We start from the raw sequence: 57407 nt of genomic DNA on the forward strand, positions 1-57407 counted from the left end.
GTGTCGATCACTGTGAAGCTGATCAACCCCATCGCCATGGAAGAAGGCCTGCGCTTCGCCATCCGCGAAGGTGGGCGTACCGTCGGCGCCGGCGTGGTCGCGAAAATCATCGCGTAAGGAAAATCTAGGGGTATAGCTCAATTGGCAGAGCGTCGGTCTCCAAAACCGAAGGTTGTAGGTTCGATTCCTACTGCCCCTGCCACCTGGGAATAGGTGGCAACCAAGCCCGCTACGGTGTAGCGGGCTTCAGTGTCTTGAGGATGCTGAAAATTTAGTACAAGTGAAACGCGAATAAAGACTATGGCCACGACACAAGTTCAAACCGTCAACACCGGCGCAGACAAAGCCAAGCTGGCTGCTGCTGCATTGCTGGTCGTTGCTGCGCTGGCTGCCTTCTACTTGCTGACTAAGCAGGGGCAGCTGGTTCAGTGGGCTGCACTGATCGTGGGTCTGGGCTTGGCCGCAGGCGCTTTTTTTACGTCGGAAACCGGGCGCCAATTGATTGCGTTTGGCCGAGACGCTTGGCGTGAAGTCAAGAAAGTGGTGTGGCCTGCCCGCAAAGAGGCAATCCAGATCACGGCTTATGTGTTTGGGTTTGTGCTCATCATGGCACTTTTCCTGTGGCTCACGGACAAAACCCTTGAGTGGCTTTTTTACGATCTGATCCTGGGGTGGAAAAAATAATGACTGATGACGTGGTAATTCCCGTAGCAGAGCAGCCCGCATCCGCGCCTGTGAATCCAGATCTGCGCTGGTATGTGGTGCATGCCTACTCCGGTATGGAGAAGGCTGTTGAGCGCAACATCATTGAGCGCATCACCCGTGCCGGCATGCAAAGCAAGTTTGGCCGCATCCTCGTTCCCATGGAAGAGGTGGTTGAAGTTAAGAACGGCCAGAAGAAAACCACAGAACGCAAGTTCTTCCCCGGCTATGTGCTGGTGGAAATGGTGATGGATGACGAAAGCTGGCATTTGGTGAAGCACACCAACAAGGTGACGGGCTTCGTCGGCGGCGCCAAGAACCGCCCCGCGCCCATCTCCGAAGCCGAAGTGATGAAGATCGTCAACCAGATGCAAGAGGGCACCGAGAAGCCGCGCCACAAAATCGAATTTGTGGTTGGCGAGTATGTGCGCGTCAAGGAAGGCCCGTTCACCGACTTCAATGGTTCGGTGGAAGACGTCAACTACGAAAAAAGCAAGGTGCGGGTGTCGGTCACTATTTTTGGCCGTTCCACCCCGGTGGAATTGGAGTTTTCTCAGATCGAGAAGACCTAAGATTTGCTGGCCAGCAATGGCCGGTGTTGCATTTGCGTTATCCGACTCGGCGCGAATGAATTTCAAGAGTCGTTAACCCCGGGGAGCCGAGGTCTGAGTTGTTCAGCACCAAGGCGTTATTACCCGTAAGGAGAAATCATGGCGAAAAAAATCGTTGGCTTCATCAAGCTGCAAGTGCCAGCTGGTAAAGCCAATCCATCCCCCCCGATCGGCCCAGCATTGGGTCAGCGCGGTTTGAACATCATGGAATTCTGCAAGGCATTCAATGCGCAGACCCAAGGTGTTGAGCCGGGCCTGCCTTTGCCTGTGGTGATCACGGCATTTGCTGATAAGAGCTTCACGTTCGTGATCAAGACCCCGCCTGCGACGGTTCTGATCAAGAAGTCCATCAAGCTGGACAAGGGTTCTGCCCGTCCGCACACCGACAAGGTTGGCAAAATCACCCGCGCTCAGCTGGAAGAAATCGCCAAGACCAAGATGAAGGATTTGACTGCCGCCGATCTGGATGCCGCTGTTCGCACCATCGCTGGTACTGCCCGTTCCATGGGCGTGAATGTGGAGGGCGTGTAAATGTCCAAGCTCACTAAAAAACAAAAAACGCAAGTTGGCAAGATCGACAGCAACAAGCTGTACGCCCTGACAGATGCACTGGGTCTGGTGAAGGAATTCGCCAACGCCAAGTTCGATGAGTCCATCGACGTGGCAGTGCAACTCGGCATTGATGCCAAGAAGTCTGACCAAGTAGTGCGTGGCGCCGTCGTGTTGCCTAACGGCACTGGCAAGACCAAGCGCGTGGCTGTGTTCGCCCAGGGCGCCAAGGCTGAAGAGGCCAAGGCCGCTGGTGCTGATATCGTCGGCATGGACGACTTGGCCGCTATGGTCAAGGCCGGTGACATGCCTTTCGATATCGTGATTGCTGCTCCTGATGCCATGCGCATCGTGGGTACCCTGGGCCAGATCCTGGGACCACGTGGTTTGATGCCTAACCCCAAGGTTGGCACCGTCACCCCGGATGTCGCTACTGCGGTGAAGAACGCCAAGGCTGGTCAAGTGCAATTCCGTGTGGACAAAGCCGGTATCGTGCACAGCACCATCGGCCGTCGTTCGTTCGAGTCCGCCCAGCTGCAAGGTAACTTGGCTGCTCTGGTGGACGCGCTGAACAAAGCCAAGCCTGCTTCGAGCAAAGGTTTGTATTTGCGCAAAGTCGCAGTTTCGTCAACCATGGGTGTGGGTGTCCGCGTAGACCTGCAAACCATCTCGGCGTAATCGCAAATTTAAGCCTCCGGAAACGGGGGCTTAGTGTGGTGGGTCGTTCTGCTAACCAGTAGAGCGAGCCATCCAAGACCGTTGGTGTGCAGGCAACTGCGCTTAATAGTTTTAAGCCAACGCAGATGGCGATCCCGCTGCAGATGGAATGAGAGTTCTGTTAACAGTTGGTCGCTGCAATGTGGAGCACCACGTGACGCAAGTTGCAAGGTGCATTTAAAGGAGTAGACCTTGAGTCTGAATCGCAGTGAGAAAGAAGCAGTCATCAGTGATGTGACTGGCCTCGCCGCTAAAGCTCAAACGCTCGTGATCGCGGAATACCGTGGCATCACGGTCGCTGACATGACCAAACTGCGCAACAACGCGCGCAGCAATGGTGTGAGCCTGAGTGTGTTGAAAAACACCTTGGCCCGCCGTGCTGTCGCCGGTAGCAGCTTTGAAATTGTGTCCGACCAGATGACCGGTCCTCTGATCTACGGCTTTTCCGAAGACGCAGTGGCTGCCGCTAAGGTGGTGGCCGAGTTCGCGAAAACCAACGACAAGTTGGTGATCCGTGCTGGTGCGTACGGCGGTAAGGCTCTGGACGTGAACGGCGTGAAGCAATTGGCAAGCATCCCTTCCAAGGAAGTGTTGTTGGCTCAATTGTTGGGCTTGATGCAATCCCCCATTTCGCGTACAGCCCGTGTGCTGGCCGCATTGGCGGAACAGCGTGGCGCAGGCGCAGCAGAAGCTGCCCCCGCAGAGGCAGTGGCCGCTTAATTGCGCCCTGTCTGTAGTAACCAATATTGTTAGGAAATCAAAATGGCATTCGATAAAGACGCATTTTTGACCGCGCTGGACAGCATGACGGTCATGGAACTCAACGACCTGGTGAAAGCCATCGAAGAGAAATTTGGTGTGAGCGCTGCAGCTATGTCTGCTCCCGCTGCTGGCGGTGGCGCTGCTGCTGCTGCTGTTGAAGAGAAGACCGAGTTCAACGTGGTGTTGACTGAAGCCGGCGCCAACAAGGTGTCCGTCATCAAGGCCGTGCGCGAAATCACGGGTCTGGGCTTGAAAGAAGCCAAGGATCTGGTGGATGGCGCTCCCAAGGCAGTCAAGGAAGGTGCTTCCAAGGCTGACGCTGAAGCCGCTAAGAAGAAGCTGGAAGAAGCTGGCGCCAAGGTCGAACTCAAGTAATCGACTACTTTGCCTGGGCTGGAGGTTCCGAAAGGGCCTCCAGCCTTTGCTGCTTGTGAGAATCTAAATTAGTGCACACTCAAAAGCGGTCCAAAAACCGTTTTTGAGTGTCTTCTGATCCGACTGCAGAAGATGCCTTGGTACGGGTTGTGTGCAATGCGCAACCGTCCGCCAGTGATTGGTAGTGGCCAATCGCCAAGCCTGTTGAGAGTGGTGCTCAACGCGACAGTCGCCTAGGACCCCCAGGATTCCTCAGCCTTTGCCCGGAGATCTAATGGCTTACACATACACAGAACGCAAGCGAATTCGCAAAAACTTCGGTAATCGCGATAGCGTGCTCGAGATTCCCTACTTGCTGCAAATGCAAAAAGACGCGTACACCGCGTTTTTGCAAGCCGACGTAGCCCCCAAAAAACGTACGGTTGAAGGCCTGCAAGCTGCGTTCGAAGCTGCCTTCCCCATCGTCTCTCACAACGGCTTTGTGGAGATGAAGTACCTCGAGTACAACCTCGCAAAACCAGCGTTCGATGTGCGTGAATGCCAAACCCGTGGTTTGACCTTTGCCTCCGCCGTGCGTGCCAAGGTTCAGCTGATCATCTATGACCGTGAGTCCTCCACCGGGCAAAACAAGGTTGTGAAGGAAGTCAAGGAACAAGAGGTCTACATGGGCGAAGTGCCCCTGATGACTGGCAAAGGCTCCTTCATCATCAATGGCACGGAACGCGTCATCGTGTCCCAGCTGCACCGTTCCCCTGGCGTGTTTTTCGAGCACGACAAGGGCAAGACCCACAGCTCGGGCAAGCTGCTGTTTTCCGCACGCATCATTCCTTACCGCGGCTCCTGGCTCGATTTCGAATTCGACCCCAAAGACCTGCTGTACTTCCGTGTGGACCGTCGCCGCAAGATGCCCGTCACGATTCTGCTCAAGGCCATTGGCCTGAACAACGAATCCATCCTGGCCAACTTCTTTGTCAACGACAACTTCCGTTTGATGGACAGCGGCGCCCAGATGGAGTTCGTGGCTGAGCGTCTGCGCGGGGAAGTCGCCCGTTTCGACATCACCGACAAGAGCGGCAAAGTGGTGGTGGCCAAAGACAAGCGCGTAACCGCGCGCCACACCCGTGAGCTGGAGCAATCGGGCACTTCGCACATCAGCGTGCCTGAAGATTTCTTGATCGGCCGCGTGGTGGCCCGCAATGTGATCGATGGCGACACCGGCGAGATCGTGGCCAAGGCCAACGAAGAGCTGACCGAAGCGCTGTTGAAGAAGCTGCGTACCGCAGGCATTCAGGATCTGGCTTGCATCTACACCAACGAACTGGACCAGGGTGCGTACATTTCGCAAACCCTGCGCACCGACGAAACGGTGGATGAGTTTGCTGCGCGCGTGGCCATCTACCGCATGATGCGCCCTGGTGAGCCACCCACAGAAGATGCAGTTCAAGCGTTGTTCCAGCGCCTGTTCTACAACCCCGACACCTACGACCTGTCGCGCGTGGGCCGCATGAAGTTCAACGCCAAGATGGGCCGTTCGGAATCGACCGGCCCCATGGTGCTGACCAACGAAGACATCTTGGCTGTGGTCAAGATTCTGGTGGATCTGCGTAACGGCCGCGGCGACGTGGACGATATTGACCACTTGGGTAACCGCCGCGTGCGTTGCGTGGGTGAGTTGGCCGAGAACCAGTACCGCACAGGTTTGGCACGTATTGAAAAAGCAGTGAAAGAACGTCTGGGCCAAGCCGAGCAAGAGCCTCTGATGCCCCATGACCTGATCAACAGCAAGCCCATTTCGGCTGCGTTGAAAGAGTTCTTCGGTGCGTCGCAGCTGTCTCAGTTCATGGACCAGACCAACCCGTTGGCCGAAATCACCCACAAGCGCCGTGTATCGGCCCTTGGCCCAGGTGGTTTGACGCGCGAACGCGCTGGCTTCGAAGTGCGAGATGTGCACGTGACCCACTACGGTCGTGTGTGCCCTATTGAAACACCCGAAGGTCCAAACATTGGTCTGATCAACTCGCTGGCTTTGTATGCCCGCCTGAACGAATACGGTTTCATCGAAACACCGTACCGTCGCGTGGTGGATAGCAAGGTCACGATGGACATTGATTACCTGTCGGCGATCGAAGAAGGCAAGTACGTGATTGCCCAGGCCAATGCGGCCTTGGACAAAGACGGAACCCTGACCGGCGACTTGGTGTCTGCCCGTGAAAAAGGCGAATCCATTCTGGTGGGTGCTGAGCGCGTGCAGTACATGGACGTGTCACCTGCACAGATCGTATCCGTGGCGGCATCGCTGGTTCCATTCCTGGAGCACGATGATGCGAACCGCGCACTGATGGGCGCCAACATGTCGCGTCAAGCCGTCCCCGTGCTGCGTCCGGAAAAGCCCATGGTGGGTACCGGTATCGAGCGCGTTGCTGCGATCGACTCTGGCACGGTGGTCACCACGACCCGTGGCGGTATCGTGGACTACGTGGATGCGACCCGTGTTGTGATCCGCGTGAACGATGCTGAAGCGCAAGCTGGCGAAGTTGGTGTGGACATCTACAACCTGATCAAGTACCAACGTTCCAACCAGAACACCAACATCCACCAGCGCCCCATTGTCAAGAAGGGCGACAAACTGGCCAAGGGCGACGTGATTGCCGACGGTGCCTCTACCGATTTGGGCGAAATCGCCATCGGCCAAAACATGCTGGTGGCTTTCATGCCTTGGAACGGCTACAACTTCGAAGATTCGATCTTGATCAGCGAGCGCGTGGTGGCTGAAGACCGCTATACCTCGATCCACATCGAAGAACTCGTGGTGATGGCGCGTGACACCAAGTTGGGTGCGGAAGAAATTACCCGCGACATCCCCAACCTGAGCGAGCAGCAGCTGAACCGTCTGGACGAATCCGGCATCATCTATGTGGGTGCAGAAGTCCTTCCTGGCGACACGCTGGTTGGCAAGGTCACTCCCAAGGGCGAGACTACGCTGACCCCCGAAGAGAAGCTGCTGCGCGCCATCTTCGGCGAGAAGGCTAGCGACGTGAAAGATACGTCCCTGCGCGTGGACCAGGGCAGCTCTGGCACCGTGATCGACGTGCAAGTCTTCACGCGTGAAGGCATCACCCGCGACCGCCGCGCCCAACAGATCATCGATGACGAACTCAAGCGTTTCCGTCTGGATCTGAATGACCAGTTGCGCATTGTGGAAGCGGATGCGTTTGACCGTATCGAGAAGCTGTTGACTGGCAAAGTTGCCAACGGCGGCCCACAAAAGCTGGCCAAGGGTACCAAGCTGGACAAAGCCTACTTGGCGTCTGTCGAGAAGTTCCATTGGTTCGACATTCGTCCTGCGGACGAAGAAGTCGCGAGCCAACTGGAAAGCATCAAGAACTCGCTGGAGCAGACCCGCCACAGCTTCGACCTGGCTTTTGAAGAAAAGCGCAAGAAGCTCACACAGGGCGACGAGTTGCCCGCAGGCGTGCTGAAGATGGTCAAGGTCTACATCGCGGTCAAACGTCGTCTGCAGCCTGGTGACAAGATGGCCGGTCGCCACGGTAACAAGGGTGTGGTCTCCAAGATCACGCCCGTGGAAGACATGCCTTACATGGCTGACGGTACCCCTGTGGATATCGTGCTGAACCCGCTGGGCGTGCCTTCGCGTATGAACATCGGCCAGGTGCTGGAAGTTCACCTGGGCTGGGCTGGCAAGGGCTTGGGTCACCGCATTGGCGACATGCTGCAACGTGAAGCTGCCGCGACCGAAATCCGTGGCTTCTTGGAGCAGGTCTACAACAGCACGGGTCGAAAGGAAGACTTGGCCCAACTGTCTGACGCAGAAGTGCAGGAAATGGCAAAAGAGCTCACCAGTGGTGTGCCCTTTGCCTCTCCCGTGTTTGACGGCGCGACGGAAAAGGAAATTGGCGACATGTTGCAACTGGCCTATCCGGATGACGTAGCCAAGGCCAAGGGCCTGACTACCGCGCGCACCCAGGCGCAACTGTATGACGGCCGTACCGGTGACGCTTTCGAGCGCACCACCACGGTTGGGTACATGCATTACCTGAAGCTGCACCACTTGGTCGACGACAAGATGCACGCCCGTTCCACCGGTCCTTACAGCTTGGTGACCCAGCAACCTCTGGGCGGTAAAGCCCAGTTCGGTGGCCAGCGTTTCGGTGAAATGGAAGTGTGGGCACTGGAGGCCTATGGCGCGTCATACGTGCTGCAGGAAATGCTGACGGTCAAGTCCGATGACGTGCAAGGTCGTACCAAGGTGTACGAGAACATCGTCAAGGGTGAGCACTCCATCGAAGCCGGTATGCCGGAATCGTTCAATGTGTTGGTCAAGGAAATTCGCTCCTTGGGCATCGACATCGAACTCGAACGTTCTTAATTGAAAGGGAAAGAGTCACATGAAATCTTTACTCGACCTGTTCAAGCAGTTCACCCCCGATGAGCATTTCGATGCCATCAAGATCGGTATGGCTTCGCCTGAAAAGATCCGCTCGTGGTCTTTCGGTGAAGTGAAAAAGCCTGAAACCATCAACTACCGCACGTTCAAGCCTGAGCGCGACGGCCTGTTCTGCGCCAAGATCTTCGGACCCATCAAGGACTACGAATGCCTGTGCGGTAAGTACAAGCGTTTGAAGCACCGCGGTGTGATCTGCGAGAAGTGCGGCGTTGAAGTCACACAGACCAAGGTTCGCCGTGAACGCATGGGCCACATCGATTTGGCTGCGCCTTGCGCCCACATTTGGTTCCTGAAGTCCCTGCCCAGCCGTCTGGGCTTGGTGCTGGACATGACACTGCGTGACATCGAACGCGTGCTGTACTTTGAAGCATATGTTGTGACCGACCCCGGCATGACCCCGCTGAAGAAGTTCAGCATCATGTCCGAAGACGATTTCGACGCCAAGTTCAAGGAATACGGCGACGAGTTCCAGGCCAAGATGGGCGCTGAAGGTATCAAGGACCTGCTGCAAAGCATCGATATCGAAGGCTCCATCGAGAAGCTGCGCAACGACCTGACCGGCTCTGAACTCAAGATCAAGAAGAACGCCAAGCGTTTGAAGGTCTTGGAAGCGTTCAAGAAATCCGGCATCAAGCCCGAGTGGATGGTGTTGGATGTGTTGCCCGTGCTGCCGCCGGACCTGCGTCCGTTGGTGCCGCTGGACGGCGGACGCTTTGCGACCTCCGATCTGAACGACCTGTACCGCCGCGTGATCAACCGCAACAGCCGTTTGCGCCGTTTGCTGGAGCTGAAAGCGCCAGAAATCATTGCGCGCAATGAGAAGCGTATGTTGCAAGAAGCCGTGGACAGCTTGCTGGACAACGGCCGTCGCGGCAAGGCCATGACAGGCGCCAACAAGCGTGCGCTGAAGTCTTTGGCTGACATGATCAAGGGTAAATCCGGTCGTTTCCGCCAGAACTTGCTGGGCAAGCGCGTCGATTACTCCGGTCGTTCCGTGATTACCGTGGGCCCAACGCTCAAGCTGCACCAGTGCGGTCTGCCGAAATTGATGGCTTTGGAATTGTTCAAGCCCTTCATCTTCGCGCGCCTGGAAGCCATGGGCATTGCGACCACCATCAAGGCCGCCAAGAAGGAAGTCGAATCCGGTACGCCCGTGGTTTGGGATATTCTGGAAGAGGTCATCAAAGAGCACCCCGTGATGCTGAACCGTGCGCCTACGCTGCACCGTTTGGGTATCCAGGCCTTTGAACCTATCCTGATCGAAGGCAAGGCCATTCAACTGCACCCACTCGTTTGCGCGGCCTTCAACGCCGACTTCGACGGTGACCAGATGGCGGTTCACGTGCCCTTGTCGGTCGAAGCGCAGATGGAAGCCCGCACTTTGATGCTGGCGTCCAACAACGTGCTGTTCCCAGCCAACGGCGAGCCTTCCATTGTTCCTTCTCAGGACGTGGTGCTGGGTCTGTATTACACGACCCGCGAGCGTATCAATGGCAAGGGCGAGGGCTTGATCTTTGCCGATACCGGCGAAGTGCAACGCGCGTTTGATGCGGGTGAAGTCGAGTTGAACGCCAGCATCAATGTGCGTTTGACCGAGTACACCAAGGACAAGGAAACCGGCGAATTTGTGCCCTCTACCAAGCTGTGGGAAACCACCGCTGGCCGTGCACTCTTGTCCGAAATTCTGCCCAAGGGCTTGCCTTTCTCCAACATCAACAAGGCGTTGAAGAAGAAGGAAATCTCCAAGCTGATCAACGTGTCTTTCCGCAAATGCGGATTGAAAGAGACCGTGGTGTTCGCCGACAAGCTGCTGCAAAGCGGTTTCCGCTTGGCGACCAAGGCTGGTATCTCCATCTGTATCGACGACATGCTGGTGCCGCAAGAGAAGCACGAAATCATTGCGCGCGCCCAAAAGGAAGTCAAAGAGATCGAGCAGCAGTACGTGTCTGGTCTGGTGACGTCTGGTGAGCGCTACAACAAGGTGGTGGACATCTGGGGCAAGTCGGGTGACGAAGTGTCCAAGGTGATGATGGCCAAGCTGTCCAAGGAAATGGTCACGGACCGCCATGGCAAGCAAGTCCAGCAAGAGTCATTCAACTCCATCTACATGATGGCCGACTCCGGCGCCCGCGGTTCTGCTGCGCAGATTCGTCAGGTGGCGGGTATGCGGGGTCTGATGGCCAAGCCTGATGGCTCCATCATCGAGACACCCATTACCGCCAACTTCCGCGAAGGTCTGAACGTGCTGGAGTACTTCATCTCCACCCACGGTGCCCGTAAGGGTCTGGCGGATACGGCGTTAAAGACAGCGAACTCCGGTTACCTGACACGTCGTCTGGTTGACGTGACGCAAGATTTGGTGGTGACTGAGCAAGACTGCGGAACGCACAACGGCTACCTGATGCGTGCCATCGTCGAAGGCGGTGAGACGATCGAATCGTTGCGCGACCGTATCTTGGGCCGTACCGCGGCTGACGACGTGTTGCATCCAGAGAACCGCGCAGTTCTGGCGCCCGCTGGTGCCATGCTGGACGAAGACCTGATCGAAGAGCTGGAAGCCGCAGGCGTGGACGAAGTCAAGGTACGTACGGCACTGACCTGCGAAACCCGCTTTGGTATCTGCGCCAAGTGCTACGGACGCGATCTGGGCCGCGGTGGTCTGATCAACGGCGGTGAAGCTGTCGGTGTGATCGCTGCCCAGTCCATCGGTGAACCCGGTACCCAGCTGACCATGCGTACCTTCCACATTGGGGGTGCTGCTTCGCGCGCTGCGATCGCCTCCAGCGTGGAGGCCAAGTCCAACGGAGCCATCGGCTTCAACGCCACCATGCGCTATGTGACCAACAGCAAGTCTGAGTTGGTGGTGATTGCCCGTTCCGGCGAAATCATCATCCATGACGAGCATGGTCGTGAGCGCGAGCGCCACAAGGTTCCGTACGGTGCCATCCTGACGGTCAAGGCCGACCAGGCCGTGAAGGCTGGTGCGATTTTGGCCAACTGGGATCCATTGACGCGCCCCATCATTACCGAGTTCGCGGGCAAGGCCCACTTCGAGAACGTCGAAGAAGGTCTGACGGTGGCCAAGCAGGTCGATGAAGTGACCGGTCTGTCCACGCTGGTGGTGATCGATCCCAAGCGCCGTGGTGCTGCCAAGGTTGTGCGTCCTCAGGTCAAGCTGATCGATGCCTCTGGCCACGAAGTGAAGATTCCTGGTACCGATCACTCGGTGACCATTGGCTTCCCCGTGGGCGCGTTGGTGCAAGTGCGCGACGGACAGGACGTGGGTCCTGGCGAAGTGCTGGCCCGTATCCCTATCGAAGGTCAGAAGACCCGCGACATTACCGGCGGTCTGCCGCGTGTGGCCGAGTTGTTCGAAGCCCGTTCGCCCAAGGACAAGGGTGTCCTGGCCGAAGTCACCGGTACCGTGTCCTTCGGTAAGGAAACCAAGGGCAAGGTCCGCTTGCAGATCACCGATCCCGAAGGCAAGGTCTGGGAAGAACTCGTGCCCAAGGAAAAGAACATCTTGGTGCACGAAGGCCAAGTGGTCAACAAGGGCGAGTCCGTGGTGGACGGTCCTGCCGATCCACAGGACATCCTGCGCCTGCTGGGCTCCGAAGAACTGGCACGCTACATCGTCGACGAAGTGCAGGACGTGTACCGCTTGCAAGGCGTGAAGATCAACGACAAGCACATTGAAGTGATTGTTCGTCAGATGCTGCGCCGCGTGGTGGTGGAAGCTACCGGTGACTCTGGCTACATCAATGGCGAACAGGTCGAGCGCTCCGAAATGCTCAACACCAACGATGCATTGCGTGCGGCTGGCAAGATCCCTGCGGTCTACACCAACCTGTTGCTGGGTATTACCAAGGCGTCGCTGTCGACAGACAGTTTCATCAGCGCGGCTTCCTTCCAGGAAACCACCCGCGTGCTGACCGAGGCGGCCATCATGGGCAAGCGCGACGAGTTGCGTGGCTTGAAGGAAAACGTCATCGTGGGTCGTTTGATCCCCGCAGGTACGGGCCTGGCCTACCACGAAGCGCGCAAAGTGCGTGAGACGATGGACGATGCCGAGCGTCGCGCCATTGCAGAAGCCGAAGCTGCCGAATTGGCAGGGGGTGTGGATGCTGGTGAATACCAGTCCAATGAAGGTGCTGCTGCCGAGTAATCGCGCAGAGCCCTAGTGGCTGTGGCGCCCCAAGTCTGCGAAAGCAACTTGGGGCGTTTTTTTATGGGGCGGCTGTAAGCTCTTTAAGATGGCTTATCTGGTCGGAAGGGGTGGGCATGAATGCTTCATTGTTGTTGTGGCTGCTGCTGGCCGCATTGGTTTTCTGGGGTGTGGGCCTTTACAACCGCCTGATGCGATTGCGCGCGCGCGGCATGGAGGTACTTCAGGTATTGGAGAAACACATGCGCGCCTGCGCTGCAGTGGTCAATGCCTCCTTGTCCGATGGCGCCATGACAGACAACAAGCCGCCCGCGGAGTGGGAGGCGTTGGCGACGGCCATTCAGGCACTCGATGCAGCGTGGAAGGTGCCACGTCCCAATCCGTTGGCTGCAGCCTCGTTGTTGCCGCTGGCAGTTGCGTGGGATGCTGTGCATGCCCAATGGCTGGCGGCCAGTGATGTACCTGCCGATTTGGCCGGGCCCAGTGTGCCGCCGGAATTGCGTGCGGACTGGGATGCCAGTGTGCTCAAAGTACAAAGTGCACGCGGTGGCCTGAACCAGATTCTGGGGCGTTACAACGAAGCCATCCGCCAGTTCCCTGCCAGCACTGTCGCTGGCGTCATGGGGTTTCTCCCCGCAGGACAACTTTAAGTCAGCATGTCAGAACCCCATAAGACCCCGGCGCTATGGCGCCAATTGCAAGCTACTGCCCGCGTGGTGCTAGCCGTGCGTGGAGGTGCCTCCGGCACCGCGGCCATTGATGCCGTAGACGCCGAATTGCGCTCTGGCGTACAGGCGCTGGCTTTTCAAGTGTGGCGCAATCTGGGCCGCGCCCAGGCGTTGTGTGCCTTGTTGGCGAGCAAGAAGCCACCACCTGCCGCAGATGCCTTGCTGTGCGTTGCCCTGGCGTTGGCCTGGGACGACGCACAATCGCCCTACGACGCCTTCACGCTGGTGAACCAAGCCGTGGAGGCCGCTAAGCGTCAGCAGGAAACCAAGGCACAGGCCAACTTCATGAATGCCTGTTTACGCCGGTTCTTGCGTGAAAAGGAGGCCCTGGTCTCTGCTACGCAGAATGATCCGGTGGCCGTGTGGAACCACCCTGCGTGGTGGATTGCACGCCTGAAAACCGAGCGCCCAGCACAGTGGACGGCCTTGTTGTCGGCGGCTAACCGGCATGCACCCATGACGCTGCGACTCAATCGCCGACGGACCAGTGTTGACGCCTATTTGCCCTTGTTGGCACAGGCCCAGTTGCGAGGCATCCACCGCAGCGCCCAGATTGTGGAGCTGGGCCAGGCCGTACCCGTGCAGACCCTACCGGGTTTTGCGCAAGGCGTAGTGTCGGTGCAGGATGCTGCGGCACAGGTGGCTGCCCCTTTGCTGCTGGATGGGTATATGGCCCCAGGCTCATGGCGCATCCTCGATGCCTGCGCTGCCCCCGGCGGGAAAACCGGGCATTTGCTGGAACTGGCTGATGCAGAGGTGATCGCATTGGAAGTGGACGCACGGCGTGCCCAGCGCATCCAAAGCAATGCACAGCGCCTGGGCTTAACGCCGCAGGTGGTGACGGCGGATGCGAGCCAGCCAGACACCTGGTGGGATCGCAAACCTTTCGACCTGATTCTGCTGGACGCGCCTTGCACCGCTTCCGGCATCGTGCGACGCCATCCAGATATTCGCTGGTTGCGCCGTGCTTCTGATGTTGATCAGCTCGCAGCAATTCAAAAACGTATTCTGCAGGCGCTGTGGCCTCTGGTGCGGCCCGGCGGGCGCTTGCTGTACTGCACCTGCTCTCTCTTCATCGCCGAAGGCCAGGGCCAGGTACAAGCGTTTCTTGCAAACAACACTGATGCTCGGTTGCTTCCGTCTCCCGGCCATTTGCTGTCGCAAAGTGAAGTGGCCGCCGGCGTTGTCCCCGACAATCCATTGGGTGACCACGACGGCTTTTTCTATGCGCTCTTTGAAAAGCGTGCTGTTTAACAAAGCGGTACGCTGGTTGGTCTTCGCCGGTTTGGCCGGCTTCCTTCGCATGGCGGTGGCCCAGGGCGCGGTGGACCTGTCGCAATTTGAGGTAGAGCGTGGTCCTGACGAGGTAACCGTCTCCGCCCAATTGCAGTTTGAGCTGTCCAGCACCGTGGAAGACGCTTTGCTCAAAGGCATTCCCATGGTGTTTGTGGCTGAGGCTGAAGTACTCAAGGAGCGCTGGTATTGGTCCGATAAATCGATGGGCAGCGCTACACGGCAGTTCCGCCTGGCGTTCCAGCCGCTCACACGCCACTGGCGGTTGAACATTAGCACCGGACCAGGGCCCGCCACGGGGCTGGGACTGGCGTTGAACCAGAGTTACGACACCTTGCAGCAAGCGCTGTCGGCCATCAAACGTATCTCCCGCTGGAAAGTAGCGAACGCGTCTGACTTGGACCCCAACCTGCGCTACCGTCTCGAGTTCCGTTTTCGTCTGGACTTGGGCCAACTTCCGCGCCCTTTTCAAATCGGGGCGCTGGGCCAATCTGAGTGGGATGTCGCGTTGGCCCGGTTCGTCATTCTGGCGCCCGAGGCAACCAAATGACATCTTTGGAAGGGACCAAGGCCTCGGTGGCGCCCGGCCATACTTCGCGTGCGGTGCGCCGAACCGTGACCTTGGGCGCCGCCCTGATGGTCGTCATCGGCATGCTGCTGCTCTACCTGTTGACACAGGCCACCAACAACCGCGAACTGTACGAGCGCAACTATGCGCGCCTGTTTGCCATCAATGTGGTGGTGGCAGTTTTGCTGGCCGCCGGCATTGCCTGGGTGGGCTACCGGCTGATGGTGCGTGTGCGCCAGGGGCGCTTTGGCAGTCGCCTGCTGGTCAAGCTTGCCACCATTTTTGCCTTGGTGGGGGTCATGCCCGGGCTATTGATTTATGTGGTGTCGTACCAGTTCGTCTCGCGCTCGATCGAGACCTGGTTTGACGTCAAGGTTGAAGGTGCGCTGGAAGCTGGCCTGAGTCTGGGACGAGTCACCTTGGACACGCTGTCGAACGACCTGGCTACCAAGTCGCGCGCCGCGGCGGCGCAGTTGTCGGAAAGCAGCGATGGCTCCGCGGGCCTGGTCGTTGAGCGTTTGCTGGATCAGTTGGGGGCCTCCGACATCACGGTTTGGGGCGGCTCCGGCAACCTGATTGCCAGTGTGGGCCAATCCAAATTTCAGCTGAGCCCGGACAAGCCCACCACCAGCCAGTTCCGTACGGCACGACAAGAGCGCTCGCTGGCCTGGATCGAGGGGTTGGAGGACGCCGTGCCCGGGGTGTTGAGTAGCGCCCGCATCAAGGCATTGGTACCCATTTCCAGCCCCACACTGGGCTTGAATGCCGAGACGCGTTACATGCTGGTGTCGCGTGCCTTGCCCCCCAACTTGGTCGCCAATGCGCTGGCGGTGGACAGTGCCAACCGCGAGTACCAGGAGCGCGCGCTGGCCCGAACGGGGCTCAAGCGCATGTACATCGGGACACTGACCTTGAGCCTGTTTCTGGCGGTGTTTGGTGCGGTGCTGTTGGCCGTGGTGCTGGGCAACCAAATTGCCCGCCCTTTACTGCTGCTGACTGAAGGTGTGAGTCAGGTGGCGGCAGGCGACCTGACGCCCAAGTTGACCATGCAGGGCAAGGATGAGCTGGGTGGGCTTACGCGTGCGTTTGCGTCCATGACCCAGCAGTTGGCCGACGCACGCCAGGCGGTGGAAAGCAGCATGTCGCAGGTGGATGCTGCACGCGCTAACCTGCAAACGATTCTGGATAACCTGACCTCGGGCGTGGTGGTGCTGGAGCCCGATGGCGCGATCCGCTCCTCCAACCCCGGGGCCACACGCATCCTGCAACAACCGCTGGCCGCGTACCAGGGCCGTCTCCTGGCAGATGTGCCTGGGCTGGAGCCTTTTGGCAGTGCGGTGCAACAGCAGTTTGCGGACTTCCTGGCGCGCCAGGTGGAACACGGTCTGGACCACTGGCAGCAGTCCTTCGAGTTGGCCGGGAGCCAGTCGTCTCTGCAAAGCCCGTTTGATCGTGCCGTCACCCTTGTCGCCCGCGGGGCAGAGTTGCCCGGCGATTTGCGCCTGCTGGTGTTTGACGACATCTCTGAAATCGTGTCGGCGCAGCGCGCCCAGGCCTGGGGTGAGGTGGCGCGCAGACTGGCACATGAAATCAAAAATCCGCTGACCCCAATTCAGCTTTCGGCCGAGCGGTTGGAGATGAAGCTCAGCGGCAAGCTGGAGGCGGGCGAGCAGGCGATCCTCACCAAATCGGTCAAGACCATCGTCGACCAGGTGGATGCCATGAAGCGGCTGGTGAACGAGTTTCGCGACTATGCGCGACTGCCTGCTGCGGAGCTCAAAGCACTGGACTTGAATGCACTCGTCAAAGACGTACTCCAGCTCTATGACGTGGATGCGGCCAAGGTGCCCATCGTCATTGATCTGGATGTGCGTTGCCCGCCAGTTCGGGGCGACGCCGAGCAGCTGCGCCAGGTGATTCACAATTTGTTGCAAAACGCGCAAGACGCGTCGGAAGCTGCCGTGGCGGCCTCGCCGGGCGTGCCTCGCAACGTGGTGGTGAAGACGCAGTGGCAAGAAGCTTCGGGCCGGGTGCGTCTGATTGTGCAGGACCAGGGCAGTGGCTTCCCTGAGAGCATTCTCAAGCGGGCCTTTGAACCCTATGTCACGACCAAAGCGCGTGGTACGGGCCTGGGCTTGGCGGTGGTGAAAAAAATTGCGGACGAGCATGCATCCCGCATTGACATTGGCAACCGCACCGTGGACGGCGTGATCGTGGGTGCGCAAGTGTCGTTATCATTGGCGATAGACCACAGCGCACCCGTTTGAGTGCGGATATAGGCATCAAAGGGACTGCGCAGACAACATGGCAAACATACTGGTAGTAGACGACGAGCACGGCATTCGGGAATTGCTTTGGGAAATTCTCAATGACGAAGGCCACACCGTCGAGCTCGCGGAGAACGCAGCCCAGGCGCGGGCCGCGCGGCTGCGTGAGCGACCAGACTTGGTGCTGCTGGACATCTGGATGCCGGACACCGATGGCGTGACACTGCTCAAGGAATGGTCCACCACCGGTGCATTGACCATGCCCGTGATCATGATGAGTGGCCATGCCACCATCGACACCGCCGTAGAAGCGACCAAGATTGGCGCACTGGCGTTTCTGGAAAAGCCCGTCACCCTGCAGAAGCTGCTCAAAGCCGTGGAGCAAGGCCTGTCACGCGGCAACTTGCGCAAGACTGCGCCTTTGCCCTTGGCGTCGGTAGCCACTGCAGTTGCGCAAGAGTCCGTCGCCACCATGGCCACCGAGAAGGCAGACACGGGCCCCCAGGCGCAGCAAAACTTTGAACTCGACAAACCGTTGCGCGAAGCGCGCGACGAGTTCGAAAAAGCTTATTTCGAATACCACCTGGCCAAGGAAAACGGGTCCATGACCCGCGTAGCCGAGAAGACCGGGCTGGAGCGCACCCACCTGTACCGCAAGCTCAAACAACTGGGCGTGGACTTGACGCGCGGGAAGCGAAATGGCGCTTAAATTAATGCTATAATTCAAGGCTCAGGCCCGGTAGCTCAGTCGGTAGAGCAGAGGATTGAAAATCCTTGTGTCGGTGGTTCGATTCCGCCCCAGGCCACCAAAATGCGAAAGCGGCTTCTCTGCAAAGGGAAGCCGCTTTTTCTTTGGGCTGTGCGCCAGCACACCCTCATGCGGAAGTCGTCATAGTCCGACTGGCCCCTTGTTCCAGGCGGTGCCCCACGGTAGGCTTGCGCGCAATTCAAGGGGCGCCTGTAGGGAGGCAAACCACTAAGTGGCAAAGGCATGCATGCTGGAGTAACATGCAGGCGAAAACAAGAAGGAGTCCCATGTTCAGCAGGTTTCGGGGCAAAGAAGGCACGCCGGACCCCAAGCAGGAGGCCCCGGATTCGCGTGGACTGGAGGTTCGCGAAGAAGACCCGGACACTGCCTGGAGCCTGTGGGACAGTGCGCTGGCTGAGCAGGACTCGCGTTTCAGCGGTCTGCCGCCCATTTCCGCTCCCGCGCCCTTGGCGCCCACCCCACCCGTTCCGCACGTTCGCGCGGAGTCTGCCGCTGCGCAAGCCTTCCCTGAATTGGATGCACCCACGGTGCCCATGGGGCTGGAAGAGGTGACCCCCGCCCAGCGCAAGATATTGGCGCTTGAAGTCGTGGAGCTGCACCACCATCGCATTGCCAACACCATACGCACGCTATGGGGATACAAGGAATGCAGTGTTTACATCAACAAGCTGATCATGAACGGCGGCGACGGCATGGGCAATGCCCGCATTGGCTTCAACCAGGAGGCTGCCGACGCGATGATGGTGCTGGCCGATCTGCACGACGCGGAGTTTGGCCCCGCTGATCCCGGCGGGGGCGCAGGTTTTGCCGATGTGTCTTTCAGCACCGGCATCAACGGCCACCGCTAACGGAAGCTACCAGTCCAGCAGCGTGAGCCCCACACTGAGCACGGTGCGGCGGCGGTTGTAGTCCATCAACGAATCCCCATAGCCACTGAACAGCTCGGTGTGGAAGCGCAGGCTGCCACGCTGGTCGGTGTCGCTGGCACTGCCAATCTTGCGGAACCAGCCCAGACGGATGGAGCCATTGGCATCGGCCTGCAGCGAGTGGCGCACGGTGAGCGCCAGTGTGTTGCGCGGGTCGATGTTCCAGGCGGCAGAGATTTCGGCACGGCCGATAAGGTCGGCGATGTCGGGGTTGTCGTCGCTGGCCGAGTCTTCGGGCAGTCGCTGCCACAGGCTGGCGTTCACGGCCACGGTATTGCCCAACTCCAGCCCTGCGCGCGCGATCACGCGGTTCCAGCTGCGCGACAGCGGCAGGCTTTGGCCGTTGCTCTGGTGGTTCAGGCTGATGCCGCCATAGCGCAGGCGCCAGCCCGAGGGCAGGGCCGATTCCACCGGGAAGATGTAGGTCAGCTCCGGCTCATGGTCGGTGGCGCGAAACGGACGCGATAGGTCGTTGTTGAACAGCTGCCAGTACGACTGCTGGCTGTATGAGAACCACAGCGAGTCGAGCCGGTTTGGGTCACCGCCGGTCAGCAGGCCCTGGGCCACCTTGGTGCGCACTGAGAGCTGGATGCGCGTCTCGCTGGTGGTGTAGGGCTGGTAGATGCCGGTATGGCCCGCGCTGGGCGAGGTGGGTTGCGTGTTGACGCTGTCCGAGCCGATGACCGACAGGCTGATGGGCCGGTAGCCACGCAGGCCAAAGGTGCCGCAGTCGCTGGACGGCTCCAGCTCCCAAAAGCGCGACAGCGGTGTGGCACGCGGGTTCTTGCAGCTCACACCGGGCTGGGTGGCCGTGGCGGGCGGGTTGTCCGCAGCCACCGTGGCGGGCGTGGTCAGAGCGGATGATTCAGTGCCATTCTGGGCGCTAGCCCCCGTAGATACTGCGCAAGCAGCTATGAAAAGTGTAGCGATTCGAGTGTGCAAAGTCATCGGGGTGTGGTGGCAGCAGCTGTGGCATTGGCTTGGGCTTTGGCGGCGAATTCAGCGCGCAGGGCGCGCAGCTTTTCGCGCGGGTCTTCTTTTACGGTGGTCTGGTCCAAACCCATCTCGGCAATGAAGCGGCTGGGCAAGGCGGCCACCATCTCGCGGCCCTTTTTGCGCCGGCGTGTCCAGCTCACGGCCAAGCTGCGCTGGGCGCGGGTGATGCCCACGTACATCAGGCGGCGCTCTTCCTGCAGGCGGGTGGCCATGTCTTCATTGGCGGCCTCGTCCGCCCGGGTCGATCCACCCAGCGAATCGGCGCCGTCGCCCAGTTTGAAGGGCAGCATGCCCTCGGTCACACCTACCAGCATCACATGCGGCCACTCCAGCCCCTTGGAGGCGTGCAGGGTAGACAGCGTCACCACGTCCTGGTCCTTCTCGCGCTCGCTGATGGTGGAGAGCAGGGCGATGGTTTGCGCCACTTCCAGCAGGCTTTTGACCTCGCGGGCGGTGACACCGGCCGTGTCTTCAATCTGCCCGCCGCAGCGTTGCGCCATCCAGTCGCAAAACTCCAGCACGTTGGTCCACTTGGCGGCGGCGACCTTCTCGCTCTCTTCGCCGTCGTACAGGTGTTTCTCGTAGCCAATTTCCTTCAGCCACTCGGCCATGAAGGCGGTGGCGGCTTCCGCGCCTTCCGTGTGGCGGGCGCGAAACTCGAGGTCGTTGATGTAACGGCCAAACTCGTGCAGGCTGCCCAGTGCCTTGGCGCTCAGTGCCGCACTGAGTGACGAGGAAAACAGCGCCTCAAACAGGCTCAGCTTGTACTGGCTGGCGTAGACGCCGAGCGTGCCCAGCGTGGTGTGGCCAATGCCGCGTTTGGGCGTGGTCACCGCGCGCAGGAACGCAGGGTCGTCATCGTTGTTGCTCCACAGGCGAAACCAGGCGCACAGGTCGCGGATCTCGGCGCGGTCAAAAAAGCTCTGCCCGCCTGACACCTTGTAGGGGATGCCTGCCTTGCGCAGTGCCTTCTCAAACGGCTTGGCCTGGTGGTTGGCGCGGTACAGCACCGCGAAGTCGCGGAACTCCTTGTACTGCTTGCCCTGCATGTTCGCCAAGCCCTCGGCACGCAGGCTCTGGATGCGGGCCACGGCGCGTTCGGCCTCGTGTTCTTCGTTGTCGGCGTCCACCACGCGCACCGGCTCGCCCTCGCCCAGTTCGCTGAACAGCGTCTTGGGAAACAGCTTGGGGTTGGGGCCAATCACGTTGTTGGCCGCGCGCAGGATGGCGCTGGTGGAGCGGTAGTTTTGCTCCAGCTTGATGACCTTGAGCGTGGGGAAGTCCACCGGCAGCTTCTTCAGGTTGTCCAGCGTGGCGCCGCGCCAGCCGTAGATGGACTGGTCGTCGTCACCCACCGCGGTGAAGCGCGCCTTCTCGCCCACCAGCAACTTCAGCACCTCGTACTGCGTGGCGTTGGTGTCCTGGTACTCGTCCACCAGCACATGGCCCAGCTTGGCCTGCCAGCGTTCGCGCACTTCGGGGTAGTCGCGCAGCAGCTTCAGGGGCAGGCTGATCAGGTCGTCAAAGTCCACGCTCTGGTAGGCCGTCAGCCGCTCTTCGTAGCGCCCCATCACGGTGGCGATGATGCGTTCGTTGTCGTCTGTGGCTTGTGCCAGTGCCTCTGCGGAAGTCAGCCCCGCACTTTTCCACGCGCTGATGGTCCATTGCCACTGGCGCGCGGTGGCCGCGTCTACCGTGCCCCCGGCGTCTTTGAGGATGCTGGTCACATCGTCGCTGTCCAGAATGCTGAACTGGGGCTTGAGGCCCAGCACCGCACCGTCTTCGCGCAGCATGCGCACGCCTAAAGCGTGGAAGGTGCACACCAGCACGTCCTTGGCGGCCCGGCCAATCAGGGTTTTGGCGCGCTCGCGCATTTCGGCGGCGGCCTTGTTGGTGAAGGTGATGGCGGCAATGCGGTTGGCCGGCATGCCCATTTGCATCAGGCGCCCAATTTTGTGGGTGATCACCCGCGTTTTGCCCGAACCGGCCCCGGCGAGCACCAGGCAAGGCCCATGCAGGTAGTTGACGGCCTCTTGCTGGGCGGGGTTCATGTCGGCGGCCATCGGTGCGCGTGCTAAGTATGCAAAAGCTGTTGATGATAGTGGGTTGCGCCGCTGGCGGGTCTTTACTGTGCATTTACAAATGCTGCCAAATTCTTCCCAGATTGGTTGCCATATTGGGGCGCTGTTTCATAGAGAGTGATGTATGGCGCCAGAGGCACATTTCGTAGACGGCCAACTTTTTCAAGATATGCGTGTGCTGGCTGAAAATATGGCGAGTCGTCGGCAGGCTTTGCGTTGGCTGGGCACGGGCGCCGTGGCGCCGCTGGCGTTAACTGCATGTGGGGGCGGTGGAGGTGGTGGGAACAGCGCATCCAGTAGCGCTTGCTCTGTCATACCGTCGGAGACCAATGGCCCTTACCCTGGAGATGGAACAAACTCTTTGAATGGGACTTTGGTCAATGCTTTGCTGTTGTCGGGTATTGTGCGCAGCGACATTACCTCCAGCATCGTATCCAGTTCCACCCTTGCGACGGGCCTTCCCTTGCAGGTGACCCTCAATTTGGAAAACAGTCGGGCCAGTTGCGCCCCGTTGGCGGGCTATGCCATCTACCTGTGGCATTGCACGCAAAATGGCTTGTATTCCATGTACTCCACCGGCATCACCGGAGAAAACTATTTGCGTGGTGTGCAGGTCACCGATAGCAATGGAAGCGTAACTTTTCAAACCATTTTTCCGGGCTGTTATTCGGGGCGCATGCCGCACATCCATTTTGAGGTGTACGCGAGCGAAACACTGGCGACCTCTACGCCTGCTGGTGACGGCATCAAGACATCGCAGATCGCATTCCCTATTGCGACTTGTAATGCGGTCTATGCCACTTCGGGTTACAGCGCCAGCGTCACGAATTTGGCCGCCATGTCCTTCGCGAGCGACAACGTCTTTAGTGATGGGTACTCTACCCAGCTTGCGACGATGACGGGGAATACCAGCAGTGGCTATGTCGCTACGCTGAACGTGGGGATTTCGGTGTAGGACGCCTCGGTTGGGCGCCTACTCCAAGGTGGAGAGTTGCAGTTCCAAATCCAATTGTGCCGGAACCAGACTGCCCTTTAGCCGCCCCGGTATGTACGCCGTGTCTTGGAGCATGGCCTTGATATGTTCAACGGCCGGTGCATCTTCAGGTGCACTTTGGAGCGTCAGGACATCCACCACGTGCCCGTTTGCTTCGATGAGAAGACGCAGCCGGATCGGCGCACCTGAAAAATTCAGGCCATCCAGGCGGCTGGTGTCCGGAGCAGACATGGGAACCACTGGGGTATCCAGCTCGCTGGAAGGTACAAAAACAATGCTGCTTGGGGCTCTGTCAGAGCCTAACGCTGCGCCGCGAAGGCCTCGGAGCGGTGTTTGAAGCGCATCTGTCGCTCCGTTCCCTGCGGGTAAAAGGTTGCCTGGAGGCGCGCTCAGTTGAATGTGCACAACGGGCTGAGCCCGTTGCTTGGCGACACTCCACTCTTCCGAGGCACCGCCAGATTGGCGGGAGTTCCATGCCATCCAGCCCAGGCTATGGACTGCGATGGACAATGCAACAGAGAGCAGCAAAAAGGGAGGATTTTTGCTGCTCGACATGCCTTTGAGACTCACTGAGTAGGCACTTCCCGCCAGTTCATGCGTTTCACGCCACTGGTGGTGACCAGCGAGGAGGGTGTCGTGACGGTGTTGCCGCCACTGTCTCCAGCGATGATGCGCACTTTGCCGTTGACGTTTTGGATGGCCAAGTCGGTAATCACCCCGGACATGGTGCTTGACTTCGCAATAAAGCTACCTGTGCTGTCTTGCAAAACACTCTTGCCTGTCCCGATGCTGAAACCTGCGATATAGCCTGTACCGGAGGGGCTGCAGATCGACCCGTTGGGTAAATTGACACCAAACAGTGCTACGCCACTGTAGGCGACCGGATTGACGTTGATGCGCTCGGCCAGATAGGGGCTGCTGCTGGAGGCCGAGAGGTCAAAGTACCAGCCGGCAGATGTCGTGGGGTTGCTGCCGATGCCGGTGAGCATATCCGTGTTGTTAACCAAGGTGCTACGCGTGAGCACGGGTGAGTAGGTGGTGGCCGCCTGAAACCCACCGAAGCCACTGGCTCCGTCGTAGATGGAGTAAACGCTCTGGATGGCGGTGCTGTTGACATCGCTGTCGGCCAGAAGGCGCCCTGTTCCAACGAGCACATAACGTTTGGATGTTGTAGGGTCCACTTCAATCAAGGGACGGATAGTCACTGGCTGGGGTGTGCCAGAGGTCTTGTAAAGCGACGCCAGTGCGGTGGGGCTGGAGTAGGCGCTGGTTGTGCTGGTCAAGTCTAGGCGCCACAGATTGCCCTGCAGGTCGCCTGCGTAAACCGCATCGGCCGTAAAGTCGGTGTGGTTGGGAATGTAGGCATCTGCATGGGCCAGGTTAAGGGGAGCAGCTGTGGTGCCTGTGGTGGTGGCGACGGTTTCCAGGAGCGCACCGGTACTTGGGTTGACGATGAATAAATAGCCTTTGCCATCGCTGTTGTTGTAGCCGGAGGTAAAAATCACCACCCAGCCATACTTCTTGATTTTGACCACCGTGGGTGCGCCAAAGCTGTAGCCCATACGGGCGATGGTGGTGGTATCACTCGTCTTGGGGAATTCCCAAAGCACTTTGCCGGCCAGGGCCGTCTCGCTGATCCAGTCCCCCTCGGTCACGGTCTTGGTCAGAGTAGTCACCGACGCTGCGGTGCTACTGGCGGTTGTCAGCGTGCCGGGGTTGGTCACGTCCAGGGCATAAAAACCTTTCCCGCCTTTGCCCAATCCACCGATCAGCAGGGTTCGCCAATCGGGCGTGGTGCTCACCTTGTCGCATTCAGACAAAGTGCTGCTGGTACCTGTCGTGCAAACCTTGCTGATGTCCACGTCAAACTCCAGCGGGGTGGCATCCACTTGGTAGTAGTGCGAGCGCGTCGGGCTGCCGAACGATGCCAGCCCCGATGTGGCCGCGGTGGAGGAGGTACCGTAGACAAAGCTGGGAATGTAAGCAAACAACTCCTGCCCGCAGAAGCTGCAGTCGGACGTGGTTGTGGTGGTGACGTTACCGCTGATCGTGGACACCGTGCCGGGCAAGGTGCCGTCAAATGCATGCAGCATGCCGTCATTGGCGCCCGCGTAGACCACGGTACGGCGATTGGCGTAGGTGCGCTTGAAGGTGCTGTAGCCTGGGTTGTACAGGTCGTGGTACGCCGCAATGGGGGCGCCCACCGCCGTGACTTTAGAGCTCACGATGTCGCCCAGCAAATAGTCGCGTTGGCGGTAGATGCGGGTACTGGACGTGGCGGTGGTGCTCAATTCATTAGTGCGACTGCCCCGGACATAGCTCAAGTAGTCCGCGGCGGCTGTGCTGGAGGACGAGGTCGCGCTGGTGACGCTGGCAAACGACGCGTAATTGAGTCGGCCCGTGGTCGGGCAAGCGGCCAGGGCTGTGGCGGTGAATGCAATGCCTGCTGGTGTGGTGGCGTTGTCGCAGTAGGTCACGATCTTGCGGGAGGTGGCCGGGGTGCTGAGCGCCTCCAGTTTGTCCCTGGCGTTCCATTTTGCGGTTGCCGTGGCGTTGCCGTAGACGTCGTAAGTAACGGCTGCCCCCACCAGGCTGGAGGTCCAGTTGCTCGGGTCGTAGGTCGCAGAGTAGGCCGCATCTCCAGAGAGCACGTTGGGCGATGCCATGGCATACGCGGTGCTGTTGGCTGCATTCAGTTCGCTGGAGATTTTGTTGAACGCGGCTGTCAGCCCCGTCTTCATCGCCAGTGGGTTGTTGCCAAAGTAGTAGTTGTCAGGGCGGTTGTCCACGCCCGTACTGGCGTCTGTGGAAAATGCCAGGCCGGTGGAGGTTGTGAGGCCAGACGAGGTGTCCGTGTTGGTGTACCAGCTGGTGGTAGGCAGTGTGCTGCTGCTGTTGCTGCTGGCGTAGGGCGAGAAGCCATTGGGAACCGTGAAGCCCCCGTACTTGGTGGCCAGCCAGTACTGGTTCTTGTGCTTGTAGGCCTGGTTTTCCATGACGTCGAGCCAGTAGGTATTGATGGTTTGTTTGCCGGACATGTTGTTGTCTGTCGTCAAACTGGTGTCCGTGAGCGTGGACCGGATATCCATCGTGTGGGCGTCATACGCCAGGCCTGCGATGTAGTAGGTGTTGCACTGCGAGCCGGTACTTGCGCAGCTCGTGCCGCCAGTGTCTCCGTAGATGCTGCCCAAGCCGGACTTCCCCTCAAGGGTGCCCACCATGTCGGTGGCCGTGGCCACGTTGACCGATGTGTCGGCGCTGATTTCGCTGGGCAGGGTGGGCTCCAGCGTGGATCCTGCGCGCAAGGTGCTTCCATACAGGTTGGCATCGCGGTGGGTGTTTACGTCGCCAATGCCCAAGATAAAGTTTTTTTGGCACGAATAAACGATGGGGTCGGCCCCCATGGTGGAGCTATCTGTCTGGCGCCACTTGGTAATGACCGGAAAGCCATCGGCATACGCTGCGGTGGCGTCCGTGGTGTAGCTGCTGACATTGCTCAGACCCTTGAAGTAGCGCAAGACGGTGTTGTACAGCTCACTCACCGGGTCTTTGGACTTGTAGTTTTGCGCGCTGTAGCCGAACTTGTTGAGGTAGTTCATCGCACCGCTGTTACTGATGGACAGGTTAAAAGTGCTGTTGGTGTCGGTAGCGTCGGCTGCAGCAGGGTTGACGGTCATGATGCCGGTGCTGGCGCTCCATTCCGGAAAGCCATCGTTCACCACGTCGGAGGAGCCTGGCACGGGCTTGTAGGGGCCGATGTAGTTCATGCGCGCGCGCATGACGCCACCGTCGCGCTGCTGACTGGTATCTCCATCATGTTTGAGATAGCCAAAGGCAGAGTAGCGCAGCTGCATGGCGTACTGTTGCATCAGGCCTTCCGGCTTGTAGGCGCTGCCATACAGCACACAGTTGTCTTCTTTTAGAGCCTCCGAGATGCATGCTGCCACGTTGATGTACACCTCGTAGATGCTGGAGGCACCGGCCGTGCCACTTTGTGCGACGTAAGCTGTGGCTGATGATGCGGAGTCAATCGTGGTTCCCGTGCCGGTAATCCACATGCGCGAACCCAGAGCCCAGATGCGTGTCGTGGCTGAGGTCCATGCAAACGGCGTCGCCCCTGAGACGAGGGCGGTGGTTTTGTTGGGGACGTTGGACGCCGTGGCACGACCAGTTGCCGACCAGGTCTTTGTCAAGATGGTGTCGATATTGGTGCTGCTGGTGCTGGTCGCCGTGTTGGTGTCGGTGCTGCGGTAGCCGCCGGTCATGATCCAGCGGAATTCGTCCAGGGTCTGCATGGACACGTAGTTGAGGTAGTTGCCGCTCCACAGGCCGCTACAGACGTGGCTGCTGGCGGCGCTGGCGGGTTTGAAGTAGCTGCTGGCAGGCGTGGTGCTGTTGTAGACGTACTGGTAGCACTTCTCAGAATTGAAGTACCCGATGTAAGTGGAACCGGTCGCATAGGCCGTGGTGCTGAGGTACGCCGCGGTGGTGGCGGTAGGCCATTCGACAGACAGCGCCAGCGCCAGGTTGCCGGGCACCTTGACGGTGGAGAACAGCGGGTAGTCCGCCAGATCAATCGCCTGAGCAGGCCAAGGACTACCGAAGGCAAACACCAGGACCACGGCGGACAAAAGCCAATGGGCCCAGCGGCGGAAAATGGCATGGAATGGGGGCAAGCAGGGCATATAACGTCCTCGGGCAGGTGATCATGCCGACGCTATAGCGCGACGATCATTTGTTGAAAGGCTTGGGTGTTGCGCGGACCTGTGATGCGGACCGTGATGCGGTAGGTTGGGCGGGCATCCGCCCTGATCCGCTTGAGCCTAGCTGTGCCACTCTGGGCTGCGTTGGATTCTTCCGCGATTGACACGCAATTGGTGGTGCTGAAAGCGCCAGAACTGCTGCACTGCCGGTCAATGACCGTCCGCATGGTGATGCCTGCCGTGCTGTCGGTAAAGTCTGCCAGCGACATGCCCGACGTGGTGAAGGTACTGTCGTTGATCAACACCTTGGGAATGCCCTGCGCGTTGGATGCCAGTTGGGTGGCGCTGTAGTTGACTGTGAGTTGGTCGGTCCTCCGGTTGACCTCGGATGCCAGCAAGGTTCCGCTGTTCAGTTCGTAAACCGCCTTGGCCAGCCCTCGTTCGGCCTGGTTCAGAAGGTCGCGTTTGAATGCGAAGTTGCCGGCCTGAAGGAGCGTGTTCGTCGACGAACGTGTGAGGGCCACTGACGCTATCAACATTAGTACCAGACAAATCAGTGTCATGACCATGACGACGCCCGACTGTCTGTGGTGGAGGCGGAGTGCGTGTGTCATGGCAGCATCAGGGGGTTGCGCAAAGGGATGGTGAGTTCCACCGTGCGGTAGCGGTAGTGCTGCTCCAGCCGTGTTGCATCTTCCGTGTCTGTTTTTAGAGCGCGGGTGTACGTCAGGGTGTTTCCCAGATCGGAGAACAAGGTGATTGCGTTCGTCGTGACTTTCTCCTTTTCCGGCAGGCTGGTGCGCAATATCAGGCCAATTCGCACAGCAAGAATCTTCTGCAGGTAGTCGTTTGCCGTGGTGAGCGAAGTGCAGGAGGCCAGCCGTGCGGTGGCATCCACCGGTCGGCTCACGGTCTCCTGCAGGGAGCCGGCCATCAGTGCGGTCACGCTGTAGGTGGTGTCGGTGGGGTTCACCCATTCGGTTGAGCTTATGGTGCCATCACAGTTTTTGTCGATTCCGTACAGTGCGTGCAACTCAAACACGCCATCGGCACGGGCCACGGCAGAGCGAGTGCTGTCGCCGGCGGTGTTGAGCAGGTCGTAGCTAAACAGGGTGTTGTTGTCGCCCACACCAATCACCTGGAACTGCGGAGCGCGCCCGCTGGCAACACTGCCCAACACCATAGTCGTGCTGTTGTCAGACAGGGAAGCCAAGCCATTGTTTGTGCTGTGGTAGTTGCCACTCAAGGCCATGGGGGTGGCACCGGTCACAAAGCCCGAGTCCACCTGCTCGATGGTGCAGTCGGCTGCATTGACCGATGTGATGGTGGTGCCGGTCGAGTCATAGTTGGGGGTGGTGCTGGGCTCCACCTGGGTGATGAGCACCACATCGTTGGCACTGAATGCCGTGGTGTTCGCCAGCGTCAGCTGTGCGGCAGAGGGAAACCCTGAGAACATGACCGGAATCCCCCCGGTCCCCGATGCGCCAGCCATGACCACCAATACGTCGGATGTTTGCCCACTCACGCTGGGTGTGGTCTGGTTGGGCAAGATGAGGAGGGGCGCGAGGCGGAATTTTCCGACCGTGCCGGCGTTCACGCCAGCAAATGGGCTGGGCAGTGCACTGCCATACGGCAGAATTTGTGTTCCCCCGTAATAGGCTTTGAGCGGGCACCCAAAGGAGTACGCCGCCGATTTGGTAAAGCCATTGCCTGCGTTGCGCACCCATTGATCCAGAAGGTAACTGGCGTAGTTGCCCGCCTGGTTGGCATCGCTGGTTGAGGTGATGGTGCGTTTGCGCCCTTCTGAGCTATTCATGACGATGAACATGGTCAGTGACAGAAATATTCCAATCAACAGGGCAACCATCAGTTCGATCAGGGTAACGCCCCTCTCGCGGCGACCCAGGGCAGGGTTTTTCATGGGATCACCACCTGGGTGAAATAGGTATTTGTTTCCGTGGATGCCTTGGACGGCGCGCGCCAAGTGATGGTGACCAGGGTGGTCTTGATGCCTGTGGCGGCGTCCTGCGTAGTCACAATGGTGCCCGCACCATTGGCCAAGCCTGAATCGGCTGCACTGGCAACCCGGGCCTTCCATGCAGTCGATATGGAGGGGGCAGCCGTCCCTTCTGCCCACATGGCGGCCACAATTTCGTTGGCCAGAATCGCTGCGCGAGAGCGGTCTTCCGCATCTACGGAGTAACTGATGGCCTTGGCTTGCATGGCCACCATGCCCAGCACACCAAGAGAAAAAATCAACAAAGAAACCAAGACTTCAATCAGGGAGGCTCCAGACTGTCCGCGCCGGGGGGCGCCACGGCGGTTGCGCGTGGAGGGGGGGAGGACGAGGGGCTTCATGCGGGGCATCCGTCGGGAGTGCTGGTGCCCAGCGTTCTGGTGGGATCGCACATGCGCACCTGGCCACCCACGCCGACATAGACCTTGAGCGAGCGAGTCGCATTTGTTTTTGCGACGGTGTAAATCTTTGTGCCCGTGGTGCAGGCAACGCCAAGCACATTGACCGCATCACTGGATGCGATGGCCACCATGCTCCCCATGGGGCCAAAGCACACTACCGACGAGGCGCTGGTGATGGTGACACTGCCTTGGTTGGCGTAGTTTCCGCCTTGTACATAGTCGGCGGTCACCGCTGTTTCGCTCGTGGCACCACTGGCCAGCGGAAGTGCTTGCACATACCAGTTGACTCCATTGGCCGTAGGTGCAGCACTTTTTGCCGGGGTGCTGTTGGTCACCACGAATACGGTGGGCCGGTTACGCCGCATCGCTTCTGACTGCGCCATGCGCAGGCCATTCGCAATTTCTTCCGCTACGCTGCGTACACGGGCGTTGGCCATCCATTCGCTGAACCCCGGGACTGCAGCCAACAGCAGCAAGGACAGGATGGTCAGTGTGACCATCAACTCGATGAGGCTGAAGCCCTGCTGATACGCCCTCAGCACGAGTCGCCCTTGCGCATGATCCAGCACGCGCTGGTGGCACCACCCCAGGCGGTGGACATGGTGCTGGATTTGGTGTCTGCCTGATTGATGGAATAGGCGAATCCATTGACCACGCCCGAGCCATTTGCAGTGGCCGTGAAAGTCGTCGCCGTGAGATTGCCACAGACGGTGGAATACGGTGTTGGTTTCGTATAAGTGACTGCCACAGCGGTACACGGGGCAGTGATAGTGGCGCTGACATCCAAGTAAGTGCGGTTGTCTTGGTAGTACTGTTCCATCCTGACGCGGGTGGCGATCAGGTCATTGGTCATCGTGACCAAATGACCGCGCAGCACATAGTCGCTGTAGGCCGGCAGGGCAACGGCGGCCAGGATGCCAATAATGGCCACCGTGATCATCAGTTCAATCAAGGTGAAGCCTCGTGCGGCCTCGCGGGGCGTGGCTGCGCATCTTGCGCGCAACTGCATATATTCAGGCACTCTATTCTCCAAACGACTCTATCGACCAAATTTGCCTGCCAATTTGGGAGGCTTTTAGGAGATTTGCGCCGGCTGTCGGTGCGGTTTGCCCGTTTGTCGCCAGATCGGGGGGCCATAAGCTGCTTTACTATCCCGTGCTATGGCGCTATCTGGGGTTACACATTCCCCCTCTCAAACTTTGGCAAGACACCTGACGTTTCAGCGCAAGGTGTTGCTGGCGCTGGTCGCGCTCACGCTGAGTTTGCTGGCAATATTTATTGGGGTGTCTCGGTGGGGGCTGCAGCGCAGTCTGGGGGACTACGTTGCGGAGGTTGAGCTGTCGCGGATGGACTGGTTTGTGCAGAAGCTGGAACAGGCCTATGTGGAACGCGGGAGCTGGTTGTTCGTCGTGGAGGATGAGCAGGCGTGGTTTCGGTTTCAGTTCCCGGGTCGGCCCGGGGCCGAATTAGCCTTTCGCAGCCCTCCCCCGCCCCCTCCCCCGCCCGACGGGGACTGGCGTCCCCCACCCGACGGTGGCCCTGGTCCGATGGGGGCTCCGCCACGACCAGCAGGCATGGGGCCGCCAGACTCGGTGTACCAACGTATGGCGCTTCTCGGTGCCGACGGTAGTTCCCACATCGCGGGCAGCTTGCAAGCCGTTTCTGCGGCGGCCCGACGGCCCTTGCGCTACCAGGGTCAACTAATTGGGTATCTGGCGATTGCACCCATGCACAGCATGGCAACGGACGCCGGGCGCGCCTTTCTGGCAGGGCAGTCGTTTTTCATCGTGACCACTGGGTGTGTGGGGGGGCTGTTGGCGCTGTCGCTGTCTTGGTGGTTGTCCGGGCGCTGGCTCCGGCCGATCCGTGAGCTCATCCAGGGGGCCGATGCGGTGGCCCATGGGCAACTGGATACGGTGGTGCCGGTGCGCGGGCACGACGAGCTCGCACATCTCTGCGAGACCTTCAACGGGATGACTTGGCAACTGCATGAGACGCAGGCCAACCACCGCCGCTGGCTGGCTGATGTGGCACATGAGTTGCGCACCCCACTCGCCGCCATGCGCGCTGAAATCGAGGCCACCCAGGATGGTGTGCGGGCGTACACGCCAGCTACCGCAGAGCGGCTCCACCGGCAGGTGGTGCGCCTGGGGCAACTGGTCGAAGACTTGCGCGCCAGCATGGGACAGCGTGATGGCCCGACACGGTTCGCGCCCGGGGTCAACCCACTGGCAGTGCTGCTGGAGGCGGTGGGCTTTGTGGCCGAGCGTTTCCAGCGCGCAGGGATGCAGGTGGCCACGGGTGAGGTGCCTTTGCTGGCGAAGCAACCCTTGGTGAGAATGGTCGCAGACGCCGCGCAGTTGCAGCAGGTATTTATCAACCTGCTGGAAAACGCGTTGCAGTACACCCGACAGCCCGGCGTGCTGCAGATCAGCGCCAGCCTGCTGGAGCAGGGGCGGATCCTGATCCGGCTGGATGACTCCGCGCCCGCGCCGGCGGCGGCAGATATGCCCCACCTGTTTGAGCGCCTCTACCGCGGCGACACCTCACGTGGCCGCAGCACGGGAGGCTCCGGTCTGGGGCTGGCCATCTGCCAAACGATTGTCCAGGCCCATGGCGGCATCATGGCGGCCGATTTTTCTCCTTTGGGCGGCTTGCGTGTCGAGTTGGTGTTGCCCCTGCAGCATGGAATTCGGGAGATGGGCGATGCTAGTTAACGTGCCACAACAGACGGTATTGGTGGTGGAGGATGAGGCCGACATCGCCTCCGTTGTGCTGGACTATCTGCGGTTTAACGGCTACGCGGCCGAGCACGTGACGGATGGCTTGGCCGCCATCGAACACATTACCCGGTCCCCGCCCGATCTGCTGTTGCTCGACGTCATGCTGCCCGGCTGCGACGGGTTTGCCGTGCTCCAGGCGATACGGCGCTTTACCCCATTGCCGACCATCATGCTGACCGCCCGGGTGGAAGAGATTGACCGCCTGCTGGGACTGGACTGCGGTGCAGATGACTACATCTGCAAGCCCTTCTCTCCCCGAGAAGTCGTTTCCCGTGTACGCGCCGTGCTGCGGCGCACAGCGGGCGTGCCTGAGGCGGCGGCGATGGCACCAACACTGTTTTTGGACTGCGACCGTCGTCGGGCCAGCCTGCATGGCCAGCCCCTGCAATTGACGAGCAAGGAGTTTGAGATCCTGAAGACCTTGTACTCCAGCCCTGGCCGGGTGTATTCCCGCACACAGCTGCTGGAGTTAGCCTACGCTGGCGAACTCGATGCCAACGAGCGCGCCGTGGATAGCCACGTGAAGAACTTGCGCCGCAAGTTTGCCCTGATCGATTCACAACACGAATGGTTCCGCTCCGTCTACGGGGTGGGTTTTTCGTTGGAAGACCCTCTTGCACCCATTTAAAAGAGCGCAGACTGAACCCTGAACATGCTGCAAATCCTGACCGTTACCTTCCCCTTCTTCGCCCTCGTGCTCTGTGGTTTCGTCGCCGCGCGCCGCGGCATGCTGCCGCTGGCGGCCATTCCTGGACTCAACGGCTTCGTGCTGTTTTTTGCGCTGCCCTGCATGCTGTACCGCTTTGGCGCCAGCACGCCGATTGCCCAGTTGCTGGACCCCAGCGTGGCGCTGACTTACCTTCTGTGCGCGTTGGTGATGGTGGCATTTGTGGTGGCCGTCACGCTGCATGGCCGCATTGGCTGGAACGACGCGGCCTTTGGTGCGCTGGTGGGAGCCTTCCCCAACACCGGTTTCATGGGCGTGCCCCTGCTGGTAGCGCTGCTGGGTGCCAAGGCCGCAGGGCCGGCCATCGTCACCATCCTGGTGGACATGGTGATTACCTCGTCGCTGTGCATCGCGCTCTCGCGCTTGGGCGAGAACACAGCCACTGGCGGTGGTTCGGCCGCGCAGGCGGCCAAAAATGCCCTCAAAGGCGTGGCCGCCAACCCCATGCCTTGGTCGATTCTGCTGGGCGCACTGGTGTCGGCGCTGCAGATTGAATTCCCCCAGCCGGTGGTGGCCACCGTGGGCCTGTTGGCCGATGCGGCCTCGCCGGTGGCACTGTTCACCATTGGTGCGGTGCTGGCCCGCTCGCAGATTTTGGCCAAGGAAGACAAGTCGCACCATGTCCACTGGCAGGAGTACGTGCCGGTGGCGCTGATCAAGCTGTTTTTGCACCCGCTGCTGGTGCTGCTGGTGGGCGTGTCGGCCATTGGTCTGGGCGTGCCCATCGACAAGTTCGCGCTCACCGTGCTGGTGCTGCTGGCCGCGCTGCCCAGCGCCAGCAATGTGTCGCTGCTGGCCGAGCGCTTTGGCGCGGACAACGGGCGCATCGCCCGCATCATTCTGGTGTCCACCGCGGCGGCATTCTTCACCTTCTCTGGGGCGGTGGTGCTGATGGTTGGGATTTAATGGCCGGATTTTCTGGGGCCATCGCGCGATAGGCAAAATGAACCCATGGAAACGATCCTGAATTTTGTAGCCTACGTGCTACGCCGCGCGTTCAAGCTGTTCTTGGTGGTGTGGGTCAGCATGTTCGCCCTGGCCCTGCTGTCGCTAGCCTTGACCGCTGCGTTGCTCACCGTGCTGTGGTCGCTGCTGACAGGCCGCAGGCCCGCGCTCTTCACCACCTTCACCCGCTTTCGCCAGGCCTCGCAGCAGTTCCGCTCAGGTGTCTGGTCACGTCCAGGCGGTTCTCCTGTGGATGCTACGGCCGCAGCCGATGTGGTGGATGTGCAGGCGCGCGAGGTAGAGAACCAAGCTGGGCCCGTCAAGCCTTTGCCTCTCGACGGAATGTGAATTTCCGGTCACTATCAAAATAGTAGCTGTTTGCGCATATTCCACGGGGGCTGCAGCCAAAAAACCCACTAAATCGCCAGCGGATCCACGTCAATCGCCCAGCGGATCAGGCCCTTGCATTCTGGGTGCGCGCGCGTGGCGTGCAACACGCTTTGCCAGCCGTTCAGGAACTGCTGCAGCGTCGCGCGTGACGGGCTTTCGATCAGCATCTGGGCGCGCTCCACGTTGGCGATGCGCTGGATCGTCATGGGCACGGCGGGGTACAGCGTGAGTTGGTCCAGCACTGGGGCCCAACCCTCCCATTCCAGCATCTCGGTTTGCGCGAAGGTTCTTGCGGCGTTCAGGAAGGCCTGGGCGGCTTCCTGCGTTTTGGCATCGGCGCGCACCAGGGCCTGGGCGCTGAACGGGGGCATGGCGGCCTGTTCGCGCTCCAGCAGTTGTTGGGTGGCAAACGCTGGGTAGTCGTGTGCTTTCAGCGCGGCGTACAGCGGGTGTGCGGGCTGGAAGGTTTGGATCCACACCTCGCTTTGCGCGCCCAGGGCTGCATCGCGCCCGGCGCGGCCGGCGGCCTGCATCAGCAGGCTGAACAGGCGTTCGGGCGCGCGAAAGTCGCTGCTGAACAGCGCGCCGTCGGGGTTCACCGCCGCCACCAGCGTGATGCGGCGGAAGTCGTGGCCCTTGGCAATCATCTGGGTGCCCACCAGCACATCCACATCGCCCGCGTGCACGGCGGCCAGTTGTTCTTCCAGCGCGCCCTTGAGGCGGGTGGAGTCGGCGTCGATGCGGGCGATGCGCAGGTGCTCGCCGTCCGGGTTCTCGGGCGTGACCGACCCGGCGCGGCGCACGTCCACCAGCAGTTCGGCCAGGTGTTCTTCGAGCTGCTCGGTGCCGCGGCCAATGGGGCTGATGTCCACATTCCCGCAGCTGGGGCAGGCGCGCGGCACGCGCTCGGTGAAGCCGCAGTGGTGGCAGCGCAGCGTGCGGTCGATCTTGTGGAACACGCGGAAGGCGCTGCAGTGCGGGCATTCGCTTTTCCAGCCACAGTCGTCGCAGGCCAGCACGGGGGCGTAGCCGCGGCGGTTCAAAAACACCATGCACTGCTCGCCACGCGCCACGCGGTCCTTGATGGCGTCTACCAGCTGTGTGGAGAACACGGCCTTGCGCGGCTGGTGGTTCATGTCGACCCGGCGCACCAGCGGCAGGCGCGATGCCTCGCCCACGCGGCTGGGCATGTGCAGGCGCAGGTAGCGTCCGCCTTCTTCCGCCGGGCGGCTTTGGTGCCAGCTTTCCAGCGAGGGCGTGGCGGAGCCCAGAATCACCTTGGCGCCTTCGAGCTTGCCGCGGTACACGGCCAGGTCACGCGCCGAGTAGCGGGCGCCCTCGCTGCTTTTGTAGCTCGGGTCGTGTTCTTCGTCCACCACGATGAGGCGCAGTTTGGGCAGGCTGGCAAACACGGCCATGCGCGTGCCCAACACGATGCGCGCTACGCCGCCGTGCGCGGCCAGCCAGCTCTTCAGGCGCTGCGGGTTGGTCATGCCGCTGTGCAGGCTGACCACGGCATGCTCGCCGTACAGCGGGGCAAAGCGCGCCTTGAAGCGCTCTTCGAGCTGCGGTGTGAGGTTGATCTCGGGCACCATGATCAGCGCTTGGGCGTCGGGGTCGGCCGCCAGCAGCTTGTGCACGCAGTGCAAATAGACCTCGGTCTTGCCGCTGCCGGTGGCGCCAAACAGCAAAAACGGGCCGTTCTGCGCGTGGATCTGCCCCACCACGGTGGCCTGCTCGGGCGTCAGCGCTGGGGCCGCCAGCACGGCACCGCTGGCGCCGGCCACGGGCTTGGTGCGCTTGAGGCGCCGCGCCATCTGCTCGGGCGACAGCTCACGCAGCTGCGGCGGCAGTGCGGCCAGCGCCACCTCGCCCACCGAGCGCTGGTAATAGCTGGCAGCAAATGTAAGAAGTTGTTGCCACTGCGCCGTCAGCGGGGCGATGCCCTCCAGCGCCCCGGCGATGGCCCGAACCTTGGCCGGATCGAACTCGCCGGTGGCTTCGGCACCCGCCCCGTCCCACACCACGCCCAGGGTTTCGCGGCTGCCCAGGGGCACGCGCACCAGCGTGCCGGCAGGTAGTGCCTGCTCACTTTGGTAGGTCAGCACCGGCCCCAGCGCCGCGTGCGCAGGGGTGTTCACCAGCACCGGTAGCCAGCAACTCATGGGGCTGACACCGGGCCCGAAACGGCATTTGTGTGATGAAGCGGCACTTGGGGTAATTTATTGATGTGAACTGGCGAAATAAAGGCTAAGTACTTGATTTGAAAGAACTTTACAACCCGTTCACGTTTTCTGTGGATAACTTTGTTGATATGTCTGCCCCGCGTGGGCTGAAGCCTTGTAAATCAAGGGTTTGCTTGCGCTGCCCAGAAAAAAAGCAAACTTTTAAGTCCTTATGAATCAAGCACTTACGGGCGCTATTTCTTTGATAGCGCTCGTCCCCCATGCGGGGGAAGGGATAACCCTAGCACCCCCATTTTTGTGCATAAGTAAGTTTCTTGGAGTTTGGTTTGGTGCACGAATCGTGGTAATGAAATTACGCACGCAAGCGCCGGGAGTGGGTGTGAACCGCTTCCACCAGCGCCGCCACATGCTCGGGCGGCGTGTACTGGCTGATGCCGTGGCCCAGGTTGAAGATGTGGGTGGGGCCGGTGCCCGCGCCCTGGAACGGCGTGCCAAAGCTGTCCAGTACCTTGGCCACTTCCAATTCAATAGCAGCGGGTGGCGCAAACAGCACGTTGGGGTCGATATTGCCCTGCAGGGCTTTGCCGGGGCCGCTGGTCCCCGGCGCGTATTCGGCACCCCCCACCAGCGCGCGCGCCTGGGCCAGGTTCACCGTCCAGTCCAGGCCCAGCACGTCGCAGTCCAGCGCCTTCATGTCTTGCAGCCACAGGCCGCCGCCCTTGGTGAAGACCAGGCGCGGCACCAGCTTGCCGTCCGCGCCGTGGCGCTTGAGCTGGGCCAGCACGCGTGCGGTGTAGGCCAGGCTGAAGCTCTGGAATGCGCCGTCGGCCAGCACGCCGCCCCAGCTGTCAAAAATCATCACCGCTTGGGCGCCCGCGTCGATCTGCGCGTTCAAGTAGGCCGCGACCGAGTCGGCGTTGATCGCCAGCATCTTGTGCATGAGGTCGGGGCGGCTGTACAGCATGGTCTTGACCAGGCGGTAGTCGTCGGAGCCCTTGCCCTCGACCATGTAGCAGGCCAGCGTCCACGGGCTGCCGCTGAAGCCGATCAGCGGCACGCGGCTCTTGCCGTCCTGCGTGAGCGCGCTGCGGATGCTGCTGACTGCGTCAAACACGTACTGCAGCTTGGCCATGTCGGGCACTTCGAGCTTGGCGACCGCGGCCTCGTCGCGCACGGGAAAGGCGAAGCGCGGGCCTTCGCCCTGGGCAAACGACAGCCCCAGGCCCATGGCGTCGGGCACGGTCAGGATGTCGGAAAACAGGATGGCTGCGTCCAGCGGGTAGCGGTCCAGCGGCTGCAGGGTGACTTCGGTGGCGTAGTCGCGGTTGGTGGCCAGACCCATGAAGCTGCCAGCGGTGGCACGCGTGGCCACGTATTCGGGCAGGTAACGGCCGGCTTGGCGCATCAGCCACACGGGTGTGTGTGGCGTGGCCTGGCGCATGCAGGCTTGCAAGAATGTGGGGTTGTGCAGGGTGTCGAAGGTGGTGTCGGTCATAGACCGATTGTCGCAGGCCAAGGCCACCCCGGCCTTGCGCTGGCGCAAGCCGCTGCAGGCTCAGGCGTGGCGCGCGTGTTCCACCTTCAGGCACTTGTTTTGCACCACCAGCAGGCCGGCTGCGCGCGCCTTGGCTGTGGCCACCTCATGCGCAATACCCAGCTGCAGCCAGATGGCGGGCGCGCCCATGGCGATGGCCTCGTCGACCACGGGCGGCACATCGTCGCTGTTGCGAAACACGTCCACCAGGTCGATGTGCGCGTGTTTGGCAGCCTCGGTCAGCGTGGGGTAGGCCTTCTCGCCCAGGATCTCGCTGGCATTCGGGTTGATGGGCACGATGCGCCAGCCGTGCGCCTGCATGTAGCGCGCCACGCCAAAACTGTCGCGGTGGGTCTTGGGGGACAGGCCCACCACAGCCACGGTCAGGGGTTGGCTCACGAGCTGGGCAATGGTCTGGGCTTCGGTCAGGGGTGCATTCATGGGGATGTTTCAGAGGGTGGCAATGGCGCTGCGCAGCTCGCCGGGCGTCAGGATTTCGGACAGCACCACGGGTGCCCTGCCGGGCGCGTACAGCACGTACACCGGCACGCCGCTGCGGCCCAGCGCCTGCAGCGCCTGGGTGATGGCGGGGTCGCGCCGGGTCCAGTCGGCGCGCAGCAGGGTCACCTGCTTGGCGGCCAGGTCGGCCTGCACCTCGGCGTTGGACAGCGTGGTCTTCTTGTTCACCTGGCACGTGATGCACCAGGCCGCAGTGAAGTCCACAAACACCGGCTTGCCCTGTTCCAGCGCCACCTGCACGCTGCCGGGCGCCCAGGCCTGCCAGCCGGGTTGGATCTGGCCAGTGGTGGCCGTGGTGGCTGCTTTGGCGTCAGATTTCAAAGCATATTGGCCAGTAGCCCCCGCAAACATTGCGCAAGCAGCTATGGAAATGGTAGCGAGCAGCGTGCGGCTGCGCCCTTGCAGGCCCAGTGACCAAACCAGCATGCAAAGCCCCAGGATCAGCAGCAGCAGGCTGCCCGCGCCGTCCACCCCGCTCAAATGCCCCAGCACCCACACTAGCCAGACCACCGTGGCCGCCATGGGAAAGGCCATGAAGTGGCGCAGCGTGTCCATCCACGCGCCGGGCCGTGGCAGCCAGCGGCCCACCGCAGGCACCCAACTGGCCAGCAGGTAGGGCAGCGCCAGGCCCAGGCCCAGTGCCGCAAAAATGGCCAGCGCCTGCGTGCCTGGCAGCGTGATGGCGTAGCCCAGCGACGCGCCCATGAAGGGCGCAGTGCAGGGCGAGGCCACGGCCACCGCAAGCACGCCCGACAACAGGGCCTCGGCCACCGGATGGCGCAGCTGCAGTGTGGCCAGGCGCTGCGGCAGCACGCTGCCCACGTTCAGCCAGCCCGCCAGGTTGAGCGCAATCAGCGTGAACAGCAGCGCCAGGGTCACGATCACGCCGGGCGACTGCAGCTGAAAGCCCCAGCCCAATTGCTCGCCACCCGCGCGCAGCGCCAGCAGCAGCCCGCCCAGCGCCAGAAACGACAGCACCACACCGGCGGTGTAGGCCAGACCCTGGGCGCGTTGGGCTGCGCGCGACTGGCCGGTCTGCGTGGCAAAGCCCAGCACCTTGATGGCCAGCACCGGGAACACGCAGGGCATGAGGTTGAGGATCAGCCCGCCCAGCAGCGCGGTCAGCAGCACCCACAGCAGGCTGCCGGGCACGGCGTTCGCCGCGGGCACCTGGGCATTCGCATCCAGCGCGGCTTGCAGCGCGGGCGACACCTGCAGCGGGGCGTCGGTCTTGGGCCAGGAGCCTGTGACGGGCACCTCGGCGCGCAGCCGCGCGTCACCCCGCACCAGCACCCACGCCACGGTGGTGGGGCTGGTAGCGCGCTGGGCCGACAACGGCACGGAAGCGGTCCACACGCCGTCTTGCCAGCCTTGCTCGCCCGCGCGGCTGGACGTCTTGCCGATCACGCCGTCGCCGGACGCGGGGAGAGCCGGGGTGTTCAGGAGTTCGGTGGTTTCAGGAAAGGCCTGCACCGCCTTGCCGCGCCAGGCGGCGGGTAAGTCACTGACCTGCAGTGCCATGTTTTGACCATTGACCTGAGCTGTCACCTTGCCGGCAAAGGCTTGGGGTGCCGCGGCCCACGCCTTGGCGAAGTCGGCTGCCTGGCCTGCGGTGGAGCTGCGCAGCGGCAGGCGCAGCGCAAACTGGCCTTCCTGCGGAATGCACTCCTGGCGGCACACCAGCCAGCTGGCCGACAGGCGCACGTCCAGGTCCTGCGCCAGCGCGCCGGGGCGAAAATCGGCGCCCAGCGTGAGTGGCACGGGCAGCAGAACGGTGCCCTCGTAGCCCAGGTTGGCCAAGCTACCAATGGTGATTTTTTGTGGGGTGGGCCAGGCAATGTCGCCGGCGGTGGCGCCAGCGGGCAGCGTCCACTGCAATTGCGTGGGCAGGCCGGAGTCGCCGGGGTTCTTCCAGTAGGTGTGCCAGTGCGGCTGGTGCTGCAGCTGCAGGCCCAGCCACACGGTTTTTCCCGGGCCCACGCCGTCGGGCGCGTGCGCCACCAGCTCGGCGCGCACCTGTTCGGTCTGCACCACGCTGCTGGCGGTGCTGGGCAAGCTGCTGCCCGCGGTTTGCAACACAATTTGGGCGCTAGCCCCCGTCACCATTGCGCTGGCAGCTATCAAAACAGAAGCAAATTGGAGCGCCCAGTGGCGGAGAGAAAAGGAGGCGCGAGAGGTCATGGCTGTGTGGGAGCGGCGGGGCGGGCTAAAGTTCCGGGCGAGCCATTGTGCCGGGGGCGATGCGGCGTTATAACAGCCCACTCGGCCCCGGCTGGGCCGTGCGCGTGACTCCCCATCTACCCACAGGAGACTTTGTCATGACATCCATTCGTGCATTGCGCTTTGCGGCCCTCGTGCTGGCTGCGGCCCCTCTGGCATCCCAGGCCGGCGACGCCGGTACGGTCTACACCCAGCTGGGCATCAACGGGTTGGGGTTGGGCTACGCGGCCTCAGTCACCTCCGACTGGGCGGTGCGCGGCCAGGCCAACTGGTTGCCCAAGCAAAGCTACACGGGCAATGTGAGTGACTTCGGCAACACCGCCAACCTGACCATCGACCTGACCTGGAGCTCGGTCCAACTGGTGGGTGACTGGTACCCAGGCGACGGCGGCTTTCGTCTCTCGGGCGGTCTGGTGTTCAACGACAACAAGATCACCCTGGCCGGCACCGGCAGCGTGAACGGCACCACCGGCACGGTGAATGGCGAGATCAAGATGAGCGAAGACGTGGCGCCGTACCTGGGGCTGGGCTACTCCATCCGCCCCCGCGCCGCCAAGGGCTGGGGCTTCAACATGGATGCGGGTGTGATGTTCCAGAATCCCAAGGCCAGCCTGAGCGCCACGGGTGGCCCCAGTGCCGCGGACGTGGCGGCCCAGCGCGCCAAGATGCAGGAGGCCATTGACCAGCTCAAGCTCATGCCCGTGCTGGCGGTGGGCGTGAGCTATTCGTTCTAGAGCGGCCTTTGCCTGCGGGGGCGCGGCCCCGCTGTATGCCTTTTGCTTGACCATACCCAAGTTGCCCAACGATACTTTGTGCACGGCGGTGTGATATTCCAATTCAGGGGGCGTCAGGTTGGTTCAAAAAAACGGCTTTGCGGTGAAGTTTCCGAGTCTGTCATTGCGCCAGACGCTGATGCTCGGAGCCGCGCTGGGGATCTTGCTGCCGGCCCTGTTTCTTGCCTACTTCCAGGTCACCAGCAAACTGGAGACCGAGGTCAAGCTGCGGGTGGAGGCGCCCATGCGCCAGTACGCCGAAGTGCTCTCGCGCGGCATGGCCGTGGCGGTGTGGAACCTGGACCGCGGCGTGGCGAGCGAGCTGGTGGACGCCGTGATGCGCAACCCCGATGTGGTCAGCGTCACCGTGACCGACGAATTCCGCGACGTCTTTGTGCGCAAGCACAGCGAGGCCGTGCCCACCGTCCCCACGCTCACCGACCAGCGTGACATCTCGTACAACGGCGCCCGTGTGGGCCGACTCACGGTGGAGATGAGCCCCGAGCGCATCGAACGCGAAATGCGCCAGGACCTGATGCGCTTCATGCTGGCCCTGCTGGTGCAAATGGCGCTGGCGTTTCTGTTCATCTGGCCGCTGTTCAACCGCCGCGTGCTCAAACCCCTGCTGCAACTGCGCGAAGACGCCTCACGCCTGGCCCGTGGCGAGCTGGACCAACCTCTGGCCTGGCAGCGGCAGGACGAGATGGGTGAGCTGGCCCATGCGCTGGACACCATGCGCACTGACCTGGCCGCCCTGATGTCCGAGCGCGCGCAAAAGACCGCAGCTTTGCAGACCGAGCTGGCCGAACGCAAGCGCACCGAAGAAGCGCTGCGCGTGAGCCAGACCAAATTCGCCGCCATTTTTGACGCCTCGCCCATTGCCATGTCGGTCTCACTGGTAGACCCCGACGTGCTGACGGTGGATGTGAACTCCGCCTGGGTGCGCGTGTTCGGCCTGGACCGCGGTGCGGTGGTGGGCTCCAACGGCGCCCACACCGGCATCTGGCGCGATGCGGCCTCACGCGAGGAGGCGCTGCGCATCCTGGAAGCCACGGGCGAGCTGGAAGGCTTCAAGTCGTGGATGCAGCGCGGCCAGTCGCGCGAGCCCATGCTGTGTGAGCTGTCGGGCCGCGTGGTGCAGCTGGGCACGGACCGCGTGCTCATCATGGCGTTTGACGACATCACGGCCAAGCACCACTACGAAGAAAACATCCTGCAGCTCAACGCCACGCTGGAGCACCGCGTGGAGCAGCGCACGCAGGAGCTGTCGGCCACGCTGACGCAGCTGACCGTGGCCCAGGGCGAGCTGGTGCGGGCCGAGAAAATGTCGGCTCTGGGGTCGCTGGTGGCGGGCATTGCGCACGAGCTCAACACCCCCATTGGCAACAGCCTGACCGTGGCCAGCACGTTGCAGGACCACGCCAGCTCCTTCTCCAACAGCATGGCCCAGGGCCTTACGCGCAGCCGGCTGGAAGAGTTTGTGAGCAACACGCGCCAGGGCGCGGGCATCTTGATGCGCGGTCTGCAGCATGCGGCTGAGCTGGTCTCCAGCTTCAAGCAGGTGGCGGTGGACCAGACCAGCCTGAACCGCCGCACCTTTGACCTGCACGCCACGGTGAATGAAATCCTGCTCACGCTGGGCCCCACCATCCGCAAGTCCAACCACCGGGTGCTCTGCGACATTGGGCCCGACATCGTCATGGACAGCTACCCCGGCCCACTGGGCCAGGTCATCACCAACCTCATCAACAACGCGTTGCTCCACGCGTTTGACGGCATCGACCAGGGCTCGGTGCAGGTGACCGCCAGCCTAACGTCCGATGGCGCGGTGCGCTTGCAGGTCAGCGACAACGGGGTGGGCATTCCGTCGGCCCACCTGCCGCGCGTGTTCGACCCCTTCTTCACCACCAAGCTGGGCCAGGGCGGCAGTGGCCTGGGGCTGAACATCGTCTACAACCTGGTGACCCGTTCGCTGGGCGGCACGGTGCATGTGGCCAGCAACCCCGGTGAGGGCGCGACCTTCAGCCTGGTGCTGCCGCGCCACGCGCCGGTGCTGGCCATGGACAGCGTGGAGCCCGAGGCGCTGGCCACCTAGCCTGGCCTAAGATAGGCGCATGCAAAACCCTTCCCGTTTTTGGGCCGACTGGAGCACCCGCGACTTTGCGCAGCTGCAGGACAATGGCCAGTTGGGCGCCACCATTGCCGTGCTGCCCGTGGCCGCCACCGAGCAACATGGTCCGCATCTGCCGCTGCGGGTAGACACCGCCCTGGTGGACGGCGTAGTGGCCGCTACCGTGCCCCATATTCCCGCCGATGTGCCTGCGCTGTTTTTGCCCACCCAGGCCGTGGGTTTCAGCCCCGAGCACGCGCGCTTTCCCGGCACGCTGACCCTCAAGGCCGAAACGGTCATCCGCCTGTGGACCGAGCTGGGCGAGAGCGTGGCCGCCACCGGCGTGAAGAAGCTGGTGCTGCTCAATTCGCATGGCGGCCAAGTGGGACTGCTGGACGTGGTGGCCCGCGACCTGCGTGCGCGGCTGGGCATGTTGGTCTACAGCGTCAACTGGTTTGGCCTGCCGCTCACGGGTCCGAAGGGTGAGGATGTGAATGCGCTGTTCAGCGCGCACGAGCACCGCTTTGGCATCCACGCCGGCGAGATCGAAACCTCCATGATGTTGGCGCTGGCGCCAGACCAGGTGGTGATGGCGCAGGCGCAAAACTTTGCCTCCACGTCCGAAGACCGCGCCCAGCGCTTTGCGATTCTGGGCAACGGCAAGAGCGCCAAGCTGGGCTGGCAAATGCAGGATTACAACGCTGCCGGTGCCGTGGGCAATGCGGCTGCCGCTACCGCCGAGAAAGGCCGCGCCGTGTTGGACGCGGCGGGCCGCGCGCTAGCGCAGACGCTGGCCGAGATCCACCAGCTGCCAGCGGACACGCTGCGCAACTAAGCCTTAGTTCGGCGCGTCCAGGACCAGCCGCATGCCCACCAGGGTGTAGCGGGTTTGCGGTGAATTCCAGTTGCGGTAGCTGGCGCGCGCATACAGCGCCCAGGTGTGCCAGGAGCCACCGCGGCGCACATACACATTGCCTTCTTTGGGGCCTTGCGGGTCGGTGGTGGGGGAGTGTGCGTAGTAGTCCTCGCCATACCAGTCGTTGGTCCATTCCCAGGCGTTGCCGTGCATGTCATACAGGCCAAAGGCGTTGGGCTTGAAGCTGGCCACCGGCGCGGTGAAGGCAAAGCCATCGTCGCCCGCCAGCGCATTGGCCGCAAACTTGGGCCACAGCGGTTTGGCACTCGCGTCAAAGGTGTTGGCCACCCTTAGTAGGGACAGCGGATCGTCGCCGCTGTGGTAGCGCGTGCGGGTGCCGGCGCGCGCCGCGTACTCCCATTCGGCCTCGGTGGGCAGTCGGTAGTGGCGGCCCTCTTTTTTGCTCAGCCACTGCGCCAAGGCCTGCGCATCGTTCCAGGTGATGTTCACGACGGGGTGGCTGTCGTCCTGGGCAAAGCCGGGGTTGCGCCAGCTGTAGCGCGGGTCGCGGCCTTCAAAGGCATCACCGCGTACACTCTTGGCGGGGTCGTAGTCGGGGTTGTAGCCATAGCCGCCGGTGCCATCTGCCTCTGATTCGGGGACGTAATCCGACACCTGCAGAAAGCGCCGGAACTGCCCCACGGTCACTTCCGTCTGCCCCATATAAAACGCATGGCTGATGCGCACGGTGTGCACCGGCGCTTCGTCCTTCAGCGCTTCCAGCCGCTCGCGCTCCGCCAGCGGATAGGCCTTTTGCAGGCGGGCCACGGGCTCGTTGCTGCCCATGCGAAAACTGCCCGCCGGAATGCGCACCAGGGTCATGCCCAGGGTGTTGGTCAGCGTGTAGGGTTTGGCTGGCTTGGCCCAGGTGGCCTGGCTGAGGCCAAGCAGGAGCAGCAGAGCCAGTGCGGGGAAAACGGTGGTGCGGTAGGTATGCATCCGCCGCATTGTGCGCGGACTTTGGTGCTGCGCTGTACGAAGGCTAACGGATGCCGCGGACGTAGCGGTGTGCTTCGCTCTCGGTAGCGCCAAACAGCGAGTCGGAGGCGCCGGGCAGGGGTGCGGGCTTGGTGTTGCCGCCAACCATGCCAACCACCCCAAACAGCCGGTCGCGCGCGGGCCGTGGGGACTGCACGGGCACCATGGCCAGCTCCAGCTTGGCGGCCCAGTCGGCCAGGTCGGTGTGGCCGTCTTCCTCGGCACTGGCGCGTGCAAAGCGCACGATCTCGGCGGCGTACTCGGTGTTGCTGGCCATCCATTCGGTGTCGGTCACGCGCCCGGTCTTGCGCCGCAACAGCACATGCAAATGGGCGGCAATCGCCAGCTTTTCACTGTTCAACATGCAACACTCCTTTGAGTTTCACCGTCAGGTTCCCATGTGCTCCCGATGCTGGGAGACATCCAGGCCCACGAGTTCGGAGTTATCGTCCACCCGCAGGCCCACAATTACTTTGGTCACCCACAGCAGCGCCCAGCTCATGAGGCCGCTGTACGCCAGCACCGCCAGCACACCGATCGCCTGCGTGGCCACGCTGCCGGTCACGCCTGAAATCGTCTTGCTGGCAAAGTAGCCCGTCATCAGCGAGCCCACGATGCCGCCAATGCCGTGTACGCCAAACACATCCAGCGAGTCATCGGCATTGAGCATGCGCTTGAGCCCTGTGGCGCCCCAGTAGCAGGCCAGGCCCGCCACAGCACCAAAGATGACCGCATCGCGCGGGGTCACAAAGCCAGCCGCCGGTGTGATGGCTACCAGCCCGGCCACCAGGCCCGAGCACAGGCCCAGCAGCGAGGGACGCCCGCGCGTGATCCACTCGCCCAGCATCCAGGAGATGGCGCCGGCCGAGGCCGCAATGTGTGTGACCGCCATGGCCAGGCCGGCACGTCCGTCCGACGCCACGGCCGAGCCGGCGTTGAAACCAAACCAGCCCACCCACAGCAGGCCTGCGCCCGCCATGGTCAGGCCCAGATTGAACGGCTCGAACGGCTCTTTGCCATAGCCTTTGCGCGCACCCAACATGTAGGCACACACCAGGCCCGAGATGCCGGCGTTGATGTGCACCACCGAGCCACCCGCAAAGTCCAGCACGCCCATTTGCACCAACCAGCCACCCGGCTCCCACACCCAGTGGGCGATGGGCGCGTAGACCACGATGGACCACATGCCAATGAACCACAGCATCGCCGAGAAGCGCATGCGCTCCACAAACGCGCCCACGATCAGCGCTGCGGTGATGATGGCAAAGGTGAGCTGGAACATGGCGTACACCGACTCGGGCACGTTGGGCGCCACATGGCTCACGGCCACCTGGCCGGCTTCCTTGAGGTAATTGAGCCCGGTGAACCACAGGCGGTCGGTGCCGCCCAACCAACTGCTGCCGGGGGTAAAGGCCAGCGAGTACCCCACCGCGAACCACAGCAGGCTGACCATGGCGGTGATCGCCACCACGCTGGCCATGGCGTTGATCACGCTCTTCTTGCGCACCATGCCACCGTAGAACAGCGCAATGCCGGGCAAGGTCATCAGCAACACCAGCGCCGTGCTGGTCATCATCCACGCCGTGTCGGCGCCGTTGATCGTGTCTTGGGCGACCAGGCTGGGTTTGCTGGGGGGGGCAGGGGGCGGGGCAACTGGGGCAGCGGCCACAACAGGCGCTGCCGGCGCGTCCGCAACGGCAGCCACCACAGCAGCCGGTGGCGCATCGGAGGCCGCGCCCACGGGGGCTGCAGCTTGGGCGTAGGTAGACGCACTCCATGCCAAAACACATATCCCCAGCAACGGGGCCAACCACTTCGTTCCGAATCGGTGCATTGTTTTCCTCTGGACGGTCCAACAGAGGGCATCAAGCACAAGGCGTGCCAAGCCACTGCAAGGCAGGGCCCCGCTAGCAGTAGGCTAAGAGTAGGTCACCCAGTCCGCGTAGGGCGTGTCGTCCAGGTGGGGCAGGGTGTTGTAGGTCACCAGCATGTGGCGCTTGGGCGTGTAAGCCAGTTCGGTGACCGAGCTGTTGCGGATGCGCAGGTTCAGCTCAATCGTCGTCTCCGGCGTGGTGCCCAGCACATGGCCCACCGCGGTGGAGATGGGCCCACCGCTGCTCACGATCAGCACATTGCCCGTGTGGTGCTGGCGCACATGGTCCAGCGCGCTGGTCACGCCCCGCACAAAGTCGTCGTAGCTGGGCATGCCCTGCGGGCTGACCACGCCATTCATCCATTGCGTCAGGCCATCGCGCAGCAGGCGGAAATGGTGGCGGTACATCTCGGGCGTGTCGGGTTTTTCCAGTGGTGCGGGGTGGATGGCGTGGATCACCGCCGCGCTGTCGTACTCGTTCAGACCCGGCCATTCCAGCGCCTCATGCGTCAGCCCTGCGCCCATGGCAATGCCGGCCCAGGTCTGCGCGTGGCGGCGCAGCGTGCCGACGATGACCGCCTCAAACTGCAGCCCCTTGTGCGCAAAGTACTCCCCCAGCCGCACGCTCTGCCGGTGGCCAAGCTCGCTGAGGTTGTCGTAGTCCGCGGCCCCAAACGAAGCCTGCCCGTGGCGTACCAAATAGAGATTTCCCATACGCAGAATTTAAGCCCGATTGGCATTGGGCCCCTGTAATTGGGGCGACAGCAGCTATGGAATCAGGAGCGCTGTGGTGCTGACTGGTACGAGGAGTCTTGTACGGCTAAGCTCAGACCCATGAAAGTCAAAAGCACCTTTGAGATCACCATGCAAGGTGAACATCTTGGGTGCCTTCAGTCTCTGCTGAGGAAAAAATGAATCTAAACACTTTGTATGTAATTGCTTGCCCACTGCTTGACGAAAAGAAACTTGTCAAAGACATTGACGCCGCTTTTGAGCGCAAGCTGTCTCTCAGCAAAAGTGAGAGCCTGTTGAAGGGCCGCAAGCCGCAAGTCCTCGATCACATTTGGTTCAACTTACAGAAAGCAGATGGCCTCTACATTGAACTGCGGCACAACCGGGACACTGTAGGGAACCTGGAGTTACCGGACTACGCTGATCACCCCCTGATCTTGTTTACCCGTGTCAACGAAACCTACGCTGTTGGCAATGGCGCCGATCCGAGAGAAGTACAGAGCTTCGTTGCATCGTGTGTCAGTCGTCTTCCCTATGAAGTTCTGCTTGTTGGCCATCCAGCTTGACCGCAAGGTTTCCAACTTTATGCGGCTAAGCTTAGGCCCATGAAAGTCAAAAGCACCTTTGAAGTCAGCATGCAGGGCGAGCCGCCGTACGACACGGTGGAGGGCGTCACGCTGTCGCGCGCCAGCATCTCCAAAACCTTCACCGGCCCGCTGAGTGCCACCAGCACCGTGCATATGCTGGCGGCCCGCACGCCGCAGCCCACCTCGGCTGGCTATGTGGCGCTGGAGCGCATTGTGGGGACGCTGGATGGCCGCAACGGCAGCTTTGCGCTGGTGCACCTGGGGCTGATGGCGGCAGGCGAGCGATCACTAAAAGTGCAGATCGTTCCCGATTCGGGCACGGGTGAGTTGGTCGGCATTTCGGGTCAGATGGATATTCAGATCGTGGATGGCAAGCACTTCTACGAGCTGGACTATGAGCTCAAGTAGACATGGGCTCTAGCGCCCAGAGTACGCCCCTATGTTCCATACCCTGATCTTCCCCATGGCCGCGCACGTGGCCCTCACGGCCTTCCTCTATGCGCTGCTTACAGCCGCCCGTGCTCCCACTGTTTGGGGCTTCGGCCGCCGCAAGGATGGCAGCAACCCGTGGGCGGACATGGAGCCGCGCGTCAGCGCGAACCTGTCTAACCAGTTTGAGTGGCCGCTTTTCTTCCACGTCGCCTGTCTGCTTCTGCTGCAGGCGCAGCCGGGCTATGCGGCGCTGGTGTTGGCGTGGATTTTCATCGCGGGCCGCATCTTGCACAGTGCGGTGCAGATCCTGACGCGCAATGTGCGGCTGCGGGGCGTGGTGTTCACGGTCAACTTTCTGGCCGTGCTCTGCTTGTGGCTTTTGGTGGTGCTAGCCCCCGCCCAATAAGCGCCACCAGCTCCTAATTTCGTAGCACTTCGGCAAACACCGCCGAGTCCACATTCCCCCCGCACAGCGTAATGCCTACGGTCTGCCCGTGCAGGCTGTCGCGTTCCTGCATGGCTGCCGCAAAGCTGGCGGCGCCAGCGCCTTCGGCCACGTTGTGGGTGCAGGCAAAGATGTCGCGCATGGCCTGGGCGACCGCGTCATCCGTCACTCGCACGATGTGGTCGATCTCGCCCAGCAGAATCTGCAGTGCCTCGGGGTCGGCCACGCGGCAGGCCATGCCGTCGGCCAGCTGGGTGGTCACCGGGGCCTCGACCACCTTGCCCGCTGTCAGGGAGTCGGCATAGGTGGTGGCGTGGGCGCTGACCACGCCGACGATGCGGGCGGTGTGGCCCAAAGCCCGTTTGGCAGCGACGGCGCTGCAGGCGCCGCTGCCTTGACCGATCGGCACGTAGATGACGTCGATATCGGGTGCGGCTTTGAGCAGTTCCCACCAGTAGGTGCTGACACCGCGCAGCAGGTCGGGGTGGAAGCTGGGGACCATGTGGGCGCCGCGCTCTTTGGCCAGGCCCATGGCGAATTCGCGACTTTCCTGAAAGTCCGTGCCGTGTTCAATGAGCGTGACGCCCAGCGCGCGCATCGCGGCATTCTTCTCCACCGAGTTGCCATGCGGGACCACGATGGTGCAAGGCACGCCGTGGGCGCGTGCGGCCCAGCCAATGCTTTGGCCGTGGTTGCCGCGCGTGGCGCTGATCACCTCAACCGGCAGCGCACCGCGCTGGGCCAGTTGGTCAAAGTAGGTCAGGCCGCCGCGGATCTTGAAGGCACCCACGGGGGTGTGGTTCTCGTGCTTGACCCAGCAGGTGGTACCCAAAAGGGCGGACAGTTGGCCCCAGCGGTACTGCGGCGTGGGGCCGAACTCGCGGTAGACCACCTGGGCGGCGGCTTCGATGTCGTGCAATGTGGGGAGCAAGGGATTCAGAGCCATGGGGTTCCAGTCAATGGTGGGTGGCGGACTGCAGCAGCCGCAGGCCGGCGAAGCCAAACACGGCAGCCAGCAGGCCTTCGAGCCAACGGCGCGCAGCGGTATAGAGGCGGCGCGCGGTGGGTGTGGAGAACGCCAGCGCATAGCCAAAGAAGATCAGCACGCCCAGCACCATGCAGCCCGCCACCACGGCCAGTGCCACGGAATGCGGTGCGCCCGGCGGCAGTGCCAGCGTGACGATGGCCAGCCAGGACAGGATGGCCTTGGGGTTGGTGAGGTGCATGGCCGCACCGCGCAGGTAGAGCGTGCGGGCGCTGGCATCCGCAGCGGCCGCGGCGGTGTTGTCGGACGCATGGGGCTGGCAGGCGGCGCTGCCCGACTTGAACGCCAGCCACAGCAGGTAGAGGCCGCCCACGATCTTCATGGCGATGAGCCCCGTGCTGTAGGCCGCCAGCAGTTGCGAGATGCCCAGCGCCGCCAGCACACCCCAAAACCACGAGCCACTGACCACACCGGCCGCCAGCCACAGCGCGGGCCGGCGCCCGGCGTTCATCGCCATGCCCATGATGGCCATGTTGCTGGGGCCGGGGCTGCCGGCGTTCACCACATAGGTCGCCCAGGCCAGGGCCAGGTGGGCGGTCAGCAGGGTGCTGGTCATAGCGTCACCTGGCCGTCAATGCAGGTTACCGAATCTCCGCCCACCCACACCTGGCCGGCATCGTCTTGCTCGATATGCACACGCCCGGCACGGCCGATGCAGGTGCCCTGGGCGGCCACGTAGCTGGGTGGGGTGATGCCATCGGCGATCAGCCACTGCGCCAGGCTGGCGTTGAAACTGCCGGTGACCGGGTCTTCCGACACGCCGATGTCGGGCGCGAAAAAGCGCACTTCGACCGACGGTGTGGCGTCGTCCGCCTGCGTGGCATCGGCACTGCGGGCGCCAAAGGCGCGCGCCTCGCGGTTGCTGCGCGCTATCAAATCAGGAGCTGCTGGCGCAGTGTCCATGCCGGCTACACCCACGCCAGGCACCAAACCTTTGAGCTGGGCGGCATCGGGTTGCAGCTGCAGCACGGTCTCCATGCTGTCCAGCAGCAGGCCCAGCCAGGTGGGGCCGTTGTTGAGCCACTGCGCACCCAGAATCTGCTGCGAATGCAGGCCCAGCGCCGCGGCTGCGCGGGCCAGCAGCGTGGCATCGGGGGCGCTGCGCTGCAGGCTGGGGGCGGCAAACGCCAGGCGCGTGCCGTCGCGGCGCAGTTTCACCAAGCCCTTGGCGCACTCCTGCACGATCACATCGGCCGCCTTGGGCACACCGCCTGCTTGCAACCAGGCGTGGCAGCTACCCAGCGTGGGGTGGCCCGCAAAAGGTAGCTCGTCACCCGGCGTGAAGATGCGCACGCGGTAGTCCGCACCCAGGGCGGCGGCTTCGGGGCTGGGCGGCAGCAGAAAGGTGGTCTCGCTCAGGTTGGTCCAACGCGCGAAGGCCTGCATGTCCTCCGTGCTGAGGTCGCTGCCGTCCAGCACCACGGCCAGCGGGTTGCCCAGGTAGGGCTGGGCGGTGAACACGTCCACCTGCTTGAAAAGGCGTTGGCGCATGGGCGCTCCCGAAGGGTTGTGTGAATTCAGAGCGCGGCGGTGCCGCGGATGCAGGTGACCGAATCGCCGCCCACCCAGACCTGGCCGCTGCTGTCCTGCTCGATGTGGACCCGGCCTTCGCGCTGGACGCAGGTGCCCTGCGCCACCACGTACTTCTTGGGCATGTATTCGTCTTCAATGAGCCACTGCGCCAGGCTGCCGTTCAGACTGCCGCTCACCGGGTCTTCCTGAATGCCTTCCATGGCGGCAAAGGCGCGCACTTCCATCTCGCTGGCCACGCCGTGCTGAGTGGTTGCGGCAGCGGGCATGGAGGCCACACCCACCTTGATGCCCAAATGCTTGAGCGCCAGGTGGTCGGGCTGCAGCTGCAGCACGGTCTGGCGGTCGTCCAGCAAGATGCCCATCCAGTCGGTGCCATTGCTCAGGGTCTGCGCCGCCACCACCTGCGCGGCCTTCAGGCCCAGGGCGGCTGCCACCTGGGCCAGCAGGCCGGGGCTGGGGTTTTTGCGCTGCAGGGCCGGTGCGGCAAACGCCAGGCGCGTGCCGTCGCGGCAGATCTGCACCAGCCCGCCCTTGCACTGCTGCACGATGCGCTTGGCATTCTTGGGTTTGCCGCCGGCTTCCAGCCAGGCGTGGCAACTGCCCAGCGTGGGGTGGCCGGCAAACGGCAGCTCCAGCCCGGGCGTGAAGATGCGCACCTGGTAGTCCGCGCCCTGCGCCGCCGCCTCGGCCGTGGGCGGGAGCAAAAACGTCGTTTCGCTCAAGTTGGTCCATCGCGCGAAGGCCTGCATGGCCTCATCACTCACCCCCGCGCCGTTCAGTACCACGGCCAGGGGGTTGCCCAGATACGGCTGGGCGGTGAACACATCGACTTGGGCGAAGGGGCGCTGTTGGGACACGGGTGGCTTTCTGAAAGGTGGGGAACTATGAAAGGGGAAGGTCGAGCACGCCGCGGGTGGCGGGGCGGGCCAGGATGCTGGCGAACCAGCGCTCCAGGTGCGGCCACGCGGGCCGGGGCTGGGGCAGGCCAAACCAGCGGTGCACATCGCAGGCCACGGGAATGTCGGCCATGCTGAAGTGCGCGCCACCCACATAGGCGCGGTCGGCCAAGTGGTCGTTGAGCTGGGCCATGGCCGGCTCGGTGGCAGCGGTGGAGCGGGCGATCACCGCGGCATCGCGCTGATCAGCCGGGGTGCGGAACCATTGCGCAAAGGCGGCGCCGCTGTCGCGGTTCAGCGTGGTCTGCTGCCAGTCCATCCAGCGCTCGGCGTCAAAGCGCGCGGCCAGGTCTTGGGGGTACAGCGTGGCGTCGCCGTACTTGGCGCACAGATAGCGCACGATGGCGTTGCTCTCCCACAGGGTGAAGTCACCGTCCTGCAGCGTGGGCACCAGGGCGTTGGGGTTCATGGCCAGGTACTCGGGCGTCTTGACCACGCCGTAAGCCATGCCGGCGTCGCTGCGCGTGAAGCTCACGCCGGTCTCTTGCGCAGCCCACACCACCTTGCGCACATTCAGCGAACTCAGGCGCCCCCAGATATGCACAGCCATGTCAGCTCCTTTGGGCGTGAATGGCGGCGGCCAGGGCGGCCACGCCGCGGTGGATTTCTTCCACGCTGGGTGTGACAAAGGAGAGGCGCATGGCGCGTGCGTCTGCGTTCCCGGCATAGAACGGCGCGCCGGGCACAAAGGCCACGCCCTTGTCCACCGCATGGGGCAGCAGGTCCACCGCGTTCATGCCTTTGGGCAGGCGCGCCCACAGGAACATGCCGCCGGCTGGGGTGTTCCAGGTCAGGGTGTCGTCCGGGTTGCCGGTACTGGGGAAGTGGTGGGCCAGCGCCGCCAGCATGGCATCGCGCTGCGCCTTGTACAGGCTGCGGATGGTGGGCACATGGCGGTCCAGAAAACCGTTTTGCATTACCTCAAAAATCATGCGCTGGTTAAAGCCCGGGCTGTGCAGGTCGGCGGCCTGCTTGGCTTGCAGCAGCTTGGGGTGCACGGCCTTGGGGGCCACCATAAAGCCCATGCGCAGGCCGGGCGCCAGCACCTTGGAGAACGAGCCCAGATAAATACCGCCCTCGGGGTTGCGCGCGGTCAGCGGGGCGGGCGGGGCTTGGTCAAACCACAGGTCGCCATAGGGGTTGTCTTCCATCAGTGGCAGGCCGCTGCGGGCGGCCTCGGCGCTCAGCGCGGCGCGGCGCGCCTCGCTCATGCTGCGGCCTGTGGGGTTCTGGAAGTTGGGCAGCACGTAGAGCAGGCGCGCGTTGTCCGACTTGCGGGCCAGGTCGGCGATGTCCACGCCTTCCTCATCATTGGCCACGCTCTCTACATTCGGCTCCATGGGCATGAAGGCCATCACGGCGCCCAGGTAGGTGGGCGACTCCACCAGCACCTTGCTGCCCGCGTCGATCAGGATTTTGGCGACCAGGTCCAGGCCTTGCTGTGAGCCGGTGGTGATCAGCACCTGGGCGGGGTCGACTTTCCAGGGCACGCCAGCCGCGGCGCTTTGCTTGCCCAGGTTGTCGGCCACCAGCTCGCGCAGCGGGCCGTAGCCCTCGCTGGCGGCGTACTGCAGAGCACCGGCGGGGTCGTCTTTCAACACCTTGGCGCAGGCCGCTTCAAACTCGGCCACGGGAAAGGTTTGGGGCGAGGGCAGGCCGCCGGCAAAGCTGATGATGCCGGGGCGTTCGGTGACCTTGAGGATCTCGCGGATCACCGAGGGGTTCATCTTTGCGGCGCGTGCGGCCAGGGTCCAGTGCGTCATGGGGTCTCCAGAGAAATACGTCAAAAACTCAAACGGTGCGTGTATTCAGTCCACCACAAACAGGGTGGCGCCCAGCGGCGCGGTGGAGCGGTGTGGTTCTGCATTGTCTGCCACCTGGTAGCTCATTCCGGGGCGCAGCGTGAACGTGCGGCCATCTTTTAGCGCAGTGTGCAGCTCGCCCTGCAGGCAAAGCAGGATGTGGCCTTTGACACACCAATGGTCCGATACGTAGCCCGGCGTGTACTCCACCATACGCACCCGTACGTTGCCAAAGTGCTGGGTGCGCCACAGCGCGTGGCCCGCCTGGGCGCTTTTCTCTTCGACCGGGATGGTGGACCAGTCGGTGGTGCCAAAGGGGATGTTGTGCAGTTCCATTCGGGGCTTTCAGCTGGTCAGCATGGGGTAGAGCGAGGCCACCAGGGCCAGGGCCATGGTGATGTTGAAGAGGCGCAGGCGCTTGGGGTTTTGCAGCAGGCTGCGCATGGCCTGGCCAAAGCCCACCCAGACGGCCGAGCAGGGACTGCCCAGCACCAGCGACATCAGTGCCAGCACCAGCACCTGGGACACGCTGGCGTCGGGTGGCAGGTAGGCGCTCATGGCGGTGACGATCATGACCCAGGCCTTGGGGTTGATCCATTGGAACGCGGCCGCGCCCCAGAAACCCATGGGTTGGGGTGCAGGGGCCGTGGGGTCTGCGTCGGCGGGGCGGGCGGTGGCCAGCTTCCAGGCCAGCCACAGCAGGTAGGCCGCGCCGCCCCAGCGCATCAGCTGGTAGAGCGTCGGAAACTGGTCCAGCACCGCATGCAGGCCCAGGCCCACGCACAGCAGCATCACGGTGAAGCCGATCTGCACGCCCAGCAGGTGCGGCAGGGAGCGGCGCACGCCAAAGTTCACGCCTGAGGCCATCAGCATGGTGTTGTTGGGCCCTGGCGTGACGGAGCTCACGATCAGAAACAGGGCTGCAGCGATCCAGAGGTCGTGGTTCATGCGGAGGCTCCTTTTGTCACGCTGCGGGTCACAGTTTGTACCGGCATGCGCCGGCCAATGAAGACGGTGGCAATCACTGCCACGCCAAAGCCCACGGTGACCGCGTCCAGCCGCTCACCCAGGATCGGCACGGCAAACAGCATGCCCAAAAACGGCTGCAGCAGTTGCACCTGGCTCACGCGCACGGTGCCGCCCAGGGCCAAGCCCTTGTACCAGGCGAAAAAGCCCAGCCACATGGAAAACACCGACACATAGGCAAACGCCATCCAGGCGCTGGCTGGCAAATTGTGTTCCGGAAACTGCCACACGGCCAAAGGCAGGTTAATGGGCAGCGCAATCAGCAGCGCCCAGCAAATCACATGCTCGGCGCGCATGCGCTGCGAGAGACGTCCGCCAAACCCGTAGCCCACCGCCGCACAGGCCATGGCCAGCAGCAAGAGCACATCGGCCATCTGCAAGGTCAGGCCACTCTGGCCCGACCGCAAAACCGCAAACGCCACCACCAGCGCCGTGCCGGCCAGCGCGCAGACCCAAAAGGCGGTGGACGGGCGCTGTCGGTTCAAAAAGGCCCCCACCACCGCCGTGGCCAGCGGCAGCACGCCCACCATCACGCTGGCGTGCACGGCCTCCACATGGCGCATGGCAATGGAGGTGAACAGCGGGAAACCAAACACCACGCCCAGCGCCACCAGCACCAGCGGGCCCCAGGTATCGCGCGGCGGCAGCGGCGCTTTTCCCCACCAAAGCAGCAGGCCCGAGAGCACACCGGCCACCACGGCGCGGCCAAATGCGATGAACATGCCCGACATCAGCGGTGCGTCGGGCGTGCCCACGGCCAGCCGTGTCATGGGCAGGGTCAGGGCAAAAATGGTGACGCCCAGGAC

52 protein-coding genes and 2 tRNA genes (1 of these 54 running past the window's edge) are annotated in these 57407 nt (G+C 62.1%); 28 read left to right on the forward strand and 26 right to left on the reverse strand.

The window, feature by feature from the left end:
* The 17 genes from AC097R_RS20325 to AC097R_RS20405 form a co-directional block, all read left to right on the forward strand.
* Positions 1–117 (forward strand): EF-Tu C-terminal domain-related protein (locus AC097R_RS20325; RefSeq protein ID WP_446033001.1); only part of this gene is annotated, 117 nt, incomplete at its 5' end.
* A gap of 9 nt (positions 118–126) precedes the next feature.
* Positions 127–202: transfer RNA gene (locus AC097R_RS20330), tRNA-Trp, on the forward strand.
* Between the two features lie 98 nt (positions 203–300).
* On the forward strand, positions 301–684 hold the full coding sequence (gene secE / locus AC097R_RS20335; protein ID WP_479600048.1) for a preprotein translocase subunit SecE: 384 nt from the start codon (positions 301–303) through the stop codon (positions 682–684).
* Positions 684–1274: a transcription termination/antitermination protein NusG gene (nusG, locus tag AC097R_RS20340; RefSeq protein WP_310346146.1), complete on the forward strand. Its 591-nt coding sequence runs from the start codon at positions 684–686 to the stop codon at positions 1272–1274. The genes secE and nusG overlap by 1 nt, the downstream gene beginning before the upstream one ends.
* A gap of 138 nt (positions 1275–1412) precedes the next feature.
* A complete protein-coding gene (gene rplK, locus AC097R_RS20345) occupies positions 1413–1844 on the forward strand; it encodes a 50S ribosomal protein L11 (RefSeq protein ID WP_479600049.1) in 432 nt (143 codons plus the stop codon).
* Positions 1845–2540 carry a 50S ribosomal protein L1 gene (gene rplA / locus AC097R_RS20350; protein ID WP_105261492.1) on the forward strand — a complete coding sequence of 232 codons (696 nt, stop codon included), beginning with the start codon at positions 1845–1847 and terminating at the stop codon, positions 2538–2540.
* Between the two features lie 231 nt (positions 2541–2771).
* Complete coding sequence (gene rplJ / locus AC097R_RS20355) at positions 2772–3299, forward strand: 50S ribosomal protein L10 (protein WP_479600050.1); 528 nt, start codon at positions 2772–2774, stop codon at positions 3297–3299.
* A 42-nt stretch (positions 3300–3341) separates the two neighbouring features.
* Entirely contained in the window at positions 3342–3716 is a 375-nt protein-coding gene (rplL, locus tag AC097R_RS20360) for a 50S ribosomal protein L7/L12 (protein WP_479600051.1), read from the forward strand.
* A 274-nt stretch (positions 3717–3990) separates the two neighbouring features.
* Positions 3991–8103, forward strand: coding sequence for a DNA-directed RNA polymerase subunit beta (gene rpoB, locus AC097R_RS20365; protein ID WP_479600052.1), 4113 nt, complete (start codon positions 3991–3993; stop codon positions 8101–8103).
* A gap of 19 nt (positions 8104–8122) precedes the next feature.
* The gene (rpoC, locus tag AC097R_RS20370; protein WP_479600053.1) at positions 8123–12346 is read left to right on the forward strand and encodes a DNA-directed RNA polymerase subunit beta'; all 4224 of its coding nucleotides are present in this window, start codon (positions 8123–8125) and stop codon (positions 12344–12346) included.
* 116 nt (positions 12347–12462) lie between these two features.
* Complete coding sequence (locus tag AC097R_RS20375) at positions 12463–12996, forward strand: hypothetical protein (protein ID WP_479600054.1); 534 nt, start codon at positions 12463–12465, stop codon at positions 12994–12996.
* A gap of 6 nt (positions 12997–13002) precedes the next feature.
* Positions 13003–14328, forward strand: a complete 1326-nt coding sequence (gene rsmB / locus AC097R_RS20380; RefSeq protein WP_479600055.1) for a 16S rRNA (cytosine(967)-C(5))-methyltransferase RsmB — start codon at positions 13003–13005, stop codon at positions 14326–14328.
* Positions 14300–14917, forward strand: a complete 618-nt coding sequence (locus tag AC097R_RS20385; RefSeq protein ID WP_479600056.1) for a DUF4390 domain-containing protein — start codon at positions 14300–14302, stop codon at positions 14915–14917. Before rsmB ends, AC097R_RS20385 begins: the two co-directional genes overlap by 29 nt.
* On the forward strand, positions 14914–17202 hold the full coding sequence (locus AC097R_RS20390; RefSeq protein ID WP_479600057.1) for a sensor histidine kinase: 2289 nt from the start codon (positions 14914–14916) through the stop codon (positions 17200–17202). The genes AC097R_RS20385 and AC097R_RS20390 overlap by 4 nt, the downstream gene beginning before the upstream one ends.
* Before the next feature lie 37 nt (positions 17203–17239).
* On the forward strand, positions 17240–17911 hold the full coding sequence (locus tag AC097R_RS20395) for a response regulator (protein ID WP_479600058.1): 672 nt from the start codon (positions 17240–17242) through the stop codon (positions 17909–17911).
* Positions 17912–17935: 24 nt separating this feature from the next.
* Positions 17936–18011, forward strand: a tRNA-Phe gene (locus AC097R_RS20400).
* A gap of 226 nt (positions 18012–18237) precedes the next feature.
* The gene (locus AC097R_RS20405; protein ID WP_479600059.1) at positions 18238–18819 is read left to right on the forward strand and encodes a hypothetical protein; all 582 of its coding nucleotides are present in this window, start codon (positions 18238–18240) and stop codon (positions 18817–18819) included.
* 6 nt (positions 18820–18825) lie between these two features.
* On the opposite strand, the gene AC097R_RS20410 is transcribed toward AC097R_RS20405, so the two are convergent.
* A complete protein-coding gene (locus AC097R_RS20410; RefSeq protein WP_479600060.1) occupies positions 18826–19845 on the reverse strand; it encodes a phospholipase A in 1020 nt (339 codons plus the stop codon).
* Complete coding sequence (locus AC097R_RS20415) at positions 19842–21956, reverse strand: ATP-dependent helicase (RefSeq protein ID WP_479600061.1); 2115 nt, start codon at positions 21954–21956, stop codon at positions 19842–19844. The genes AC097R_RS20410 and AC097R_RS20415 overlap by 4 nt, the downstream gene beginning before the upstream one ends.
* A 142-nt stretch (positions 21957–22098) precedes the next feature.
* Here AC097R_RS20415 and AC097R_RS20420 point away from each other — a divergent pair, with 142 nt between their 5' ends.
* Positions 22099–22929, forward strand: a complete 831-nt coding sequence (locus AC097R_RS20420; protein ID WP_479600062.1) for a dioxygenase family protein — start codon at positions 22099–22101, stop codon at positions 22927–22929.
* A gap of 18 nt (positions 22930–22947) precedes the next feature.
* Here the strand turns inward: AC097R_RS20420 and AC097R_RS20425 are convergent, their stop codons facing one another.
* The 7 genes from AC097R_RS20425 to AC097R_RS20455 form a co-directional block, all read right to left on the reverse strand.
* Positions 22948–23199: a hypothetical protein gene (locus AC097R_RS20425; protein ID WP_479600063.1), complete on the reverse strand. Its 252-nt coding sequence runs from the start codon at positions 23197–23199 to the stop codon at positions 22948–22950.
* Positions 23200–23534: 335 nt separating this feature from the next.
* Positions 23535–27653: a pilus assembly protein gene (locus AC097R_RS20430; RefSeq protein ID WP_479600064.1), complete on the reverse strand. Its 4119-nt coding sequence runs from the start codon at positions 27651–27653 to the stop codon at positions 23535–23537.
* 32 nt (positions 27654–27685) lie between these two features.
* On the reverse strand, positions 27686–28285 hold the full coding sequence (locus tag AC097R_RS20435) for a pilus assembly PilX family protein (protein ID WP_479600065.1): 600 nt from the start codon (positions 28283–28285) through the stop codon (positions 27686–27688).
* On the reverse strand, positions 28282–29592 hold the full coding sequence (locus tag AC097R_RS20440) for a PilW family protein (protein WP_479600066.1): 1311 nt from the start codon (positions 29590–29592) through the stop codon (positions 28282–28284). Before AC097R_RS20440 ends, AC097R_RS20435 begins: the two co-directional genes overlap by 4 nt.
* Positions 29589–30029, reverse strand: a complete 441-nt coding sequence (gene pilV, locus AC097R_RS20445; protein ID WP_479600067.1) for a type IV pilus modification protein PilV — start codon at positions 30027–30029, stop codon at positions 29589–29591. The genes AC097R_RS20440 and pilV overlap by 4 nt, the downstream gene beginning before the upstream one ends.
* The gene (locus tag AC097R_RS20450; protein ID WP_479600068.1) at positions 30026–30658 is read right to left on the reverse strand and encodes a GspH/FimT family pseudopilin; all 633 of its coding nucleotides are present in this window, start codon (positions 30656–30658) and stop codon (positions 30026–30028) included. Before AC097R_RS20450 ends, pilV begins: the two co-directional genes overlap by 4 nt.
* Positions 30625–31098: a type IV pilin protein gene (locus AC097R_RS20455; RefSeq protein WP_479600069.1), complete on the reverse strand. Its 474-nt coding sequence runs from the start codon at positions 31096–31098 to the stop codon at positions 30625–30627. Before AC097R_RS20455 ends, AC097R_RS20450 begins: the two co-directional genes overlap by 34 nt.
* 190 nt (positions 31099–31288) lie before the next feature.
* Here AC097R_RS20455 and AC097R_RS20460 point away from each other — a divergent pair, with 190 nt between their 5' ends.
* The 4 genes from AC097R_RS20460 to AC097R_RS20475 are packed head-to-tail and all read left to right on the forward strand — an operon-like array spanning position 31289 to position 34892.
* Positions 31289–32806 (forward strand): ATP-binding protein, encoded by a 1518-nt coding sequence (locus AC097R_RS20460; protein WP_479600070.1) that lies wholly within the window; start codon positions 31289–31291, stop codon positions 32804–32806.
* On the forward strand, positions 32796–33500 hold the full coding sequence (locus AC097R_RS20465) for a response regulator (RefSeq protein ID WP_479600071.1): 705 nt from the start codon (positions 32796–32798) through the stop codon (positions 33498–33500). Before AC097R_RS20460 ends, AC097R_RS20465 begins: the two co-directional genes overlap by 11 nt.
* Before the next feature lie 24 nt (positions 33501–33524).
* Positions 33525–34505, forward strand: a complete 981-nt coding sequence (locus AC097R_RS20470; protein ID WP_479600072.1) for an AEC family transporter — start codon at positions 33525–33527, stop codon at positions 34503–34505.
* A 45-nt stretch (positions 34506–34550) separates the two neighbouring features.
* Positions 34551–34892 carry a hypothetical protein gene (locus AC097R_RS20475; RefSeq protein ID WP_479600073.1) on the forward strand — a complete coding sequence of 114 codons (342 nt, stop codon included), beginning with the start codon at positions 34551–34553 and terminating at the stop codon, positions 34890–34892.
* A 68-nt stretch (positions 34893–34960) separates the two neighbouring features.
* Here the strand turns inward: AC097R_RS20475 and priA are convergent, their stop codons facing one another.
* The 4 genes from priA to AC097R_RS20495 all read right to left on the reverse strand — a co-directional run bounded on the left by priA (position 34961) and on the right by AC097R_RS20495 (position 41354).
* Positions 34961–37099: a replication restart helicase PriA gene (priA, locus tag AC097R_RS20480; RefSeq protein ID WP_479600074.1), complete on the reverse strand. Its 2139-nt coding sequence runs from the start codon at positions 37097–37099 to the stop codon at positions 34961–34963.
* A gap of 373 nt (positions 37100–37472) precedes the next feature.
* On the reverse strand, positions 37473–38615 hold the full coding sequence (gene hemE / locus AC097R_RS20485) for a uroporphyrinogen decarboxylase (RefSeq protein WP_479600075.1): 1143 nt from the start codon (positions 38613–38615) through the stop codon (positions 37473–37475).
* 60 nt (positions 38616–38675) lie between these two features.
* Positions 38676–39095 (reverse strand): CoA-binding protein, encoded by a 420-nt coding sequence (locus tag AC097R_RS20490; protein WP_479600076.1) that lies wholly within the window; start codon positions 39093–39095, stop codon positions 38676–38678.
* Positions 39096–39104: 9 nt separating this feature from the next.
* On the reverse strand, positions 39105–41354 hold the full coding sequence (locus tag AC097R_RS20495) for a protein-disulfide reductase DsbD family protein (RefSeq protein WP_479600077.1): 2250 nt from the start codon (positions 41352–41354) through the stop codon (positions 39105–39107).
* A gap of 137 nt (positions 41355–41491) precedes the next feature.
* Here AC097R_RS20495 and AC097R_RS20500 point away from each other — a divergent pair, with 137 nt between their 5' ends.
* From AC097R_RS20500 to AC097R_RS20510, 3 genes are all read left to right on the forward strand, one after another.
* Positions 41492–42127, forward strand: coding sequence for a hypothetical protein (locus AC097R_RS20500; RefSeq protein ID WP_479600078.1), 636 nt, complete (start codon positions 41492–41494; stop codon positions 42125–42127).
* Between the two features lie 118 nt (positions 42128–42245).
* Positions 42246–44261: a sensor histidine kinase gene (locus tag AC097R_RS20505; RefSeq protein WP_479600079.1), complete on the forward strand. Its 2016-nt coding sequence runs from the start codon at positions 42246–42248 to the stop codon at positions 44259–44261.
* Between the two features lie 19 nt (positions 44262–44280).
* Entirely contained in the window at positions 44281–45111 is an 831-nt protein-coding gene (locus AC097R_RS20510) for a creatininase family protein (RefSeq protein WP_479600080.1), read from the forward strand.
* Positions 45112–45114: 3 nt separating this feature from the next.
* Here the strand turns inward: AC097R_RS20510 and AC097R_RS20515 are convergent, their stop codons facing one another.
* The 4 genes from AC097R_RS20515 to AC097R_RS20530 form a co-directional block, all read right to left on the reverse strand.
* Positions 45115–46131 carry a formylglycine-generating enzyme family protein gene (locus AC097R_RS20515; RefSeq protein WP_479600081.1) on the reverse strand — a complete coding sequence of 339 codons (1017 nt, stop codon included), beginning with the start codon at positions 46129–46131 and terminating at the stop codon, positions 45115–45117.
* Positions 46132–46174: 43 nt separating this feature from the next.
* Positions 46175–46534, reverse strand: coding sequence for a hypothetical protein (locus AC097R_RS20520; protein ID WP_479600082.1), 360 nt, complete (start codon positions 46532–46534; stop codon positions 46175–46177).
* A 24-nt stretch (positions 46535–46558) separates the two neighbouring features.
* On the reverse strand, positions 46559–47746 hold the full coding sequence (locus AC097R_RS20525; RefSeq protein WP_479600129.1) for an ammonium transporter: 1188 nt from the start codon (positions 47744–47746) through the stop codon (positions 46559–46561).
* Positions 47747–48088: 342 nt separating this feature from the next.
* Positions 48089–48757, reverse strand: a complete 669-nt coding sequence (locus tag AC097R_RS20530; RefSeq protein WP_479600083.1) for a histidine phosphatase family protein — start codon at positions 48755–48757, stop codon at positions 48089–48091.
* A gap of 197 nt (positions 48758–48954) precedes the next feature.
* On the opposite strand from AC097R_RS20530, the gene AC097R_RS20535 reads away from it, so the two are divergent.
* The 3 genes from AC097R_RS20535 to AC097R_RS20545 are packed head-to-tail and all read left to right on the forward strand — an operon-like array spanning position 48955 to position 50200.
* Positions 48955–49341 carry a hypothetical protein gene (locus AC097R_RS20535; protein ID WP_479600084.1) on the forward strand — a complete coding sequence of 129 codons (387 nt, stop codon included), beginning with the start codon at positions 48955–48957 and terminating at the stop codon, positions 49339–49341.
* 39 nt (positions 49342–49380) lie between these two features.
* Positions 49381–49770 (forward strand): DUF3224 domain-containing protein, encoded by a 390-nt coding sequence (locus AC097R_RS20540; protein ID WP_479600085.1) that lies wholly within the window; start codon positions 49381–49383, stop codon positions 49768–49770.
* A 31-nt stretch (positions 49771–49801) separates the two neighbouring features.
* A complete protein-coding gene (locus tag AC097R_RS20545; RefSeq protein ID WP_479600086.1) occupies positions 49802–50200 on the forward strand; it encodes an MAPEG family protein in 399 nt (132 codons plus the stop codon).
* Positions 50201–50213: 13 nt separating this feature from the next.
* Here the strand turns inward: AC097R_RS20545 and AC097R_RS20550 are convergent, their stop codons facing one another.
* The 9 genes in view from AC097R_RS20550 to AC097R_RS20590 are tightly spaced (at most 45 nt apart) and all read right to left on the reverse strand, a layout consistent with a single transcriptional unit that may run on beyond the window.
* Positions 50214–51185 (reverse strand): threonine dehydratase, encoded by a 972-nt coding sequence (locus tag AC097R_RS20550; RefSeq protein WP_479600087.1) that lies wholly within the window; start codon positions 51183–51185, stop codon positions 50214–50216.
* A 10-nt stretch (positions 51186–51195) separates the two neighbouring features.
* On the reverse strand, positions 51196–51840 hold the full coding sequence (locus AC097R_RS20555; RefSeq protein ID WP_479600088.1) for a LysE family translocator: 645 nt from the start codon (positions 51838–51840) through the stop codon (positions 51196–51198).
* Positions 51837–52775 (reverse strand): PhzF family phenazine biosynthesis protein, encoded by a 939-nt coding sequence (locus AC097R_RS20560; RefSeq protein WP_479600089.1) that lies wholly within the window; start codon positions 52773–52775, stop codon positions 51837–51839. Before AC097R_RS20560 ends, AC097R_RS20555 begins: the two co-directional genes overlap by 4 nt.
* Positions 52776–52801: 26 nt before the next feature.
* Positions 52802–53674 carry a PhzF family phenazine biosynthesis protein gene (locus AC097R_RS20565; protein ID WP_479600090.1) on the reverse strand — a complete coding sequence of 291 codons (873 nt, stop codon included), beginning with the start codon at positions 53672–53674 and terminating at the stop codon, positions 52802–52804.
* A gap of 25 nt (positions 53675–53699) precedes the next feature.
* Positions 53700–54323, reverse strand: coding sequence for a glutathione S-transferase family protein (locus AC097R_RS20570; protein WP_479600091.1), 624 nt, complete (start codon positions 54321–54323; stop codon positions 53700–53702).
* A 1-nt stretch (position 54324) separates the two neighbouring features.
* Complete coding sequence (locus AC097R_RS20575; protein WP_479600092.1) at positions 54325–55536, reverse strand: aminotransferase-like domain-containing protein; 1212 nt, start codon at positions 55534–55536, stop codon at positions 54325–54327.
* 45 nt (positions 55537–55581) lie between these two features.
* Positions 55582–55911 carry a DHCW motif cupin fold protein gene (locus AC097R_RS20580; protein ID WP_479600093.1) on the reverse strand — a complete coding sequence of 110 codons (330 nt, stop codon included), beginning with the start codon at positions 55909–55911 and terminating at the stop codon, positions 55582–55584.
* Positions 55912–55920: 9 nt separating this feature from the next.
* Complete coding sequence (locus tag AC097R_RS20585; RefSeq protein WP_479600094.1) at positions 55921–56523, reverse strand: LysE family translocator; 603 nt, start codon at positions 56521–56523, stop codon at positions 55921–55923.
* Positions 56520–57407: the 3' portion of a DMT family transporter gene (locus tag AC097R_RS20590; RefSeq protein WP_479600095.1), read on the reverse strand. It continues 39 nt past the right edge of the window; the window shows 888 of its 927 coding nt (coding positions 40–927); its start codon lies beyond the right edge, outside the window; the stop codon is at positions 56520–56522. The genes AC097R_RS20585 and AC097R_RS20590 overlap by 4 nt, the downstream gene beginning before the upstream one ends.

The organism is Rhodoferax sp. ZS1R25, from assembly GCF_056521335.1.

Bases quoted from the DNA above. Each gene is read 5' to 3' on its own strand.
- secE (WP_479600048.1), top strand. From the start codon at position 301: ATGGCCACGACACAAGTTCAAACCGTCAACACCGGCGCAGACAAAGCC.
- nusG (WP_310346146.1), top strand. From the start codon at position 684: ATGACTGATGACGTGGTAATTCCCGTAGCAGAGCAGCCCGCATCCGCG.
- rplK (WP_479600049.1), top strand. From the start codon at position 1,413: ATGGCGAAAAAAATCGTTGGCTTCATCAAGCTGCAAGTGCCAGCTGGT.
- rplA (WP_105261492.1), top strand. From the start codon at position 1,845: ATGTCCAAGCTCACTAAAAAACAAAAAACGCAAGTTGGCAAGATCGAC.
- rplL (WP_479600051.1), top strand. From the start codon at position 3,342: ATGGCATTCGATAAAGACGCATTTTTGACCGCGCTGGACAGCATGACG.
- rpoB (WP_479600052.1), top strand. From the start codon at position 3,991: ATGGCTTACACATACACAGAACGCAAGCGAATTCGCAAAAACTTCGGT.
- rpoC (WP_479600053.1), top strand. From the start codon at position 8,123: ATGAAATCTTTACTCGACCTGTTCAAGCAGTTCACCCCCGATGAGCAT.
- AC097R_RS20375 (WP_479600054.1), top strand. From the start codon at position 12,463: ATGAATGCTTCATTGTTGTTGTGGCTGCTGCTGGCCGCATTGGTTTTC.
- rsmB (WP_479600055.1), top strand. From the start codon at position 13,003: ATGTCAGAACCCCATAAGACCCCGGCGCTATGGCGCCAATTGCAAGCT.
- AC097R_RS20385 (WP_479600056.1), top strand. From the start codon at position 14,300: ATGCGCTCTTTGAAAAGCGTGCTGTTTAACAAAGCGGTACGCTGGTTG.
- AC097R_RS20390 (WP_479600057.1), top strand. From the start codon at position 14,914: ATGACATCTTTGGAAGGGACCAAGGCCTCGGTGGCGCCCGGCCATACT.
- AC097R_RS20395 (WP_479600058.1), top strand. From the start codon at position 17,240: ATGGCAAACATACTGGTAGTAGACGACGAGCACGGCATTCGGGAATTG.
- AC097R_RS20405 (WP_479600059.1), top strand. From the start codon at position 18,238: ATGTTCAGCAGGTTTCGGGGCAAAGAAGGCACGCCGGACCCCAAGCAG.
- AC097R_RS20410 (WP_479600060.1), bottom strand. From the start codon at position 19,845: ATGACTTTGCACACTCGAATCGCTACACTTTTCATAGCTGCTTGCGCA.
- AC097R_RS20415 (WP_479600061.1), bottom strand. From the start codon at position 21,956: ATGGCCGCCGACATGAACCCCGCCCAGCAAGAGGCCGTCAACTACCTG.
- AC097R_RS20420 (WP_479600062.1), top strand. From the start codon at position 22,099: ATGGCGCCAGAGGCACATTTCGTAGACGGCCAACTTTTTCAAGATATG.
- AC097R_RS20425 (WP_479600063.1), bottom strand. From the start codon at position 23,199: ATGTCTGCTCCGGACACCAGCCGCCTGGATGGCCTGAATTTTTCAGGT.
- AC097R_RS20430 (WP_479600064.1), bottom strand. From the start codon at position 27,653: ATGCCCTGCTTGCCCCCATTCCATGCCATTTTCCGCCGCTGGGCCCAT.
- AC097R_RS20435 (WP_479600065.1), bottom strand. From the start codon at position 28,285: ATGACACACGCACTCCGCCTCCACCACAGACAGTCGGGCGTCGTCATG.
- AC097R_RS20440 (WP_479600066.1), bottom strand. From the start codon at position 29,592: ATGAAAAACCCTGCCCTGGGTCGCCGCGAGAGGGGCGTTACCCTGATC.
- pilV (WP_479600067.1), bottom strand. From the start codon at position 30,029: ATGAAGCCCCTCGTCCTCCCCCCCTCCACGCGCAACCGCCGTGGCGCC.
- AC097R_RS20455 (WP_479600069.1), bottom strand. From the start codon at position 31,098: ATGCAGTTGCGCGCAAGATGCGCAGCCACGCCCCGCGAGGCCGCACGA.
- AC097R_RS20465 (WP_479600071.1), top strand. From the start codon at position 32,796: ATGCTAGTTAACGTGCCACAACAGACGGTATTGGTGGTGGAGGATGAG.
- AC097R_RS20470 (WP_479600072.1), top strand. From the start codon at position 33,525: ATGCTGCAAATCCTGACCGTTACCTTCCCCTTCTTCGCCCTCGTGCTC.
- AC097R_RS20475 (WP_479600073.1), top strand. From the start codon at position 34,551: ATGGAAACGATCCTGAATTTTGTAGCCTACGTGCTACGCCGCGCGTTC.
- priA (WP_479600074.1), bottom strand. From the start codon at position 37,099: ATGAGTTGCTGGCTACCGGTGCTGGTGAACACCCCTGCGCACGCGGCG.
- hemE (WP_479600075.1), bottom strand. From the start codon at position 38,615: ATGACCGACACCACCTTCGACACCCTGCACAACCCCACATTCTTGCAA.
- AC097R_RS20490 (WP_479600076.1), bottom strand. From the start codon at position 39,095: ATGAATGCACCCCTGACCGAAGCCCAGACCATTGCCCAGCTCGTGAGC.
- AC097R_RS20495 (WP_479600077.1), bottom strand. From the start codon at position 41,354: ATGACCTCTCGCGCCTCCTTTTCTCTCCGCCACTGGGCGCTCCAATTT.
- AC097R_RS20500 (WP_479600078.1), top strand. From the start codon at position 41,492: ATGACATCCATTCGTGCATTGCGCTTTGCGGCCCTCGTGCTGGCTGCG.
- AC097R_RS20510 (WP_479600080.1), top strand. From the start codon at position 44,281: ATGCAAAACCCTTCCCGTTTTTGGGCCGACTGGAGCACCCGCGACTTT.
- AC097R_RS20515 (WP_479600081.1), bottom strand. From the start codon at position 46,131: ATGCATACCTACCGCACCACCGTTTTCCCCGCACTGGCTCTGCTGCTC.
- AC097R_RS20520 (WP_479600082.1), bottom strand. From the start codon at position 46,534: ATGTTGAACAGTGAAAAGCTGGCGATTGCCGCCCATTTGCATGTGCTG.
- AC097R_RS20525 (WP_479600129.1), bottom strand. From the start codon at position 47,746: ATGATGACCAGCACGGCGCTGGTGTTGCTGATGACCTTGCCCGGCATT.
- AC097R_RS20530 (WP_479600083.1), bottom strand. From the start codon at position 48,757: ATGGGAAATCTCTATTTGGTACGCCACGGGCAGGCTTCGTTTGGGGCC.
- AC097R_RS20535 (WP_479600084.1), top strand. From the start codon at position 48,955: ATGAATCTAAACACTTTGTATGTAATTGCTTGCCCACTGCTTGACGAA.
- AC097R_RS20540 (WP_479600085.1), top strand. From the start codon at position 49,381: ATGAAAGTCAAAAGCACCTTTGAAGTCAGCATGCAGGGCGAGCCGCCG.
- AC097R_RS20545 (WP_479600086.1), top strand. From the start codon at position 49,802: ATGTTCCATACCCTGATCTTCCCCATGGCCGCGCACGTGGCCCTCACG.
- AC097R_RS20550 (WP_479600087.1), bottom strand. From the start codon at position 51,185: ATGGCTCTGAATCCCTTGCTCCCCACATTGCACGACATCGAAGCCGCC.
- AC097R_RS20555 (WP_479600088.1), bottom strand. From the start codon at position 51,840: ATGACCAGCACCCTGCTGACCGCCCACCTGGCCCTGGCCTGGGCGACC.
- AC097R_RS20560 (WP_479600089.1), bottom strand. From the start codon at position 52,775: ATGCGCCAACGCCTTTTCAAGCAGGTGGACGTGTTCACCGCCCAGCCC.
- AC097R_RS20570 (WP_479600091.1), bottom strand. From the start codon at position 54,323: ATGGCTGTGCATATCTGGGGGCGCCTGAGTTCGCTGAATGTGCGCAAG.
- AC097R_RS20575 (WP_479600092.1), bottom strand. From the start codon at position 55,536: ATGACGCACTGGACCCTGGCCGCACGCGCCGCAAAGATGAACCCCTCG.
- AC097R_RS20580 (WP_479600093.1), bottom strand. From the start codon at position 55,911: ATGGAACTGCACAACATCCCCTTTGGCACCACCGACTGGTCCACCATC.
- AC097R_RS20585 (WP_479600094.1), bottom strand. From the start codon at position 56,523: ATGAACCACGACCTCTGGATCGCTGCAGCCCTGTTTCTGATCGTGAGC.